Annotated in this window: 57 protein-coding genes and 1 pseudogene (2 of these 58 running past the window's edge); 26 read left to right on the forward strand and 32 right to left on the reverse strand. The window is 70.5% G+C overall.

The genetic code is table 11. From position 1 onward, the window contains the following. From RSP_RS10765 to RSP_RS10850, 18 genes and pseudogenes are all read left to right on the forward strand, one after another. Window positions 1-410, forward strand: the 3' end of a protein-coding gene (locus RSP_RS10765; RefSeq protein WP_009566012.1) for a nickel-dependent hydrogenase large subunit. The gene continues 1,381 nt to the left of window position 1, outside the view; 410 of the gene's 1,791 nt are visible here — the last part of the coding sequence; its start codon lies beyond the left edge, outside the window; the stop codon is at window positions 408-410. An 11-nt stretch (window positions 411-421) separates the two neighbouring features. Then, a complete protein-coding gene (locus tag RSP_RS10770; protein WP_011338266.1) occupies window positions 422-997 on the forward strand; it encodes a HupE/UreJ family protein in 576 nt (191 codons plus the stop codon). A gap of 4 nt (window positions 998-1,001) precedes the next feature. After that, window positions 1,002-1,786 (forward strand): annotated as a pseudogene (gene cybH, locus RSP_RS10775) (Ni/Fe-hydrogenase, b-type cytochrome subunit). Between the two features lie 290 nt (window positions 1,787-2,076). After that, a complete protein-coding gene (locus RSP_RS10780) occupies window positions 2,077-2,697 on the forward strand; it encodes a HyaD/HybD family hydrogenase maturation endopeptidase (RefSeq protein WP_011338268.1) in 621 nt (206 codons plus the stop codon). Further along, window positions 2,697-3,014: a HypC/HybG/HupF family hydrogenase formation chaperone gene (locus tag RSP_RS10785; protein WP_011338269.1), complete on the forward strand. Its 318-nt coding sequence runs from the start codon at window positions 2,697-2,699 to the stop codon at window positions 3,012-3,014. The genes RSP_RS10780 and RSP_RS10785 overlap by 1 nt, the downstream gene beginning before the upstream one ends. Beyond that, window positions 3,011-3,397, forward strand: a complete 387-nt coding sequence (locus RSP_RS10790) for a thioredoxin domain-containing protein (protein ID WP_011338270.1) — start codon at window positions 3,011-3,013, stop codon at window positions 3,395-3,397. Before RSP_RS10785 ends, RSP_RS10790 begins: the two co-directional genes overlap by 4 nt. Before the next feature lie 11 nt (window positions 3,398-3,408). Then, window positions 3,409-4,227 (forward strand): hydrogenase expression/formation protein, encoded by an 819-nt coding sequence (locus RSP_RS10795; RefSeq protein ID WP_011338271.1) that lies wholly within the window; start codon window positions 3,409-3,411, stop codon window positions 4,225-4,227. Beyond that, window positions 4,224-4,982: a [NiFe]-hydrogenase assembly chaperone HybE gene (locus tag RSP_RS10800; RefSeq protein ID WP_011338272.1), complete on the forward strand. Its 759-nt coding sequence runs from the start codon at window positions 4,224-4,226 to the stop codon at window positions 4,980-4,982. Before RSP_RS10795 ends, RSP_RS10800 begins: the two co-directional genes overlap by 4 nt. Further along, entirely contained in the window at window positions 4,979-5,791 is an 813-nt protein-coding gene (locus tag RSP_RS10805) for a HupK protein (protein ID WP_011338273.1), read from the forward strand. The genes RSP_RS10800 and RSP_RS10805 overlap by 4 nt, the downstream gene beginning before the upstream one ends. Next, on the forward strand, window positions 5,784-6,125 hold the full coding sequence (gene hypA, locus RSP_RS10810) for a hydrogenase maturation nickel metallochaperone HypA (protein ID WP_011338274.1): 342 nt from the start codon (window positions 5,784-5,786) through the stop codon (window positions 6,123-6,125). Before RSP_RS10805 ends, hypA begins: the two co-directional genes overlap by 8 nt. Further along, a complete protein-coding gene (gene hypB, locus RSP_RS10815) occupies window positions 6,125-6,994 on the forward strand; it encodes a hydrogenase nickel incorporation protein HypB (RefSeq protein ID WP_011338275.1) in 870 nt (289 codons plus the stop codon). The genes hypA and hypB overlap by 1 nt, the downstream gene beginning before the upstream one ends. After that, entirely contained in the window at window positions 6,994-8,469 is a 1,476-nt protein-coding gene (locus RSP_RS10820) for a sigma-54-dependent transcriptional regulator (protein WP_011338276.1), read from the forward strand. The genes hypB and RSP_RS10820 overlap by 1 nt, the downstream gene beginning before the upstream one ends. A gap of 1 nt (window position 8,470) precedes the next feature. Next, on the forward strand, window positions 8,471-8,761 hold the full coding sequence (locus RSP_RS10825) for a HypC/HybG/HupF family hydrogenase formation chaperone (RefSeq protein ID WP_011338277.1): 291 nt from the start codon (window positions 8,471-8,473) through the stop codon (window positions 8,759-8,761). Then, complete coding sequence (hypD, locus tag RSP_RS10830) at window positions 8,758-9,897, forward strand: hydrogenase formation protein HypD (protein WP_011338278.1); 1,140 nt, start codon at window positions 8,758-8,760, stop codon at window positions 9,895-9,897. The genes RSP_RS10825 and hypD overlap by 4 nt, the downstream gene beginning before the upstream one ends. A 50-nt stretch (window positions 9,898-9,947) precedes the next feature. Beyond that, window positions 9,948-10,970, forward strand: a complete 1,023-nt coding sequence (gene hypE / locus RSP_RS10835) for a hydrogenase expression/formation protein HypE (RefSeq protein ID WP_002720673.1) — start codon at window positions 9,948-9,950, stop codon at window positions 10,968-10,970. 67 nt (window positions 10,971-11,037) lie between these two features. Then, a complete protein-coding gene (locus RSP_RS10840; RefSeq protein WP_011338279.1) occupies window positions 11,038-11,433 on the forward strand; it encodes a rhodanese-like domain-containing protein in 396 nt (131 codons plus the stop codon). 52 nt (window positions 11,434-11,485) lie between these two features. Further along, entirely contained in the window at window positions 11,486-12,061 is a 576-nt protein-coding gene (locus RSP_RS10845; protein WP_011338280.1) for a response regulator transcription factor, read from the forward strand. Between the two features lie 213 nt (window positions 12,062-12,274). Beyond that, a complete protein-coding gene (locus tag RSP_RS10850; RefSeq protein WP_011338281.1) occupies window positions 12,275-15,112 on the forward strand; it encodes a hybrid sensor histidine kinase/response regulator in 2,838 nt (945 codons plus the stop codon). A gap of 12 nt (window positions 15,113-15,124) precedes the next feature. On the opposite strand, the gene RSP_RS10855 is transcribed toward RSP_RS10850, so the two are convergent. The 8 genes from RSP_RS10855 to RSP_RS10890 form a co-directional block, all read right to left on the reverse strand. Then, on the reverse strand, window positions 15,125-16,552 hold the full coding sequence (locus RSP_RS10855; RefSeq protein ID WP_011338282.1) for a family 16 glycosylhydrolase: 1,428 nt from the start codon (window positions 16,550-16,552) through the stop codon (window positions 15,125-15,127). A gap of 180 nt (window positions 16,553-16,732) precedes the next feature. After that, complete coding sequence (locus tag RSP_RS10860) at window positions 16,733-17,746, reverse strand: UDP-glucuronic acid decarboxylase family protein (RefSeq protein ID WP_011338283.1); 1,014 nt, start codon at window positions 17,744-17,746, stop codon at window positions 16,733-16,735. A 61-nt stretch (window positions 17,747-17,807) separates the two neighbouring features. Continuing rightward, window positions 17,808-18,884, reverse strand: a complete 1,077-nt coding sequence (locus tag RSP_RS10865; RefSeq protein ID WP_011338284.1) for a CgeB family protein — start codon at window positions 18,882-18,884, stop codon at window positions 17,808-17,810. After that, entirely contained in the window at window positions 18,881-19,972 is a 1,092-nt protein-coding gene (locus RSP_RS10870) for a CgeB family protein (RefSeq protein WP_011338285.1), read from the reverse strand. The genes RSP_RS10865 and RSP_RS10870 overlap by 4 nt, the downstream gene beginning before the upstream one ends. After that, the gene (locus RSP_RS10875) at window positions 19,972-21,081 is read right to left on the reverse strand and encodes a CgeB family protein (RefSeq protein ID WP_011338286.1); all 1,110 of its coding nucleotides are present in this window, start codon (window positions 21,079-21,081) and stop codon (window positions 19,972-19,974) included. The genes RSP_RS10870 and RSP_RS10875 overlap by 1 nt, the downstream gene beginning before the upstream one ends. A 1-nt stretch (window position 21,082) precedes the next feature. Next, on the reverse strand, window positions 21,083-22,183 hold the full coding sequence (locus tag RSP_RS10880; RefSeq protein ID WP_011338287.1) for a glycosyltransferase family 4 protein: 1,101 nt from the start codon (window positions 22,181-22,183) through the stop codon (window positions 21,083-21,085). After that, window positions 22,180-24,198, reverse strand: a complete 2,019-nt coding sequence (locus tag RSP_RS10885) for an NAD-dependent epimerase/dehydratase family protein (RefSeq protein WP_011338288.1) — start codon at window positions 24,196-24,198, stop codon at window positions 22,180-22,182. The genes RSP_RS10880 and RSP_RS10885 overlap by 4 nt, the downstream gene beginning before the upstream one ends. Further along, a complete protein-coding gene (locus RSP_RS10890; RefSeq protein ID WP_011338289.1) occupies window positions 24,195-25,301 on the reverse strand; it encodes an NAD-dependent epimerase/dehydratase family protein in 1,107 nt (368 codons plus the stop codon). The genes RSP_RS10885 and RSP_RS10890 overlap by 4 nt, the downstream gene beginning before the upstream one ends. 237 nt (window positions 25,302-25,538) lie before the next feature. Here RSP_RS10890 and RSP_RS10895 point away from each other — a divergent pair, with 237 nt between their 5' ends. The 3 genes from RSP_RS10895 to ku (RSP_RS10905) are packed head-to-tail and all read left to right on the forward strand — an operon-like array spanning window position 25,539 to window position 28,348. Next, window positions 25,539-26,537, forward strand: a complete 999-nt coding sequence (locus RSP_RS10895; RefSeq protein WP_011338290.1) for an MDR/zinc-dependent alcohol dehydrogenase-like family protein — start codon at window positions 25,539-25,541, stop codon at window positions 26,535-26,537. Next, window positions 26,528-27,553 carry a Gfo/Idh/MocA family protein gene (locus RSP_RS10900; RefSeq protein ID WP_011338291.1) on the forward strand — a complete coding sequence of 342 codons (1,026 nt, stop codon included), beginning with the start codon at window positions 26,528-26,530 and terminating at the stop codon, window positions 27,551-27,553. Before RSP_RS10895 ends, RSP_RS10900 begins: the two co-directional genes overlap by 10 nt. Window positions 27,554-27,559: 6 nt before the next feature. Then, window positions 27,560-28,348, forward strand: a complete 789-nt coding sequence (ku, locus tag RSP_RS10905; RefSeq protein WP_011338292.1) for a non-homologous end joining protein Ku — start codon at window positions 27,560-27,562, stop codon at window positions 28,346-28,348. A gap of 102 nt (window positions 28,349-28,450) precedes the next feature. On the opposite strand, the gene ku (RSP_RS10910) is transcribed toward ku (RSP_RS10905), so the two are convergent. Further along, window positions 28,451-29,254, reverse strand: a complete 804-nt coding sequence (ku, locus tag RSP_RS10910) for a non-homologous end joining protein Ku (protein ID WP_011338293.1) — start codon at window positions 29,252-29,254, stop codon at window positions 28,451-28,453. Between the two features lie 161 nt (window positions 29,255-29,415). Here ku (RSP_RS10910) and trhA point away from each other — a divergent pair, with 161 nt between their 5' ends. Continuing rightward, on the forward strand, window positions 29,416-30,075 hold the full coding sequence (gene trhA, locus RSP_RS10915; RefSeq protein WP_002720689.1) for a PAQR family membrane homeostasis protein TrhA: 660 nt from the start codon (window positions 29,416-29,418) through the stop codon (window positions 30,073-30,075). Between the two features lie 9 nt (window positions 30,076-30,084). Then, window positions 30,085-30,516 (forward strand): DUF1810 domain-containing protein, encoded by a 432-nt coding sequence (locus RSP_RS10920; protein ID WP_011338294.1) that lies wholly within the window; start codon window positions 30,085-30,087, stop codon window positions 30,514-30,516. Between the two features lie 32 nt (window positions 30,517-30,548). Here RSP_RS10920 and rpoN read toward each other — a convergent pair whose 3' ends face one another. The 23 genes from rpoN to RSP_RS11035 form a co-directional block, all read right to left on the reverse strand. Beyond that, on the reverse strand, window positions 30,549-31,853 hold the full coding sequence (rpoN, locus tag RSP_RS10925; protein ID WP_011338295.1) for an RNA polymerase factor sigma-54: 1,305 nt from the start codon (window positions 31,851-31,853) through the stop codon (window positions 30,549-30,551). 100 nt (window positions 31,854-31,953) lie between these two features. After that, window positions 31,954-32,280, reverse strand: a complete 327-nt coding sequence (gene nifW, locus RSP_RS10930; RefSeq protein ID WP_011338296.1) for a nitrogenase stabilizing/protective protein NifW — start codon at window positions 32,278-32,280, stop codon at window positions 31,954-31,956. 10 nt (window positions 32,281-32,290) lie between these two features. Continuing rightward, window positions 32,291-33,466, reverse strand: a complete 1,176-nt coding sequence (gene nifV / locus RSP_RS10935) for a homocitrate synthase (RefSeq protein ID WP_017139924.1) — start codon at window positions 33,464-33,466, stop codon at window positions 32,291-32,293. Continuing rightward, entirely contained in the window at window positions 33,466-34,629 is a 1,164-nt protein-coding gene (nifS, locus tag RSP_RS10940; RefSeq protein WP_011338298.1) for a cysteine desulfurase NifS, read from the reverse strand. Before nifS ends, nifV begins: the two co-directional genes overlap by 1 nt. Then, complete coding sequence (locus RSP_RS10945) at window positions 34,629-35,369, reverse strand: iron-sulfur cluster assembly scaffold protein (protein ID WP_011338299.1); 741 nt, start codon at window positions 35,367-35,369, stop codon at window positions 34,629-34,631. The genes nifS and RSP_RS10945 overlap by 1 nt, the downstream gene beginning before the upstream one ends. Window positions 35,370-35,378: 9 nt before the next feature. Beyond that, a complete protein-coding gene (locus tag RSP_RS10950) occupies window positions 35,379-35,699 on the reverse strand; it encodes an iron-sulfur cluster assembly accessory protein (RefSeq protein ID WP_009565964.1) in 321 nt (106 codons plus the stop codon). Between the two features lie 563 nt (window positions 35,700-36,262). Then, on the reverse strand, window positions 36,263-36,802 hold the full coding sequence (locus tag RSP_RS10955; RefSeq protein WP_009565963.1) for a nitrogen fixation protein NifQ: 540 nt from the start codon (window positions 36,800-36,802) through the stop codon (window positions 36,263-36,265). Next, complete coding sequence (gene fdxB / locus RSP_RS10960; RefSeq protein WP_002720698.1) at window positions 36,783-37,085, reverse strand: ferredoxin III, nif-specific; 303 nt, start codon at window positions 37,083-37,085, stop codon at window positions 36,783-36,785. Before fdxB ends, RSP_RS10955 begins: the two co-directional genes overlap by 20 nt. Window positions 37,086-37,198: 113 nt before the next feature. Continuing rightward, the gene (locus tag RSP_RS10965) at window positions 37,199-37,669 is read right to left on the reverse strand and encodes a NifX-associated nitrogen fixation protein (RefSeq protein WP_009565962.1); all 471 of its coding nucleotides are present in this window, start codon (window positions 37,667-37,669) and stop codon (window positions 37,199-37,201) included. After that, entirely contained in the window at window positions 37,666-38,100 is a 435-nt protein-coding gene (gene nifX / locus RSP_RS10970; RefSeq protein WP_017139926.1) for a nitrogen fixation protein NifX, read from the reverse strand. Before nifX ends, RSP_RS10965 begins: the two co-directional genes overlap by 4 nt. Before the next feature lie 13 nt (window positions 38,101-38,113). Next, window positions 38,114-39,481 (reverse strand): nitrogenase iron-molybdenum cofactor biosynthesis protein NifN, encoded by a 1,368-nt coding sequence (gene nifN, locus RSP_RS10975; protein ID WP_011338301.1) that lies wholly within the window; start codon window positions 39,479-39,481, stop codon window positions 38,114-38,116. Beyond that, the gene (gene nifE / locus RSP_RS10980; protein ID WP_011338302.1) at window positions 39,481-40,944 is read right to left on the reverse strand and encodes a nitrogenase iron-molybdenum cofactor biosynthesis protein NifE; all 1,464 of its coding nucleotides are present in this window, start codon (window positions 40,942-40,944) and stop codon (window positions 39,481-39,483) included. Before nifE ends, nifN begins: the two co-directional genes overlap by 1 nt. Before the next feature lie 246 nt (window positions 40,945-41,190). Beyond that, a complete protein-coding gene (gene nifK / locus RSP_RS10985) occupies window positions 41,191-42,711 on the reverse strand; it encodes a nitrogenase molybdenum-iron protein subunit beta (RefSeq protein WP_011338303.1) in 1,521 nt (506 codons plus the stop codon). 100 nt (window positions 42,712-42,811) lie between these two features. After that, window positions 42,812-44,293 (reverse strand): nitrogenase molybdenum-iron protein alpha chain, encoded by a 1,482-nt coding sequence (gene nifD / locus RSP_RS10990; protein WP_002720704.1) that lies wholly within the window; start codon window positions 44,291-44,293, stop codon window positions 42,812-42,814. A gap of 61 nt (window positions 44,294-44,354) precedes the next feature. Continuing rightward, window positions 44,355-45,230 (reverse strand): nitrogenase iron protein, encoded by an 876-nt coding sequence (gene nifH, locus RSP_RS10995; RefSeq protein WP_002720705.1) that lies wholly within the window; start codon window positions 45,228-45,230, stop codon window positions 44,355-44,357. Between the two features lie 443 nt (window positions 45,231-45,673). After that, window positions 45,674-46,504, reverse strand: a complete 831-nt coding sequence (locus RSP_RS11000; RefSeq protein ID WP_011338304.1) for an SIR2 family NAD-dependent protein deacylase — start codon at window positions 46,502-46,504, stop codon at window positions 45,674-45,676. Window positions 46,505-46,508: 4 nt separating this feature from the next. Then, on the reverse strand, window positions 46,509-46,724 hold the full coding sequence (nifT, locus tag RSP_RS11005; protein WP_011338305.1) for a putative nitrogen fixation protein NifT: 216 nt from the start codon (window positions 46,722-46,724) through the stop codon (window positions 46,509-46,511). Further along, window positions 46,721-47,005: a nitrogen fixation protein NifZ gene (locus RSP_RS11010; protein ID WP_002720708.1), complete on the reverse strand. Its 285-nt coding sequence runs from the start codon at window positions 47,003-47,005 to the stop codon at window positions 46,721-46,723. Before RSP_RS11010 ends, nifT begins: the two co-directional genes overlap by 4 nt. After that, window positions 46,992-47,759 (reverse strand): 4Fe4S-binding leucine-rich repeat protein, encoded by a 768-nt coding sequence (locus RSP_RS11015; RefSeq protein WP_011338306.1) that lies wholly within the window; start codon window positions 47,757-47,759, stop codon window positions 46,992-46,994. Before RSP_RS11015 ends, RSP_RS11010 begins: the two co-directional genes overlap by 14 nt. Then, entirely contained in the window at window positions 47,759-47,953 is a 195-nt protein-coding gene (locus RSP_RS11020) for a 4Fe-4S dicluster domain-containing protein (protein WP_002720710.1), read from the reverse strand. Before RSP_RS11020 ends, RSP_RS11015 begins: the two co-directional genes overlap by 1 nt. Window positions 47,954-47,965: 12 nt before the next feature. After that, on the reverse strand, window positions 47,966-49,441 hold the full coding sequence (gene nifB / locus RSP_RS11025; protein WP_011338307.1) for a nitrogenase cofactor biosynthesis protein NifB: 1,476 nt from the start codon (window positions 49,439-49,441) through the stop codon (window positions 47,966-47,968). Between the two features lie 246 nt (window positions 49,442-49,687). Continuing rightward, a complete protein-coding gene (nifA, locus tag RSP_RS11030) occupies window positions 49,688-51,433 on the reverse strand; it encodes a nif-specific transcriptional activator NifA (protein ID WP_011338308.1) in 1,746 nt (581 codons plus the stop codon). A 279-nt stretch (window positions 51,434-51,712) separates the two neighbouring features. Further along, window positions 51,713-52,108 carry a rhodanese-like domain-containing protein gene (locus tag RSP_RS11035; RefSeq protein ID WP_011338309.1) on the reverse strand — a complete coding sequence of 132 codons (396 nt, stop codon included), beginning with the start codon at window positions 52,106-52,108 and terminating at the stop codon, window positions 51,713-51,715. A gap of 312 nt (window positions 52,109-52,420) precedes the next feature. Here RSP_RS11035 and RSP_RS11040 point away from each other — a divergent pair, with 312 nt between their 5' ends. The 3 genes in view from RSP_RS11040 to tmk are tightly spaced (at most 17 nt apart) and all read left to right on the forward strand, a layout consistent with a single transcriptional unit that may run on beyond the window. Next, entirely contained in the window at window positions 52,421-53,203 is a 783-nt protein-coding gene (locus RSP_RS11040; protein ID WP_011841512.1) for an SPOR domain-containing protein, read from the forward strand. A 17-nt stretch (window positions 53,204-53,220) separates the two neighbouring features. Next, window positions 53,221-54,390 (forward strand): D-alanyl-D-alanine carboxypeptidase family protein, encoded by a 1,170-nt coding sequence (locus tag RSP_RS11045; protein WP_009561978.1) that lies wholly within the window; start codon window positions 53,221-53,223, stop codon window positions 54,388-54,390. A 12-nt stretch (window positions 54,391-54,402) separates the two neighbouring features. Then, a protein-coding gene (gene tmk, locus RSP_RS11050; RefSeq protein WP_002720716.1) for a dTMP kinase crosses the window boundary here: on the forward strand, window positions 54,403-54,570 show its 5' end (the start). It continues 486 nt past the right edge of the window; the window shows 168 of its 654 coding nt (coding positions 1-168); the start codon lies at window positions 54,403-54,405; its stop codon lies beyond the right edge, outside the window.

The following is a 54,570-nucleotide window of genomic DNA, read 5'->3' on the forward strand; positions in this document are numbered from 1 at the left end:
GCTGCCGCCTGCAGAAGCACTTCTTCGACAAGCTCATCACCAACGTGAAGAACGGCGACAGCAGCACCGCCAATGTCGAGAAGTGGGAGCCGCGCACCTGGCCGAAGGAGGCCAAGGGCGTCGGCATGACCGAGGCCCCGCGCGGCGCGCTCGGCCACTGGATCCGCATCAAGGATGGCCGGATCGAGAACTACCAGTGCGTGGTGCCCACCACCTGGAACGGCAGCCCGCGCGACGCGGCCGGCAACATCGGCGCCTTCGAGGCGAGCCTGCTCGACACCAAGATGGAGCGCCCCGAGGAGCCGGTCGAGATCCTGCGCACCCTGCACTCGTTCGACCCCTGCCTCGCCTGCTCCACCCATGTCCTGTCGCCGGACGGCCAGGAACTCACCACCGTCAAGGTCCGCTGAGGGAGAAGACCATGAAGAAACTGCTCGCCATTCTCGTCCTCTCGGCCGCGGCCTCCCCGGCGCTGGCCCATACCGGCCACGGCGATGCGTCCGGCTTCGCCCACGGGCTCCTGCACCCGATCCTCGGGCCCGACCATCTGCTCGCCATGCTGGGCGTGGGGATCTGGTCGGGCATCGCGCTTCCGCGCCATCTCTGGGGGGGCGCTGCGACCTTCCTTGCGGCCATGACGGTGGGCGCGGCGCTCTCGTGGGCGGGCGTGGGCATCCCGATGGTCGAGACCTGGATCGTGGGCTCGGTCGTCCTGGCCGGGCTGCTCGTCGCCACCGCCCGTGCGGGTCAGGCGCGGCTCGTGACCGGCCTCTCGCTCGGCGCCATCGCGACCTTCGCGGCCTGCCACGGCCATGCCCATGCGACCGAGGCCACGGGCGCCATCGGCGCCTATCTCGCGGGCTTTCTCATCGCCACCGCGGGCCTCCATGCCGCGGGCATCGGCGTGGCCCTCGCCACCGCGCGCGGCGGGCGGATCCTGCAGGGGGCGCTCGGCGCGGCGCTCGCCGGGTCCGGCCTCCTTCTGATGGCGGGGTGAGGCCATGGACACCGAGATCGTCACGATCCACGTCCCGAACCCGAACGCCCCCCCCCGCTCGAAGCCTCGCGCAAGACCGGGACGGCGCGGCCCGAGGATATCGAGAGCATCTTCTACAAGACCTCGGTCTATGTCTACGAAGTGCCGGTGCGGCTCTGGCACTGGCTGAATGCCGCGATGATCTTCATCCTGATCGGCTCGGGATACCTGATCGCCCGGCCGCTTCCGACCATGGAGATGGCCGAGGCGACCGACCAGTTCGTCTTCGGCTACATCCGCTTCGCCCATTTCGCGGCCGGACAGGTGCTGACCGTGGCCTTCGCGGCGCGGATCCTGTGGGCCTTCTTCGGCAACGTCCATTCGCGGCAGATGTTCAAGCTGCCGGTCTGGAACCTGCGCTGGATCCGCGAGCTGATCTACGAGCTGAAATGGTATCTCTTCCTCGTGCCCGAGCCGCGGAAATACGTCGGCCACAACCCTCTGGCCCATGCCGCGATGTTCTTCTTCATCACGCTCGGCATGAGTTTCATGATCGTCACGGGCTTCGCGCTCTATGCCGAGGGCGCCGGTCAGGGCTCGGTCTACGACACCCTCTTCGGCTGGGTGCTGGGGCTGGTCGGCAACAGCCAGCGGCTGCACACGCTGCACCATCTGGGCATGTGGTCGATCGTGGTCTTCACCATCATCCACATCTATGCCGCCGTCCGCGAGGACATCATGTCCCGGCAGTCGATGATCTCGACCATCGTCTCGGGCTGGCGGACCTTCAAGGACGACCGCGTGGAATAGGTCGACCCAAGGAGAATCTTTGGGCTCCGGAGGGGCGCGGCGCAACGCCGCGCCCTTCTGCATTCTGCAACGCTTAAAACCACTGCCACGCCGGGACTGGAAGGTGAGCTTCCACTTCCAGGCTCTTCCATGGCCGTTTCAGGAGGAATTAACCGTTTACTGCCAAGGGCCTGCCAAAATGTCGCGGCAGGGTCGCATTTCCGGCTTCTTCCGAAAACTGCAAACCATATTGTCGAAGCACGGCCGGGGCGAAAAGCCCGTTGCCAGCAGCGGTCAGGAGGGAGGGACCAATGCCAGCATCTCCACCCGCAAGGGTGCTCATTCTCGGTATCGGCAACGTGCTGTGGGCAGACGAGGGATTCGGCCCCCGCTGCATCGAGATCCTTGCCGAGAGCCACGCCTTCCCCTCGCAGGTCAAGCTGCTCGACGGCGGCACGCAGGGCCTCTACCTGCTGCCCTTCCTCGAAGAGGCCGACGCCCTCCTCGTGTTCGACGCGGTCGATTACGGTCTCGTGCCCGGCACGCTGATGATCGCGCGCGACGACGAAGTGCCCGCCTTCATGGGCGCCAAGAAGATGAGCCTGCACCAGACCGGCTTTCAGGACGTGCTGGCCACGGCCCAGCTTCTCGGGCGCTGCCCGGCGCGGCTGACGCTGATCGGCTGCCAGCCCGAGGAGCTGGAGGATTACGGCGGCTCGCTGCGCCCGGTCGTGGCGGCCCAGATCGCACCGGCGATCGGCCTCGCGCTGGCCGAGCTCGCCCACTGGGGCGTGACCCCGCTGCCCGGCCGCAGCCCGGCCGAAGGGCTCGCCGATCCGTCGCTGCGCCGGGACGCCTACGAGACGGGCCGCCCCGGCCCCGACGAGGCCTGCCGCACGGGCGACGCCCGCTTCTTCCCGGAACCCTGCTGATGTGCGTCGGGGATCCGCTGCGCCTGATCGCGGTCGAGGGCATTGCCGGCACCGCCGAAGACGGGGCGGGCACCTGCCTCGTCGATCTCAGCCTCGTGCCCGAGGCACGGCCGGGCGACTGGGTGCTCTCCTTCCTCGGCACCGCCCGTGCGGTCATCGCCGCGGACGAGGCCGCGCGGATTTCGGCCGCACTGGCGGCGCTGCGCTCGGTGATGACCGGAGGGCCGGTCGGAGACGCCTTCGCCGATCTCGACCGCCCGCCGTCGCTTCCCCCCCACCTGCAGGCCGCGCTCGACGCGGGCCGCAACCACGGATGATGCCAGTGACCCATCCCCTGATCGCACGGCTCGAGACCGACTGCGGCTGGCCGCGCCTCGCGACGCTGGCCGAGGTCGAGGCCTTCACCGGCCGCCCGGGCGCCCATTGCCTCTTCATCCCCGGCGACCCCGCCCGCAACCTCGAGACCGCCGACGCGGCCGTGATCCTGCCCGAGCTGGTGATCGCCTTCCAGCGCGCCTTCGACTGCGCCCTCGTCGACGATGCGATCGAGGCCGCGCTCCGCGACGCGACCCGGGCGCTGCGCACGCCGGGCTTCCTCTTCTACCGCGAGGGCCGGTTCCTCGGCGCGATCGAGAAGATCCGCGACTGGAGCGACTACATGACCCGCATCCCGCATCTCCTCGGCCGCATCTCCGCCTGAAAGGGTTTTCCATGAGTTCCTTCCACATGCCGCCCACAGGTTTCGGCCCCGGCTCGCAGCCCGGTGACGAGGATGCGGATCTTGCCTTCATGGCGCTGCCCTCCGGGATGCGGACCTATTCCACGCACCTGCCCGAGATCGAGAATACCGAGCCCTTCTTCGCGGCCCTGACGCTCCTCGAGCGCGTGTCCGAGGCCTGCGACCAAGGGAGCGGCCTGTTCGATCTCGGCGATCTCGACGCGCCGAACCGCCGCCTCATCGCCGAGACGCTGGGACAGGGCGAGGTCGCGATGCGGCTGCGCGGCGTGCCCGCCCTCATGGTGCAGGAGAGCGTCTTCGCCGGAGTCTGGGCGGTGGCGGGCGCGGGCATCGACCGGCTGGAGATAGGCCCCGTGCCGCAGGCGGCGCTCACCCGCGCCTTCGCCCCCTTCCGCGCGGCGCTGAAGGCCTCGGGCCACCGGCCGCAGGGCGTGGTGAACGCGCCCGCCCTGCTGGCGGAACTGGTCGAGAAATCCGCGACATGGCGGCCGGGCGAGGAGCCGCATGTGGTCAACCTCACCCTCCTGCCCCATACCGAGGAGGATCTCCTCTGGCTCGACCGGATGCTGGGCGAAGGGGCCGTCACCATCCTTTCGCGCGGTTACGGCAACTGCCGCATCACCGCGACGGCCCTGCCGCAGGTCTGGCGCGTGCAGTTCTTCAACTCGATGGACAGCCTGATCCTCGACACGTTCGAGGTCACGACCATGCCGCAGGTGGCGCTCGCCGCGCCGGAGGATCTCGCGGACAGTGCCGCCCGAATCCGCGAAGTGCTGGAGGCGATCCGATGAGCGGCTTCGAGGGCTCCTATCTCGGCGCGAACGACCGGATCGGTCCGGCGGCTGTCATGGAATGCAAGATCTGCTGGACGCCCTACGATCCGGCAATGGGCGACGACTTCCGCCAGATCCTGCCCGGTACGCCCTTCACGGCCCTGCCCGAAGACTGGAGCTGCCCGCACTGCGGCGCGCCGAAAAACCAGTTCATGGTCCTGTCCGACCCCGAGGCCGACGCGGTTTCCGCCGCGGTGGCCGAGCGGGTGGCGCGGCTCGTGGCGGATTTCGAGGATGTCTGGCACAGCAAGATGCGCGACGTGCCGCTGGTGAACAAGGCGCTCCATGTCGAGGCGGTGGGCTTCCGGCTGCACGAGGGGCGCCCGCTGGGCGTTCTGGTGGCGCCGTGGTTCATGAACCTCGTGCTGCTGCCCGCCGAAGGGGAAGACTGGTCGGCCCTCGCGCCCGGCGAGAAGGAGATTATCGCCTTCCCGTCCGGAGATTACGAGTTCCTGCACAATGTCCGGCCGATGGGCGGCGGCTACAAGGCCTGCTCGCTCTTCTCGCCGATGAATGATTTTTCCAGCCAGCTTCAGGCGGTCGAAGTGGCGCGGGCCGTGATGGCCGCCCTGTTCGATCCGGAGAACCGGGCCGAGACCGACCGGGCGGCCGAGATCCGCGCCGCCCGCGAAGCCGATCTGGCGCCGCCCGCCGCCGATCCCGAACCCAGCCGCAGGGCGGTCATCACCGCCAGTCTCGGCCAGGCAGGATGAGCGGGGCTCTGACCCTCCGGCTCGGGCCCGAGGGTCCGCGCCTCCTGCGGGGGCCGGATCTGCCGGTGGCGGCCCTGATGATCGGCCGATCCCCGCAGGCTGCGGCCGACCTTCTGCCGCGTCTCTTCAACCTCTGCCCCATGGCGCAGGCCACGGCCGTCCGGCTGGCACTCGACCTGCCACTGCCGGATCCCGCGGAACTTGCCGCCGAGATCGCGCGCGAGCATCGGCAGAAGCTGACCCTCCTCTGGCCCCGCCTGCTGGACCTGCCCGCCGCGGATCCCGGACCGCTGCCCGCCCCTGCAGACCTGACCGGGTGGGTCGCGCGGCAGCCGCTCTTCTCCGCTCTCGCCCGGCTGTTTCCGCCCGGCACTGCGGTGGCCGGTCTGCCCGTCGCGACGCCGGAAACCATGTTCGCGCCCGTCCCTTGCGACAATTCCCCTGCCGCGCGCCGGCAGGATCACCCGACCCTTGCGGCCGCGGCGCGCCTCTGGGGACGCGGGCCGCTCTGGCGCGCGCTCGGCCGTCTGGCCGATCTGGCGCCTCCTCCTCCGCCCGTCAGGCTTGCCTGCGGCGCGGCCGTCGTGCCGGCCGCCCGCGGCAGCTATGCCGTGCGCGCCCGCATCGAGGGCGGCCGAGTGACCGCATTCGCGCGCATGACGCCCACCGACCATCTGATCGCCCCGGGCGGCATCCTCGAGCGCAGCGTTGCCACCCTGCCCGCCGACAGCGGCCGTCTGGTGCCAGTGCTGCTCGCGCTCCTCGACCCTTGCGTGCCCGTCACCGTCGAGGAGGCCACCCATGCATGAGATGTCGCTCTGCGAAGGGATCCGGGGCATCGTCGGGGATCAGGCGCGCCGCCACGGCTTTGCGACGGTAAAGGTGCTGCGGCTTGAGATCGGCCGCTTTGCCGGCGTCGAAAAGGCGGCCCTCGGCTTCGCCTTCGACGTAGTGATGCGGGGCAGCGCCGCCGAGGGGGCACGGCTCGAGATCCTCGACCTGCCGGGCCGGGCGCTCTGCTATGACTGCGGCGAGGAAGCCGCTATCGAGGACAGGTTCGACCCCTGCCCGCTCTGCGGCGGCGGCCGTCTGATGCCGGTGGGGGGCGACGAGATGCGGATCAAGGACATGGAGGTTCAGTGATGTGCACGGTGTGCGGCTGCGGCGGCAATGTGACCTTCGAGGCGGGGCATCGCCATGCCCATGGCGCGGACGGGCATTCTCATCATGCGAGCTTTCCCCACGGCCATGCCGGGCATCATTCGCACGGGACTCCGGGCACGGGCCACGCGCATCACCATGGCCTCGGGCCTGCCGGGGTGAGCGTGCCGGGGATGAGCCAGGAGCGGCTGATCGAGGTCGAGACCGACATCCTCGCCAAGAACAACATCTATGCCATGGCGAACCGGCACCGCCTGCGCGAGTTGGGTGTCCATGCCGTCAACCTCGTCTCCTCGCCCGGCTCGGGGAAGACGACGCTACTGTGCAAAACCATTTCACTTCTTGCGGGCGCGCCGCTCGCCGTGATCGAGGGCGACCAGCAGACCTCGAACGATGCCGACCGGATCCGGGCCACGGGCGCCCCGGCGGTGCAGATCAATACGGGCAAGGGCTGCCATCTCGATGCCCATATGGTCGGGCATGCGATGGAGGACCTTCCACTCGGGGCGGGCGCCCATCTCTTCATCGAGAACGTGGGCAACCTTGTCTGTCCCGCCGCCTTCGATCTGGGCGAGGATGCCAAGGTGGCGATCCTCTCGGTGACAGAGGGCGAGGACAAGCCGCTGAAATACCCAGACATGTTCACCGCTGCACGGCTTGCGATCCTCAACAAGGTCGATCTTGCACCCCATTGCGACGTCGATCTCGACCTCTACGAGGCGAACCTGCGCCGGGTGAACCCGCTGATCGAGGTGCTGCGCGTCTCGGCCCGCACCGGCGAGGGGATGGAGGGCTGGGTGAAATGGCTTTCCGCCCGCCGCACGGCCAAGATGCTCGGGGCGCGCGGCTGATGTCGCGGCCGCTGGTCCTCCTCGTCGACGACGAGCCGCATGCGCTGGCTGCGATGCGGATGGCGCTCGAGGACGAGTTCGACATCGCCACCGCCGCCTCGGGCGAGGAGGCGCTGCGGATCCTCGAGGATCAGTGGGTGCAGGTCATCATCTCGGATCAGAGGATGCCCGGCATGACGGGCGTCCAGTTCCTCACGCAGGCGCGCGAGCGCTGGCCCGAGACGGTGAGGATCATCCTCACCGGCTACACCGACGCCTCCGCGATGGTCGCCGCGATCAACGAGGCGGGCATCCACCAGTTTCTGACCAAGCCCTGGATTCCCGACCAGCTTGCCATGGCCGCGCGCAATGCCACCCGCCTCTTCCATCTCGCGCGCGAGAACGAGCGGCTGGCGCTGGAAATGCGCTTTCTCAATTCGACCGTCGAGACGCGGCTCGAGAAGCGGCGGCGGGCGCTGCGCGAGGGCATGGGGTTCGAGAGCATCCTGCGCGCGCCCTCCTCGCCCATGAATGCGGTGGTGCAGGCCGCGCGCCAGTTCGCGAGCTTCGATCTGCCGGTGCTGCTGACGGGCGAGCCCGGCACGGGCAAGGCGCAGCTCGCGCGCGCGATGCATTACGGCTCGCTCCGCTCCGACCGGCCGTTTCACGAGTTCAACCTGCAGGGCGTGCCCGAGGAGCTGGCCGCGATCGAGCTCTTCGGGGCGAAGCGCGGGGTGGCTGCGGGCAATGCGAGCCGCGTGGGCCTCGTGCAGAAGGCCGACCGCGGAACGCTCCATCTGGGCGCCATCGACACGGCCTCGCCCGCGCTTCAGATGGCGCTGATGCGGATGCTGGGCACGGGCAGCTTCAGCCCGGTGGGCGGGCAGGAGACGCTGACCACGAACCTCCGGCTCATCGCCTCGTCGCACCGCGACCTCCGCAGGCTGGTGGCCGAGGGGCAGTTCCGGGCCGACCTCTATTATGCGCTCTCGGCGGGCGAGATCGCGGTGCCGCCGCTGCGCGCCCGGCGCGGGGATGTGGCTCTGCTGGCGCAGGTGATGCTCGCCGATCTCGCAGCGACCCACGGCAAGCCCATCCACGAGATCGAGCCCGCCGCCCTCGAATTCCTCGAGAATTACGACTGGCCGGGCAATCTGCGCGAGCTTTCGAACGAGATCACGCGGATGCTGGTCTTCACGCAGGGCAAGGTGCTGACCGCCGACCTGATCTCGCGCCCGATCCTGCAGGCCACTCCCTCCGAGAGCGGCGCGGACCGCTCGGCCGAAGCGGTGCTGACCGCCGACGGCACGCTCAAGGACCGGGTCGAGCTGATCGAGATGCGCATCCTGCGCGAGACGCTGACCCGGCACCGCTGGAACAAGAGCCGCGCCGCGGCCGAGCTGGGGCTGAGCCGCGTGGGGCTGCGCGCCAAGCTCGACCGCTACGGGATCGCCGATCCCGCCGGGCGGCTGGCCGCCGAAGAGGAGGAAGACTGACATGTGCCTCGGCATTCCCGGCCGCATCGCGGCCATCACCGATCCGGCGCGCCTGATGGCGCTGGCCGAGGTCTCCGGCGTGCGGCGCGAAGTGAACCTCGCCTGCGTCGCCTACGGCCCGCTCGAGGCGCTGGTGGGCCGCTGGGCGCTGATCCATGTGGGCTTCGCCATGAGCCTCATCGACGAGGAGGAGGCGGCGCGCACGCTCGAGGCGCTGCGCGAGCTGGGCGAGGCGCAGGAGGCGCTGGAAGCGATGGCGGCCGGCGACCGGGCACTGGAGGGGCAGGCATGAAATTCGCGTCCGAGTTCCGCGATCCCGCCCTCGCGCGGAGCCTTCTGGCGGCCATCGCCGCGCGCGCCGACGAGATCGGCGCCACCCGCGCCCGCCCGCTGCACATCATGGAGATCTGCGGCGGCCACACCCACGCGATCTTCCGCTACGGGCTCGACCGGCTGGTGCATGAGGGGATCGAATTCATCCACGGCCCCGGCTGCCCGGTCTGCGTCCTGCCGATGGGCCGGGTCGACGAATGCATCGCCATCGCCGAGCGGCCCGAGGTGATCTTCACCACCTTCGGCGATGCGATGCGCGTGCCGGGGGCGCGCGGCTCGCTCTTGCAGGCCAAGGCACGCGGCGCGGACATCCGCATGGTCTATTCGCCGCTCGACGCGCTCGAGATCGCGCGGCGCAATCCTGCGCGCGAGGTGGTCTTCTTCGGCCTCGGCTTCGAGACGACGACGCCCTCGACCGCCCTCTCGATCCAGCAGGCGGCGCGGGAGGAGCTCTTCAACTTCAGCGTCTTCTGCAACCACATCACCGTGCCCGAGCCGATCCGGGCGTTGCTCGACGATCCCGACATGCGGCTCGACGGCTTCATCGGGCCCGGCCATGTCTCGATGGTGATCGGCATCCATGCCTACGATTTCGTGGCCCGCGACTATTCCAAGCCCCTCGTCGTGGCGGGCTTCGAGCCCACGGACCTCCTGCAATCGGTGCTGATGGTGCTGGACCAGATCGCCGAGGGCCGCTCGGTGATCGAGAACCAGTATGCCCGCGTGGTGCCCGAGCACGGCAATCCGGTCAGCCTCGCCGCCATCGCCGACGTCTACGAGCGGCGGCCGAGCTTCGAATGGCGGGGCCTCGGCGAGATCGACGCCTCGGGCCTGCGTATCCGCGAGACCTATGCAGCCTTCGATGCCGAACGGAAGTTCGGGATCGGCTACGGCACTCCGGCCGCGCCCCGGCAGGAGCCCGAGGGATGTGCCTGCGGCGCGGTGATGACCGGCCGGATCAAGCCCCCCGCCTGCCCGCAGTTCGGCCGCGGCTGCACGCCCGAGATGCCGCTCGGCGCGCTGATGGTGAGTTCGGAAGGCGCCTGCGCGGCCTACTGGCAATATGCCGGCGCGCGCGGGCTGGCCGCGGAATAGACCCCGGATCGTCAGGAAAGGCCCGGCACGGGCAGAACGGAAGGAACAGGATGGCGCTCAGGGACAGCCATGTGACGCTCGCCCACGGCGGCGGCGGGAAAGCCATGCGCGATCTGATCGAGGAGGTGTTCACGAGCCTCTTCCAGCCGCCGGGGATGGAGGATCAGGCGCGGCTGACCTCGGCGGCGCTGGCCGCGCCGGGCGCGCGGCTCGCGCTCACCACCGACAGTTTCGTCGTGACCCCGCTCGAATTCCCCGGCGGCGACATCGGCAAGCTCGCCATCTGCGGCACGGTCAACGATCTCGCGGTGGGCGGCGCAGAGCCGCTCTGGCTCTCGGCCGCCTTCATCATCGAGGAGGGCACCGAGATCGCGCTGCTGCGCCGGATCGCGGCCACCATGGCGGACGAGGCCCGGGCGGCCGGCGTGCGGATCGTGACGGGCGACACGAAGGTGGTGGAACGCGGCGCGGCCGATGGGCTCTTCATCACCACCACCGGCGTGGGCGTGATCCCGCCCGGGCGCGAGCTGTCGGCCGCGGCGATCCGGCCGGGCGACCGGCTGCTCGTGAACGGGGGCCTCGGCGATCACGGCGCCACCATCCTCGCCGCGCGCGGGGATCTGGCGCTCTCGACCGATCTGCAGTCGGACTGCGCCGCCCTCGGGCATCTGATGGCGGCCGTGCTCAAGGCCGCGCCCGGTGCCCGGGCCGCACGGGATGCGACCCGCGGCGGGGTCGCGGCGGTGCTGAACGAGATGGCCGAGGCCTCGGGCGTGGGGCTCGTCATCGAGGAGGAGGCGCTGCCGCTGCGGGCCGAGGTCGTGGGTCTTTGCGAGATCCTCGGCCTCGATCCGCTTTATCTCGCCAACGAGGGGCGGCTCGTGGTTGTGGTGCCGGAGGCGGAGGCCGAGGCGGCCCTCGGGGCCATGCGAGCCTGCCCCGAGGGCGCGGGCGCGGTGGCCATCGGCCGCGCGGTCGCGGACCATCCGGGGCAGGTGCGCATGACCACCCGCTTCGGCGGCAGCCGGATCGTCGACATGCTGGTGGGCGAGCAACTGCCCCGCATTTGCTGAGCCCGCGGCTTGACCGGCCGCCTCCGGCCTGTCACATCAGCCTTGCTGCATATGTGCGGAGATCGCGATGAAACGTCTGCTGATGCTTCTGGCGGCCGCCCTGCCGATGGCGTCCGGCGCCCGGGCGGGCGATCCGGTCTCGGCCGCGCCCTCGGCGCCGGAGCTCCTCTCGGGTGAGGCGCTGGTCGTCGACATCCGCGAGCCTGCGGAATGGCGCGAGACGGGCGTGCTGCCGACGGCTGTCCTTTTCACCTATCGGGATGCCGCGGGATTTCTCGCCCGCATCGAGCCGCAGCTGAAGCCCGGCCAGCCGATCGCGCTCCTCTGCCGCTCCGGCCGGCGGTCGGCCGCCGCAGCCGCGGCCATCGCGGCCCGGACCGATCATCCGGTGATCGACGTGGCGGGCGGGCTGGGGCGCCTTGTCCGCGAAGGCTACCAGCCCTCCCCCTGCCCCGCCTGCTGACACGGCCGTCAGGGCGGACCCGCCCGGGCCGCCTCATCCCCGGAGGCCCGCCATGGATCAGGACCTGTCCCGCCCCCCCCTCTCGGTGCTCGTCGCCGACGACCAGCCGCTCGTGCGCGAGCTGATCCTGGGCCTTCTTGCGCGCGAGCCGGATCTGGCGCCGGAGGGGGTGGAGGACCTGCCCGAGGCGCTGGCGCGGATCGCCGCGCACGGGCCCTTCGATGTCGTCCTGCTCGATCTCGTCATGCCGGGGATGAACGGGCTCGAGGGGCTCGCGCGGGCGATGGCGGCGAACGGCGGCCGGCCGGTCCTGCTCATGTCCGGCAACCTGCCCGAGGAGATGCTCGCAGAGGCGCAGCGTCTGGGCGTGGCGGGGGTGCTGCCGAAGACCCGGTTCGCCGCCATTGCCGCGACCGTCCGCGAAGCGGGCCGAAGGAACCGGCCCGCCCTCCCCGAGGCCGAGCGGCAGCTTCTGCAGATGCTGGTCGCGGGCGAGGCCACCGAAGAGCTTGCGGCCCGCTTCGGGAGAGAGGCCTTCGAGACGGCCCTCGCGGCGCTGTTCGCGCGTCTGGAGGTCTCCACCCGGACGCAGGCAGTGCTGGCCGCCCGGCGCCGGGGTCTCGTCTGAGACCTCCAGCCGGCTGGACAGGCTTGCGAAAGAACGGGCGCGGATCCGAAAGGCCGGGCTTCGCCGCTGGCCTGTCAGGGTTAAGGTTTCGGGAAAGGATCCGGGGCAGGATGCTGGGGTGACTCGCGCCTGCGGTGCGGGTCGTCCCCGGGAAGGAGACCTGCAGGTGACGAGTGCCGTTCCGACCCGACCCGGCCCCCGACGGGTGCGGCGATGATGCCTGCCTGGGCCGCGCGTCTCGGCGCGTCGCGCGATCAGCAGCGCGCGCTTGAGGAAGAGCGGAGCCGGACGCAGGCCGCACTTCAGGTCATGCCGCACATGCTGATCGAGCTGGACGCCGACGAACGGCTGCTGCGGGGGCATCCGGGCTGGCTCGACCGCCTGCCCACGCTCGGGCCCATGGCTCCGGGACAAGGGCTGCAGGACTTTCTGCCGGTCGACCTCGCGACGGAGGTGCGCCGTGTGCTGGCCGAAGTCGAGACGACCGGCGCCCCGGTCAGCCGCGACTGGCAGGTGCGGCAGGCGGGCGCGCGCGTCTGGCTTGCGATCTCTGCCGCGCGCCTGCCCCCGCTCGCGCCGGACAGGCGGCCCGGCCATGCGGTCATGATCTGCGACACGACCGAGCTGCACGCTCAGCGCAAGCAGGCCGACAGGCTGGGCAAGTTCGCCCAGCTCACCACCAACCTCGTGATCGTCACCGATCCCCACCAGCGCATCGAATGGGTGAATGCGGCCTTCGAACAGCAGACCGGCCACTCGGGCCCGTCTGTGCGCGGCCAGCCGCTCTGCGCGGTGCTGCAGGGCGAGCCCGCGCCGGGCGGATGCGGCGATCGCCTGCGCGCCATGCTGGCCGAGGGTCGGACGGCACGGGCCGAGGTCGAGGCCACCGCCGCCTGCGGGCGCCGCTTCTGGCTCGATGTCTCGCTCCAGCCGCTTCTCGACGACGAGGGTGCGCTCGATGGCTACATGGCCGTGGCCAGCGACATCACCGCTCACAAGCGACAGGAGGAGCAGCTGGCCGCCATGGCGGCCGAAGCGCGCGCCACCCGGGCGCGGCTCGCGGCCGCCGTCGACGTCCTGCCGGACGGCTTCGCCTATTTCGACGCCGAGGACCGGCTCGTCGTCTTCAACCCTCAGTACCGCGATTGCTACCCCGGCGCCGCGGCGGCCATCGTGCCGGGCGCGAGTTTCGAGCAGATCCTCCGTCAGGCGGTGCAGTCCGGCGACATCCTCGAGGCGCGCGGCCGCGAGGAAGAGTGGTTGGCCGCGCGTCTCGCCGCCCACCACCGCGGCAGCAACCAGCAGGAGCAGCAGCTGGCCGACGGGCGCTGGCTGCGCGTGATCGAACGGCAGACCCCTGACGGCGGCCGCGTGGGTCTCAGGGTCGATGTGACGGCGCTGAAACTGGCCGAACAGCGGACCCGCATCGACTTCTCGGCCACGATGGACGCGTCGCAGGACGGGATTGCCTTCACCGATCCCGAAGGGCGCTACATCTACATGAACCCGGCCCACCGCGAGATGTTCGGCATCGCCACCGAGGACGAGATCCTCGGCCGGTCCTGGCGCGAGCTCTATTCAGGCGACGTGGCCGACCATATCGCCACCACGGCCCTGCCCGCGCTGTTGAGCACCGGCGGCTGGCGCGGCGAGCTGATCGGCCGACGCCGCGACGGCAGCGACCTGCCGCAGGAGGTGTCGCTGACGCTCAAGGCGGACGGGGGGATCATCTGCATCTCGCGCGACATCTCCAAGCGGCTGCGCGAGCAGCAGGAACGCATGCGCCTGCGCGAGGAGCTGCAGATGGCGCAGCGGCGCGAGGTCATCGGGCAGCTGGCCTCCGGCCTCGCGCACGACCTGAACAACCTGCTCGCGGCCATCGGCGGCTCGGCGCTGCTGATCCAGGAGATGCAGTCCGGCGCGGCCGAGGTCCATGCGCAGCGCATTCTGGCCGCGACCGAGCAGGCCGGGGCCCTCGTCCGCCGCTTCCTCACCCTCGGCAAGCGGCAGAGCAACCGCTCGCGCATCGACCTGTGCCCCCTCCTGCAGGAGGCGGCCGATCTGGTGCAGGCGGGCCTGCGCAACCGCACACGGCTCACCCTCGCGCTGCCCGATGCGCCGATCTGGATCGAGGCGGATCCGACCGACATCCTGCAGGTGGTGCTGAACCTCGTCATCAATGCGCGCGACGCGATCTCGACCGCGCCCCCGCGCGAGGGCGGCCACGAGATCAGCGTGACGCTCGCGCCGGCCGGGCCCGCTCAGCTCGTGCAGACCTACGCGGTGGGCGCGCCCTGCGCCGACCGGCGCTATGTCTCGATGACGGTCAGCGACAGCGGCCCCGGGATCGAACCTGCGATGCAGGCCAAGGTGTTCCAGCCCTATTTCTCGACCAAGGGCGCCGCGGGCACCGGGCTCGGGCTCGCCATCGTGACGGGGGTGCTTACCGCCAACCACGGCGCCATCGCGCTGCAGAGCGCGCCCGGAGAAGGCACGCGCTTCACCGTGCTCTGGCCGGTCAAGCCGCCGGACGCGGCGGCCCCCTCCGACGAGCCCGCGCCGCATTTCGCCCTGCCGGCCATCGCAGAGCCTGCCGCCTCCGCACAGACCTTCGCCTTGCCGGTCGCCGCAGAGCCCGCCCCGGGGCCGGAGATGCGGCCTGCCGGTCGCCTCGCCGGGCGCACCATCCTCGTGGCGGACGACAATGCCGATGTGCTGCGGGTGCTGGTGGCCTTTCTCGAGGGGGCGGGCGCCGAGGTCGTGCCCTGTTCGGATCCGCGCGACGCGCTGGCGGCCCTGCAGGACGACCCGCGGATCTGGGACCTGCTGGTGACCGACTACGACATGCCGCAGATTTCGGGGGCCGACCTCTGCCGCGCCGCCAATGACCTCGCGCCGGATCTTCCGGTGCTGCTCATCACCGCCCTGCCCGACTGGCGGAGCCGGATCAGCGCTCCGGCGCCCCGCTTCACTGCCGAGCTCGGCAAGCCCCTCGGCCGCGCAACACTGCTCGACGCGGCCGAGCGCGCGATCGGCGCGAAGGCGGGCTAGCGCCGCGAGGGATCAGCAGAAGAGAAAATCCTCGGCATCGAGCGCTGTGGCCCGAACGTGCTGCAGCAGGATCGAGTCGGTCTCCGAGAACACGATCAGGGTGCCGCCGCCGACCTGACGCAGCTCGAGCGGGGCCGCATAGTCATGGATTTCCAGCCGGTCGCCGCCGTTGCCGACCCGGAAGTCGGTGATGACCTCGCGCCCGTATCCCGCGGCGAAGACGAACGTATCGGCCCCCGCCCCGCCGGTCAGCACATCGCGATCGATCCCGCCATCCAGACGGTCGTTGCCGGACCCCCCGACGAGCCGGTCGCTTCCGGTCCCGCCCGCCAGCCGATCATGGCCCGCGCCTCCGATCAAGGTGTCATGCCCGGTTCCGCCGTTCAGCACATCCGAGCCGTCGCGCCCCTCGAGCCGGTCATTGCCGCCGCCGCCCGACAGCCGGTTCGCGGCCCCGTTGCCCCACAGGACGTTCGCAAGCCCGTTGCCCGCCCCGTTGATCGCCGCCGTTCCCGTCAGCACCAGCCGCTCGACATGCGCCGCGAGCTGGTGGCTCACCGAGGCGCAGACGCGGTCCAGCCCCTCGCCTGCCCGCTCGACGACCTCGTCTCCTGCGTGATCGACGATGTAGGTGTCATTGCGCGTGCCGCCGATCATCCGGTCGGCCGCACCGCCGCCCCGCAGCGTGTCGTTGCCGCCGAACCCGTAGAGCAGATCCTCGCCGCTTGTGCCACGCAGGTCGTCTGCGCCGCCCTTGCCGAAGACCGTGCTGTCCGAGGGCAGCCGGATGTTCTCGACATAGGCGGTCAGCCGGTCGGGCGGCTGCGCCATCTGCCCTGCCCAGGGCGTCAGCTCGGGCGGGGTCGCCCAGAGATCCGCGAGGCTCGCGAGCGGGCCCAGATCCCAGATGCCGCCCTCGACATGCTCCGGGCCGATCCGCGCCACGGTCCTGCCGTCGACCCGGAAGAAGGCGGCCTTCTCTGTCACCTCGATCTCGTAGACATGCGGCGCGTCGGCCGCGTCGAACCCGAGATCCACGATCATCGGCTGGCGGAGCGAGACGTGATGGCCCGCCCCGTCCTCGAAATGCACGGCGAGGTGGATTCGCGTCGTGTCGCCGCCCACGAACTCGATATCGAATTCCCGCCACGGCTGAACGCGATAATCGTCCTGATAGAGGAAGAGGCCGAAGACCGTGCCGTCGACCATGCGCGGCGCCTGGGCCATCCAGCTCCAGGAGCCGGTGGTGAAGGCGGCCTCGGACTGGAGCTCCCCGCCGAGCCAGGGCCGCGCGGCGCTGTCGTGCGACCGGTTCAGGATCAGGGCGATGCGCTCATCCTCGAGCAGCCGCACATTCTCGCCCGACCAGCTGGTCAGGTAGGATTGCCCGGCGTCCCAGGTGGAGACCAGAAAGTCCTTGCCGCCATGCCGAAGATACATCCGCCGGTCCCTCGTCCTTCCCTGCGGCGGGCGAGGCGACTCAACCCTGACGCGCAATCCTGACTAGCGGTTCGGCAGGGCAGAAGAACGACAGGACTTCGACAAGGGGACATACTTACGGCAGGAGGGCTGTCCCATCTGGATGGGACGGCCGTCCTCCCGCGTTGCGGCGCCCGCGCGTCAGACGGGCACGGCCGGCACGGACCGGCCGGCGCGCACCGGCGGCGGCAGGCTCCGGCCCAGATGCCGCGCGAACCAGGCCGCCGTTTCGGGCAGGCCCTCGGACAGCGGGACCTGCGGCTCCCATCCGAGCAACCGCTTCGCCCGCCCGATGTCCGGCCGCCGGCGGCGCGGATCGTCCTCGGGCAGCGGCCGGTGAACGACGCCCGCGGCCGTGGGCACGAGGCTCTGCACCAGCGCCGCCAGTTCGGCAATGGTGAACTCGCCCGGATTGCCGAGGTTGACCGCGCCGTCGGGCGTCTCCTCGGCCTCCATCAAAGCCATGAGCCCCGCCACGAGATCCGAGACATAGCAGAAGGAGCGCGTCTGCTCGCCCGTGCCATAGACGGTCAGCGGCTCGCCCCGCAGCGCCTGCACGAGAAGGTTCGACACGATCCGCCCGTCATCGGGGCGCATGTGCGGCCCGTAGGTGTTGAAGATGCGCGCCACCCGCACGTCCGCCCGTTCGCGGCGGCTGTAGTCGAAGCAGAGCGTCTCGGCTGCGCGCTTGCCCTCGTCGTAACAGGCGCGCGAGCCGGTGCAACTCACGTTGCCGCGGTAGTCCTCGGGCTGCGGATGGATCTCGGGATCGCCGTAGACTTCCGACGTCGAGGCCTGCAGGAAGCGCGCGCCATGGGCCTCGGCCAGGGCCAGAAGGTTCCCTGTGCCCACCACGTTCGTCATCATCGTATGGACCGGGTCGGCCTGATACTGGGGCGGCGAGGCGGGGCTGGCGAGGTTATAGACCCGCTCGACCGTCTCGCTCAGCCGGATCGGCTCGACCACGTCCTGCCGGATGAGGCGGAAGTCGCGGAAGGTGCAGAGCGCCTGCACATTCTCCATCGAGCCGGTCAGGAAGCTGTCGAGGCAGAGCACGCGATGGCCCTGCCGCAGCAGCGCCTCGCAGAGATGCGAGCCGACGAAGCCCGCACCGCCGGCCACGAGGATGGTGGTCTGTGCGGTTCTCCTGAGCATGACTGCCTCCGTTGTCCCGGCGCCACCTGCGCCCCGTCACCGCCTACCGTCCCAGGGCGCCTCAGGCCGCCGCCGCCCGCAGATCCCGCAGCGCCGCCGCCAGCTCGCGGGCCCGGGCCCGGCCCGTGTGCTGCGCGAGCACCCGCCGCCGGGCCGCAAGCCCTATGGCGCGCCGCGCCTTCTCGCCCATCGTGCCGAGGATCTCGACCACCTCCTCCGTGCCGTGTGCGATGCAGATCGCCTCTCCGTCCGGCAGAAGCTCACCCAGACCGCGCCAGTCATCCGAGATGACGGGCGTGGCGCAGGCCGCGGCCTCGAAGAGCCGCACCGAGGGGGACCAACCCATCCGGCGCATGGCCGCGCGGGTCACGTTCAGCGTGAACCGCTGGCGGCTGTAGAAGGCCGCGTGATCGGACGGGGGCAGATGCTCGATCCGCGCGACATTGGCGGGCCAGTCGATCTCGGCCGGATAGGAGGGGCCCGCCACCACGAAGCGCCGGTCGGGCATCCGCCGGGCGGGCTCGATCAGTAAGGCCTCGAGCGTGGGCTGCCGATCCGGGCTGAAGGTGCCGAGGTAGCCCAGATCCCACTCCGGCGCCCCCGGGACGGGGAGATAGCGCTCGGGATCGACCGAGCAGTAGAGCGCACGGGCGGCGCGCGCCCCGCGCACCCGTTCGAGATGGTCGAGCACCTCGCCCCCGGAGAAGGAGAAGTAGAGATCGAAGAGCGGCACCTGCCGCGCGGCGAGAAACTCCTCCTGACCCTCGTCGAGGAGGCTCATCGTGACCGGCGTGTCGATGTCGTAGAAGGCGAGATGCCTCGGGCGCAGCGCCGCCACCGCATCGATCACTTCACGCCCCTCGGGAACGTAGGAGCCGATGATGACCGCATCCGCCGCCCGGATCCGCTCGGCCCAGGGTCCGGTCAGGTCCGCCACCGCGTGATAGAGGGCCAGCCGGCAGAAGTCGGGCTCGGGCAGGTCGCGGTTGTCGGCATACCAGGGCACGTCGCGCTCGAGAAAGAGCGTGCGGTGCCCCTCCTCGGCCAGTCCGCGCAGGAGGGCCCGGTAGGTGGTGGCATGGCCATTGCCCCAGGACGAGGAGAGCGACAGGCCGATGATGACGATGTCGAGGCTCATTCCGCCGCCTCCATCCGGCCCGGATGCCGCTCGAACAAGGCATGGGCCTGTGCCGCCCGGTGCGCGTAGGTATGTTCCGACAGCACCCGGCGGAGGGCCGCCTCCCCCATCAGCCGCGCGCGCTCGTGGCCCACGCTGCGCAGCAGGTCGGCCACATCCTGCCCGTCGCGCGCCACCAGCACCTCCCGGTCGGGCATGAGGAACAGCTCGATCCCCTCCCAGGCGTCGGTGACGAGGCAGGCGCCCGCGCCCGCCGCCTCGAAGACGCGCGTGGCGGGCGAGAAGCCGTTGGCCGCCATGCTGTCCCGCGCGATGTTGAGCACCATCCGCGGCGAGCCGTTCAGCGCATTGTGGTCCGCCGTGCCGACATGGCCCAGCCGATGGACGTTCGGCGGGAAGGGGCGGTCGTGCCAGCCCGAGCCCCCGAGAAGGAAGCGCGCACCCGGCACCGCGTGGGCCGGACGCGTGAAGAATTCCTCCACGCGCGCGTCGCGATCCGGCAGCCGGTTGCCGAGGAAGGCCAGATCGCCCACGAACCGGTCCTGCGGCGCCACCGGATGATGCGTCTCGGGATCGAGCGCATTGTAGATCGGCACGCACTCGCGCGCCCCGAGCGCGCGGTAGGCCGCCACGACCGGATCGCCACCGCCGTAGGTCAGCACCAGACCGAGCGATCCCAGAGCCCGCCGCAGCGGATGGTCCGGTGCGGCCTGCATCTCGGCCAGCGTCGCGGGCGCGTCCACATCCCAGAAGACGCGCAGCGCATCGGGCCGTGCGGCGCGCAGCACCTCGGCCAGCAGGAGGTCGTCCTCGTAGCCCACGCCCGAGCATTTCACCACGATGTCCGCCTGACCCGCCTCGGCCGCAGCCCGCTTCAGCGCCTCGGACGTGCCGTCATAGACCACCACCCGGCACCAGTCGGGCGGATCGATGTCGCGGTTCTTCTGCCGGTCGTAGACGTCGGGCTCGTAGAAGGTCACGCGGTAGCCCAGCCCGGCCAGCGCGCGGATCATGCCGCGATAGTAGGTGGCGGCCCCGTTCCAGTAGGCCGAGACGAGGCTCGATCCGTAGAAGGCAATGCTGCGCATCAGGCCACCTCCGCCCGGTCGGCCGGCAGGCCCAGCTCAGAAACGATCGACAAGAGCTCATCCACGCGGTGCCGGCAGGTGTGGCGCGCCCGGATGGTGGCCAGCCCATGTTCCGCCAGCGCCTCCGCGAGGTCGCGGTCGTGCAGGACCGCGCGCAGGTGGCGCTCCATCTCGGCGCCGTCGCGGGCGACGAGAAAATCCGTTCCGGTGCGGAAAAGACCCTCGCTGTCCGACCACGGCGCGGAGATCAGAGGGATGCCGCAGGCCAGCGACTCGAAGACCCGGATCGTGGGAATGCCCGGCAGCGCTTCGACGTAAGGCCTGCGCGGAACATGAACCGTCACCCTGTGGCGACCGAAGGCGGCGGGCACCTCGGCATTGGGGATCCATCCCCGGTAGGAGATGCCCGCGCCCGCCAGCCGCACCAGCGCCTCGGCCGGATAGCGCACGCCGCGCACCGTCGTGCGCAGGCCCAGCCGCCCGGCAGGCTCGATCAGGAACTCCGACAGTTCCGCGCTGCGTTCGCCGTCGCCCCAGTTGCCGATCCAGATCAGGTCGCCCTCGATCTCCGAAGGCATCGGGCGGAAGAGCGTATCGTCGGCCGCCTCGTGCCAGGTGAAGACCTGCCGCCCCCAGCCTGCAGCAAGGTAGGTCTGGCGCAGGGTCTCGCCGAAGGCCAGCACGCCGTCATAGCCCGACAGGTCGAGCCTGCCGATCTCGCCGCCGGCGCTGACGGCGCGATGATGCGTGTCGTGGAAGAGAAGCAGGAACCGCCCGCCCGCAGCCCGCGCGCGGCCGAGGCGCGAGACCAGGGCCGGCTCCGTCCATTCGTGCACCACCACCACATCGGCCTCCGCAAGCGCGGCCTCGTGATCGAAGCCCGCCCCGTAGGTCTCGACCGGAAGATCGGGGAAGGTGCGGGCGAAGGCTGCCTCGGCTCCCGCACCCTGATCGGCCAGCAGGTTCTGGCGGCTCCAGCCCCCCTGCGGTTCGACCGCCCGCGCCGCGTGGCCGCGGTGGATCAGGTCGCGCATGACCCCGCGCAGGAAATGCGCGTTGCCGTGGTTCCAGTCGGAGACGAGCGAATGGGTGTAGAACAGGACCTTCATGTCACCTCGCGGCGCGGAGAGTTTCGGGAATGGGGCAGAGCTCGGCATAGATGGCGGCCATGGCGCGCGCCTGCCGCTCGGGCGTGTAGAGGGCGGCGCGGGCCTGCGCGGCCTGCCCCAGCCTGCGGCGACGGGCCGGGTCGCGGATGAGCCGGTTGACCGCCTCGGCCAGCGCCATCGGATCCTCGGGCGGGAAGAAGACGGCCGCCCCGTCCCAGAGTTCGCGGAAGGTGGGGATGTCCGAGAGGACGAGCGGCAGCCCGCCCCGCGCGGCCTCCAGAACGGCCAGACCGAAGGGCTCGTAGCGCGAGGGCGAGACAAAGATCGAGGCCTCGCACATCAGTTCGAGCATCTCGGCATGGCTGATCTCGCCCCGGGCCTCGGCCGCGCGGATCGCCACGGCCTGTCCCTTCGGCGAGGCGGCAGCGCCGGCCATCACCACCGGCCAGTCGATGAGCGGGGCCGCCGCGTCGAGCACGGCGGCATTCTTGCCCTCGTCCCACCAGCGCCCCGCGGACAGCACCATCGGCCGCGCCATCCGCCGCGCGGGGGCCGCGACGCGACTGGCATTGGCCACCACCCGCACCTCGGGCATCGGCCCGTAGGACCGCGCCATCAGGTCGGCCTGCACGCGCGTGGGCGTGACCACCACATCGGCCGCGGCAAGGCCCTGCCGGTTCAGCCGCCGCTGCCAGAGCCACCCCGCGGGTAGCACGCCGTCGCGCACCGCCGCGAACCAGGTCACGACGCAGGAATGCGAGACCGCCAGCACCGGCACCGGCACCGACAGACCCGCCGCCTGCGACGGCAGGTTCAGGTGGATCAGATCCACCCGATGGCGCCGGGCGACGCCCGCGATCATCTTCGGCACCACGGCGAGCTCGGATTCGCCGCCCACCAGCCAGTCGAGCGGCGCATCGCACCAGTCGAGCGGACCCAGCCCCTCGGCCTCGCGCCGCTGCGCCTCGGACGGTTCGGGGCCGAAGCCCGCGAAGACCACGTCCACCTGCCCCCGCAGCCCCGCCGCGAGGTCCATCGCGTAGCGCCAGACACCGCCCACGGCATCGACCGTCATGAGGATGGTCAGCCGCGCCCCGCTCATGCGGATCTCCGCGCGCGCGGCGGCTCGGCCTCTGCCGCCGGCACCCGGCCGACGCGGTGCTCGGCCAGCCACGCGGCGAGCCCGGCCAGGCCCTCGCGCCAGCCGACGGTCGGCGACCAGCCGATCGCCGCCCCCAGCGCCCGGGTGTCGGCCACGAACCAGAGCTGGTCGCCCTGCCGCCAGTCCTCTTCGGTCACCGCGACCGGCCCGCCCGTCAGGCGCCCGATCTCCTCCAGCACCTGCCGCAGGCTCACCGCATTCCCGGGCCCGCCGCCCAGATTGAAGGCCTGCGAGCGGACACGCCCGGCGCTCACCTCCGCCATCAGCCGCCGGTAGGCGGCGACCGCGTCGCTCACATGCAGCACGTCGCGCACCTGCCGCCCGTCGCCGAAGACCGAGATCCCCTCGCCCTTCAGCGCCCGGATCAGGAAATGGGCGACCCAGCCCTGATCCTCGGTGCCGAACTGGCGCGGCCCATAGATGCAGGACATGCGCAGGACCGCCGTGGGCAGCCCGAAGCTCTTGGCATAGTCGATCACATACTGGTCGGCCACGCCCTTCGAACAGCCGTAGGGCGTGCAGAAATCGAGCGGCCGCCCCTCTCCGATCCCGTGGGCGAGGATCTCCGGGTCGGCCGGCACATGGCGCTCGCCCGGCTGCATCTCGAGATCCTCGAGTGCGCCATAGACCTTGTTCGTGCTGGCGAACAGGAGCGGCACCGGACGCCCCGTCGCGCGGATCGCCTCGAGCAGGTTCAGCGTGCCGCGGGCATTGATCTCGAAATCGGCGACCGGGCTTTCGAGGCTCGTCGTCACCGCCGTCTGCCCTGCAAGGTGATAGACCGCCGCCGCATCGCGGGCGGCATCGGCCATGGCGCGCTCGTCGCGCAGATCCGCGATCACCGGATGCAGCCGCTCGCCATGCCGCGCCTTGAGCCAGCGGAGATTGTCCTCCACCCCCGCCCGCCCGAGATTGTCGAGCAGGATCACCTCCTCGCCGTCCGACAGGAGCGCATCGGCGAGATTCGAGCCGATGAAGCCCGCCCCCCCGGTGATGACCGCAGGCCGCACCGCCCGCGAGAGCGAGGGCGCGCAGAGCCCGGCCATCGACCGCACGCCCTCCACCCCCTCGGCGCTCAGGAGCCGCGCGAGGAGCTTGGGCTTGCCCGCTTCGACCACAGCGCCCATGTGGTAGTGGCGCGGATCGAACCAGAGCCCCTCCTGCACCGGCACGTCGCGCGGCAGGTCGCGCCAGCCATACCAGTACATCCGGTCGGCAGGCGCCTTCAGCGCCCCCGCAAAGCGCCGCGTCTGTTCCAGCTCGTCGTTGCGCCAGGTGGAATAGCCGGTCTCGGTGATCCAGATCTCGCACGCGGGATTGTGCCGGTCGAGGATGGCCCGCATCTCGCCCAGATGCAGATCCCACCCGCCCCATGTGCTCTCCTCGCTGTCCCAGGTGCCGGGGAAGCCGTGGAAGCCCGCGGCCGCACAGTGCGCCAGCACGCCGCGCTCGCCCATCAGGTCGAGCCAGAGCGGATCGAACGGACAGGGCCCGCCCAGAACGGGCTTCCAGCCGCGTTCGCGCACCCACCAGGCGGCGCCCCCCACCATCTCGCAGAAGAGCAGGAAGTCGCTGTCCAGCCGCCAGTCCCAGTCGAGCAGATTGTTGGGCTCGTTCCAGAGCTCGACATGCGAGAAATGCCGCCCGTAGCGGGTCAGCGCATGGTCGACGAAATCGGCGTAGGATTTCAGCTCGCGTGGCGGGCCCGAACTGCGGCCCGTGCGCGACAGCGACGGCGGCGTGTAATGGATGCAGGGCAAGAGGTCGATCTCGCGGCCGAGCCGCGGGATCAGCCAGTCGAACCAATCCGAGCCGCCGGGCGTCACGAAGTCGGCCCAGCTCAGGTGCGTGCGCAGATAACGCGCGCCGCTGGTGGCCAGACCCTCCAGCGCCTCCTCGACCCGCTCTTGATCGCCCGGGCGGAACCATTCGACGAAGCCGAAGTCGCGGCTCATGTCACGAGCCCCCGCTCCTCGAGCTGGCGTCGCATGTCGGCGCCGCGATCCTCGGCAGCGCTGCCCGCCACCCAGGCCACGAAATCGCCGAGCGAATCCTCGAGCCGGTGGCGCGGCTCGAAGTTGAGGATCGACCGCGCCTTCGAGATATCGGCGAAACAGTTGCGGATATCGCCCGACCTGGCGCGGTCGAGGATCTCGGGCGTGAGCTCGGGCCGCCCCATCGCTTCGGCCAGAAGGCGCGCCACGCCGGCGATCGTGTAGGCCGCGCCCGACCCCACATTGATGACCTCGCCCGCCGCGTCCGGCGTCTCGAGCGCGAGCCGGAAGGCGCGGGCCACGTCGCGCACATGGACGAAATCGCGCTTCTGCTCGCCATCCTCGAAGATCGTAGGCCGCTCGCCGTTGGCCAGTCGCGCGGCGAAGTTCGCGAGCACCCCGGTATAGGGGTTCGACAGCGCCTGCCCCGCGCCGAACACATTGAAGAGCCGCAGCGCCACGGCATCGACCCCATAGGCCTCGCCATGGATCAGCACCGCCTGCTCCTGCACATATTTGGTGAGCGCGTAGATCGAGGCCAGATCCACCCGCTTCTCCTCGTCCGTGGGCACGGCCATCAGCGACCGGCCGTCCGCATCCACCGGGTTCCAGCGGGCGGCGCGGATGTCCGCCGCCCTGCGCCGCACCTTCTCCAGCCGCGACCCGTCCTCGCGGGCATAGTGCCCCTCGCCATAGACGCTCATCGACGAGGCCACGACGATCCGCGACACCGGCCGGTCGATCAGCGCCTCGAGCAGCACCGCCGTGCCGAGGTCGTTCGCGCCGACATAGCGCGCGATCTCGTACATGGACTGTCCGACGCCCACCTCGGCCGCCAGATGCAGCACCGCATCGCAGTCCTTCAGCGCCGGGCGGAGCCGGTCGACGTCGCGCATGTCGCCACGCACGACCTCGGCGCCCTCGGGCAGCTCGGCCGACGTGCCGCCGTGCACCTGGTCGATCAGCGCATCGTAGAGACGCACCTCATAGCCGTGCGCCAGCAGTTCCTCGGCCACATGCCGGCCGATGAACCCGCAGCCGCCAGTGATGAGTATCCTCGCCATGAGAAGATCCTGAAGCTGTCAATGATGCTGTAGATGCACCGCGGAACCGGAGGATCGCGGGAATGTTCCGACGCCGCCGAAGATCGGGAACGATCCCGGCAGTCCTCTGCCATTCGCGCTTCGCGGTTGGCGCGCCGACCTTCCGGAGGGTGCCTCCGGAACAGAATGCGGTCGGCAGGGTTCCGGGCCGATCCCGAAGAAGATCGTGCCGGGATTGACCCGAAGACCGGAGGACCCATGAACGTCTCCCTGACGCCGGCCCGCGAACGGCCCGCCGGCTCCCAGTCCATGCGCGCGGCACGGCTGATCGGCCCGGGCCGGATCGAGATCGTCTCGCTGCCCCTGCCCGAGCCCGGACCGGGCGAGGTGCGCGTCGCTGTCGAGGCGTGCGGGGTCTGTGCCTCGAACCTCGGCCCATGGTCGGCGCCCGACTGGATGACCTATCCCACCGAGCCGGGCGGCATGGGCCACGAGGGCTGGGGCATCGTCGAGGCGCTGGGGCCGGATGTGACGGGCGTCACGGTGGGCGAGCGCGCGGCCTTCCTCGGCCAGCGCAGCTATGCCAGCCACGAGATCGTGCCCGCGACCCATCTCGTGCCCCTGCCCGAGGGCACCGCCTTCCCGGCCGAACCCGTGGCCTGCGCGCTGAACATCTTCCGCCGCTCGGGCATCGGGCGCGGCGACCGGGTGGCCATCATCGGCGTGGGCTTTCTCGGCGCGCTCCTCACCCGGCTGGCGGCGGATGCGGGCGCCGAGGTGATCGCCATCTCCCGGCGCGAGGAGACGCTGGCCCTCGCCCGCCGCATGGGGGCTGCCCGCACGGTGCCGATGATCGACCATCACGAGATCGTCGACGAGGTGCGCGAGCTGACGAACGGCTCGTTCTGCGAGGTGGTGATCGAGGCCGTGGGCAAGCAATGGCCGCTCGATCTGGCCGGAGAGCTGGTGGCCGAGGGCGGGCGGCTCGTGATCGCGGGCTATCATCAGGACGGGCCGCGGCAGGTGAACATGCAGCAGTGGAACTGGCGCGGGATCGACGTGGTGAACGCCCACGAGCGCCGCCCCGAGACCTATCTTCGCGGCATGCACGAGGCAGTCGAGGCGGTGCAGAAGGGCTGGATCGACCTTTCGGGCCTCCTCACCCACAGCTATCCGCTCGAGGATCTGGCCGCAGCGCTCGACGCCACGCGCGACAAGCCCGAGGGCTTCGTGAAGGCGGTGGTGACATGCAGCTGAGCCTGCCCGTCCGCACCCGTCCGCGTCTGGCCTTCGTGGGACTGGGCTGGATCGGCCGCGCCCGGATGGAGGCGCTGGCCCGCACCGGCCGGGCCGAGATCGTGGCGCTGACCGACCCCGACGCCGCAGCCATAGCCCGCGCGCAGGAGCTTGCCCCCGAGGCCGTCGCCGCGGCCTCGCTGGCCGAGGCTCTCACGCATCGGCCCGACGGGGTGGTGATCGCCACGCCGAGCGCCCGCCACGCCGCCGAGACGCTGGCCGCGCTCGAGGCCGGCTGCGCGGTCTTCTGCCAGAAGCCGCTCGGGCGCAGCGCCGACGAGGTGCGCGCGGTGGTGGGCGCGGCCGCGCGGGCCGACCGGCTGCTGGGCGTCGATCTCTCCTATCGGTTGACAGCCGCAACTTCCGCGATCCGGCCGCTCGTGGCCTCCGGCGAGCTCGGCCGGGTCTTCGCGGTCGATCTCACGTTCCACAACGCCTACGGCCCCGACAAGCCCTGGTTCTACGACCGCACCCTCTCGGGCGGGGGCTGCGTCATGGATCTGGGCGTGCATCTGGTCGACCTCGCCCTCTGGTCGCTCGGCTGGCCCGAGGTGACGCGCGTCGAGGCGCAGATGCTGGCGGGCGGCCGCCCGGCCGCCGCCCACGAGGTCGAGGATTATGCCGTGGCCACGCTGCAGACCGCCTCCGGCTGCGTGATCCGGCTCGCCTGCTCGTGGAAGCTTCAGGCCGGGCGCGAGGCGGTGATCGAGGCGCAGTTCCACGGCACCGAGGGCGGCGCGGCCCTCACCAACATCGACGGCTCCTTCTACGATTTCGCGGCCCACCGCCATCGCGGCACCACGAGCGAGGCCCTGACCGCGCCGCCCGACGACTGGGGCGGGCGGGCGCTCTTCGACTGGGCGGAGCGGCTGGCCGCAGGACAGGGGTTCGATCCCGAGGCGCGTCATCTGGTGACGCTGCACGAGGTGCTCGACCGTATCCATGCCGCCGGAACCCGCACCCCCGCGGGCGGTTGACCCCTCATGGCACCGCGCAGCTACTGGAAGGGCTATCTCAAACTGTCGCTCGTCACCTGCCCGGTGACGCTGATGCCGGCCACCTCGGAGGCCGAGCGGGTGCGCTTCCGCACGCTGAACGGCAGGACCGGCCACCCGGTCGTCAGCCGCTATCTCGATGCGGAAACCGGGGATGTGGTCGATGATGACGACCAGGTGAAGGGCTATCCCCGCAGCGAGACCGAGCATGTGATCCTCGAGGAGGAGGAACTCGACGCGGTGGCTCTCGAAAGCGCGCGGACCATCGACATCGACTGTTTCGTGCCGTCCGACGAGATCGCCTGGATCTGGTACGACCGTCCGCACTATCTGATGCCCGCCGATCCGATCGGAGAGGAGGCCTTCGCCGTGATCCGCGAGGCGATGCGGGCCACCGACCGCTCAGGGGTCGCCCGGCTGGTGCTGGGCGGGCGCGAGCGCGCCGTCCTCCTCATGCCGCGTGGCGAGGGCATCATCCTCTGGACGCTGCGCTATGGCGACGAGGTGCGCCCCGAGGAGGCCTATTTCGGCGATCTCGCGGCCGGGAAACCCGACCCGAAGGCGCTGACGCTCGTCAAGCGCCTGATCGAGGAGCGGACGCGGACGTGGGAGCCCGGCATGGTCGAGGATCCGGTGCAGGAGAACCTGCTCGAACTGATCCGGTCGAAGAAGCCGAAGAAGCGCAGCCGCAAGGCGGGTGCGAAGGCGCCGAAGGGCGGCGACAATGTGGTGAGCATCATGGACGCCCTGCGCAAGAGCATCGAGGGCAAGGGCTGAGCCCGGCTCTGGCGGAGCCTTGCGCCCCGTCCGCCGGCCCGGGCCGCGGCAGCGCCGCCTGCGGGGGTTCGATGCCCCCGCGGGCGGCCCCCCCCGCCGGTCTCACCCCGCCTTCCGACGCCGGGGCCGCTCGGTCGCCGCCACGCTCTCGCGCAGCGCGGCCATGAGGTCGGACGGCTCGCGCGCCTTCTTCGGCGCGGCCTTCCGCTTCGGCTTCCGCCCCTCGAGCTTTGCTTTCACCAGATCGGCCAGCGCCGCATCGTAGCGGTCGTCGAAGGCGGCCGGATCGAACGTTCCGGCCTTCGTGCCGATGATGTGTTTGGCAAGCTCCAGCATCTCGCCCTTCACCTTCAGTTTCGGGATCTCCGAGAAGGCTTCGGCCGAGGAGCGCACCTCATAGTCGAAATTCAGCGTGTTCGCGATCAGCCCCGCCCCGTACGGGCGCACCATCACCGTCCGCAGCCGCCGGAACAGCACGGTCCGCGCCAGCGCCGCGGCCTTGCGCGCCCGCATCCCCTCGCGGATCAGCGCGAAGGCTTCCAGCGCCGCATCCCCCGCGGGGGTGAGATAGTAGGGCTTGTCGAAATAGGCGCCGTCCACCTCGCGGCAGGGCACGAAAGCATCGATGCGCAGGCACTTGTCGCTGTCGGGGATCGTGGCCGCGATCTCGTCGGGGTCGATCTGCACGAACTCGTCGGGCGCCACCTCGTAGCCCTTCACCTGATCCTCGCGCGGGACCGGCTTGCCGCTCACCGCATCGACGAATTCGCGCCGCACGCGGTTCCTGGTCTTGCGGTTGACCGTGTGGAAACTCACCCGGTCCGAGGTCGAGGCGGCAGCATGGAGCGCCACGGCACAGCTCACCTCTCCCACCGCCAGCCAGCCCTTCCAGATCGCTCTCGGCATCAGAGACCTCCCTCGTGCGCCTGCCGCAGGCCGACGCCGCGGCGCCGGTCTTCCGACCGCAGCGGAGGAAGCCCGAGCGGGGGCGATTGTTCCGCGACGGAAGGCGGCGGCGCGCGAAGAATCAGCCCCCGGCGCAGGCCGCCCCGTGCTAGGCTCGAGACATGTTGACGCAGCGCACCCCCCGATCCGGCTACAGCCGCGCCGAGCGCCTCTCGGACGCGGCGGTTCATGTCTCGGGCATCGCCGCGGCGCTCTGCGGCGTGCCCGTCCTCATCGCGCTGACCGTGCTCTGGCGCGGCGACGGGATGGCCGTCGCGGGCGCCTCGATCTACGGGGCCACGCTCCTGCTCATGATCCTCTGCTCGGCCGTCTACCACATGGTCCCGCACCCGGACTGGACGGCGCTCCTGCGGCGCCTCGACCATTCCGCCATCTACTGCAAGATCGCGGGCACCTACTCGGCCTTCACCCTGATCTCGGGACAGGGGCTCACGCTGCTGGCCGGGATCTGGGCCGCGGCCCTCTGCGGCACGGCGCTGAAGCTCCACTCGCCCGAGAAATACCGCTGGGGGGCGCTCGCGCTCTATCTCGGGATGGGCTGGGCGGGGGTCGCCCTCGGCTGGCCGCTCTTCGCCTCGCTGACCGGCCCCGTTCTGGCGCTGATCGCGGCGGGCGGGCTGCTCTACACGGTGGGCGTCGTCTTCTACCTGTGCGAACGCTTGCCCTTCCACACCACGATCTGGCATCTCTTCGTCCTGACGGCGAGCGTGATCTTCTACGCCGCGGTGATGATCCATGTGGCCGGCACGGCGGCCGACTGAGAGGGCCAGGTGCAGGACGACCCCCATGAGCTGAAGCGGTTTCTGGCCGCGCAGATGCCTGTCTTCGACACGGCGGTGAAGGAGCTGCGCGCCGGGCGCAAGGAGAGCCACTGGATGTGGTTCGTCTTCCCCCAGCTGCGCTGCCTCGGCCGGTCCGCGACGGCCGAGCGGTACGGCATCGCCTCGCTGGAGGAAGCGCGCGCCTATCTCGCCCATCCGGTGCTGGGCAAGCGGCTGGAGTTCGCGACCGAGACGGTGCTCTCGGTCGATCCGCCCTCGCTGCACACCCTCTTCGGCTCACCGGACGATCTGAAGTTCCACTCCTCGATGAGCCTCTTCGACGCGGCGGACGGCAGCGCCCATTCCGTCTTCCGCGCGGCCCTCGGCCGCTGGTTCGGGGGCCGGTCCGACGAGGGCACGGCGCGGCTCCTCGGCCTCTGAGCCGGACAAGCCGCGCGGCCCCCTGCCCTGCGTCAGGCCGCGGCGGCGGCGCGCTTGCGGTCGTAGGAGGAGGGGATCCCCAGCGTCTCGCGATATTTGGTGACGGTGCGCCGGGCCAGAACCGCGCCCGCGAGCTTCGCCTGCTTCACGATCGCATCGTCCGAGAAGGGTTTCGTGCGATCCTCGCGCGCGATGATCTCGCGCACGAGCGCCATCAGCGCATCCTGCGACTGCGGCGCCTCGGGCCCGTCCGAGGAGACCGAGCGGCTGAAGAAGGCGCGCAGCGGGATCAGCCCGCGCGGCGTCTCGATCAGCCGGGTGGCCGTGGCGCGGCTGATGGTCGAGGGATGGAGATCGAGTTCCAGCGCCACCTCCTCCATCGACAGCGGCCGGAGCGCGCGCGGCCCCTGATCGAGAAAGTCGGCCTGATGGCGCACGAGGCAGACGGCGGTGCGCAGGAGCGTGGCCTGCCGCCGCTCGACCGCCCGCTCCAGCCAGCGCGCCTGCGAGCGGGCGCGGGCGAGCCAGGCGTCGGCCTGCCGGTCGCCGGTGTCCCCTGCCTCGCTGACCCGGATGCGGGGCAGCTGCGCGCGGGTGAGCTCGACCTCCCAGCCCTCCGGGCCGCGCAGCACGCGCACGTCGGGCGGCTGGATCGGCGTGCGGTCGGCCGCGAAGGCCTCGCCCGGCTTGGGGCTCAGGCTGCGGATCAGCGCCAGATTCTCGCGGATATGCTCGGGCTCGCAGTCGCAGCGGCGGGCGAGATCGGCGATCCGCCCCTCGGCCAGAAGCGGCAGATGGTCGAGCATCGTGCGCAGCTCCCAGGTCAGCAGCCCCAGATCCTCGAGCTGCAGCGCGAGGCATTCGGCCAGCGACCGGGCGAAGAGGCCCGCGGGCTCCAAAGCCTGCAACCGCTCGAGGATGACCAGCGCCTCCTCCTCCTCCACCTCGGCCGCGGCGGCGACCTCGGAGACGGGCTGGCCGAGCCAGCCCGAGGGCTCCAGCGCCTCGGCGAAGGCCAGGGCCGTGCGCCGGTCGCCCGGATCGAAGAAGGCCAGATCGATCTGCGCCTCGACATGGGCCAGAAGGCTCGGCGGCTGGCCCTCGACGGTGGCGAAGGCATCGCGGTCGAGCCCCGCCTGAATCCCGCGCGAGGGCAGCGCCGGGGCGACCGAGGCCCCCTCGGGCACGCGCACCTCGAGGCAGGGATTTTCCAGCGCCTGCGCCGTCAGATAGTCGGCAAGATCGGCGTTGCTCATCTGCAGGATCCGCAGCGACTCCTGCATCCGCTGGGTCATGGCCAGCTGGGTCGTCTGACGCTGGAACTGCATCATGTCCATGGGCGCACCCTAGCACAGCTTCCTGAGTCCTGACTGCGCACGGGGTCGCAGCCTCGCCTGGGTCATGCGGCGGGGGCCCCGCGGGGCCCCGGCCCGGGGGCTAGTCCTCGACCACCGACAGGCCCGAGAGCGGCACGAAGGCGCGCGAGGGCTTGGCGAAGACCTTGAACACCTTCTGCTCGAGGGGCGAGCTGTCCACGAAGTCGGTATAGGCCCGCGAGAGCGCGTCGCGCGCGGCGGCGCGGGCGTCGGCCGGATCCAGCGTCGCGAAATCGACGGCGGCGAGATACTGGCCCAGCCGCTTCATGATATGGAGGCGCGCGACCTGCACCACCTCCGGCCGGTAGGGATGGTCGAGGGCGTCGAAGATCTCCTCGGCAGAGGACAGTCGCTTCAGCTCCTCGAGCACGGCGGTTCCCGGGGTCATCTCTGTCTCCTCAACGGGCGGTTTCGGTTTGCGCGGCAAGGAGCGCCGCAAGATCCTCGGGGGCGGCCGCGCGCTTGGTGATGGCCGCCCAGTCGCGCAGCGCGGGCATCAGGGCCGCGAGCGTCGCCGCGTCGGCGGGAAGCCCCGCCTCGGCCAGCGCCCGGGCGAGCCCGGCGGCCGAGGAATGCTTGCCGATGGCGATGCGGTGGCTGCGGCCGAACCGCTCGGGGCGCAGGTCCGCGCTCTCGTAGGTGGCGCGGTCCTTCATCAGCCCGTCGACATGGATGCCGCATTCATGGGTGAAGACCCCCTCGCCCACGATGGGCTTCTGCGGCGAGAGCGGCCGTCCCGAGGCGCGGGCCACCAGCTCCGAGAGGGCGCAGAGCTGGCCCAGCGCGACGCCGGTGGCGCGGCCCGCCGCTTCGAGCGCGGCCGCCACCTCCTCGAGCGCGGCATTGCCCGCCCGCTCGCCCAGCCCGTTCACCGTGACCGACAGGTGCGAGGCCCCGGCGCGCGCGGCGGCGAGGCTGTTGGCCGTGGCCATGCCCAGATCGTTGTGGCCGTGGAACTCCACCGGCAGCGGGCAGCGCGTGACGACGCGGCCCACCAGTTCGTGCGCAGCGAACGGGTCGAGCACGCCCAGCGTGTCCGAGATGCGGAAGCGGATCGCGCCCGCCTCGGCCGCGACATGGGCGATCTCGGCCAGAAAGAACGGATCGGCGCGCGAGGCATCCTCGGCCCCCACCGACACCTTGTGACCGGCCCAGGAAGCGGCGCGCACGAGCTTCTCGACCTTGTCGCGCACCCAGGCCGCGTCCTTGCCGAGCTTGGCACTGATCTGGCGCTCGGAGACGGGGACGCCGATATGGAGCCGCACGACGCCCGTGCGCTGCGCGGCCGCCAGATCCTCGGCGCGCAGGCGGCACCAGACGACGGGCGCCGCCGTCTTCAGCACCGCCGCCACCGCGCGGATGTCGGCCCGCTCTTCCTCGCCCATGGCGGGCACGCCCACCTCGACCTCGGCCACGCCTGCGGCCTGCAGCGCCTCGGCGATGGCCCGCTTCTCGGCGCGGGTGAAGGCCACGCCCGCCGTCTGCTCTCCGTCGCGCAGCGTCGTGTCGCAGAGGGCCACGGGGGCGAGCGGGCTTTCGGGCAGGAAGCTCGCCCGCGGCTGCTGGCGCGACATCACTTCACCTCCTCGGCCCCGAAGGGCGAGAGCGCGCGCAGCTGGTCGACGATGGGCGGCAGCACCTCGAGCAGGCGGTCGATCTCGGCCGCGGTCGTCCAGTGCGAGAGCGAGAAGCGGATCGCGCCATGCGCGGCGGTGAAGGGCACCTTCATGGCGCGGATCACATGGCTCGGCTCCATCGCGCCCGAAGCGCAGGCCGCACCCGACGAGACGCAGATCCCCGCCCGGTCGAGAAGCATCACGATCGCCTCGCCCTCGGCGAAGTCGAAGGCCACGCAGGAGGTGTTGGGCAGCCGGTCGAGCGGATCGCCCAGAACGCGCGCCTTGGGCACACGGGCGAGGATCCCCTGCTCCAGCCGGTCGCGCAGGAGCCGCACCGCCCCATGATCGCCCCCCAGCGCCAGCTCCGCCGCGCGGCCGAGGCCCACGATGCCGGGAATGTTCTCGGTGCCGGCGCGATGCCCGCGCTGCTGCCTGCCGCCGCGGATCAGGGGCTGGAACGGCACGCCCTTGCGCAGCCAGAGCGCCCCCACCCCCTTCGGGCCGTGGAACTTGTGCGCGCTGAGCGACAGCATGTCGATCTCGGTCCCGCGCAGCACTATGGGCACCTTGCCCACCGCCTGCACCGCGTCGGTGTGAAAGAGCGCCCCCGCCCGATGCGCAAGCTCGGCCAGCCCCTCGACGGGAAATACCGTGCCGGTCTCGTTGTTGGCCCACATGAGCGAGACCAGCGCCACCCGGGGCGAGAGGGCCGCGCGATAGGCCTCGATGTCGAGCCGGCCGTCGCCGTCCACCGGGATGCGGTGCACCGTCACCCCTTCCTGCCGCTCCAGATGGTCGCAGAGCGCGAGGACGGCCGCATGTTCGACCGTCGAGGTCACGATCTCGCGCCGCGACGGATCCGCCGCCAGCGCCGAGCGGATCGCCGTCGTGTCGGCCTCGGTGCCGCCGGAGGTGAAGAGGATCTCGCTGTCGGCCTCGGCGCCGATCAGCTCCAGCACCGCGCGCCGCGCGGCCATCAGGGCGCGGGCGGGCGCGCGCCCCTGCCCGTGCAGCGACGAGGGATTGCCGAACTCCTCGGTCAGGAAGGGCAGCATGGCCTGAAGCGCCTCGGGCGCGAGGCGGGTCGTGGCATTGTTGTCGAGATAGACCCGCTCCATCATCGCGCCCCCGCGATGGAGACGAGCGGCCGCTTCTCCTCGGGGATGACCCGGATCGGCCGGCCCAGCGTATCGGCCAGCCGCTTCTGCAGCCCGCCGAGCGTCAGGGCGGCGAGCTGGCAGCCGGAGCAGGCCCCGGTCAGATGGACGCGCACCTTCGAGCCCTCGACCGCGACCAGCGTCACGTCGCCCCCGTCGGCCCGCAGCCGCGGCCGCACGCTCTCGATCACCTCGGCGATCAGGCGCGCCTCCTCGGCGGGCGCGAGCGGCACATCGCGGACGATCCGGGGCTGCGAGTCGTGCTTCGGCGCGAGCAGCCTGACCGGGGCCGCGGCCGGCGCGGGAACGGGCGCGGGCTCAGGCGCCACGAAGGTCCGGCCCTCGTAGGCCGCCAGCGCGATCTGGAGCGCCGACCAGGCCCGCGCGGCCGCCGGCCGCCGCGGTGCGGGCAACCCGCCCACGGCAGCCTCGATCTCCTCGGGCGTGACGGCGCGCGCGGCGGCGAGATCGAGGCCCGTCACCAGCACCGTCAGCGCCGAGCCGCAGGCGATGGCATGGGCCCCGCCGAAGGCCAGAAACCGCGCCTCGGCCACGCGGCCCGCCTCGATCCGCAGCATCAGCCGGATCGCGTCGCCTACCTCGAGGCTGCCCGCCGTGCCCACCGCATCGGCCGCCTCGAGCGGCCCCGCGTTCCGCGGGTTGAAGAAGAGATCCAGCGCCTTTCCGGTTTCGTCGAGCATCGCACCACCTCAGCAGAAGGACTTGCCGCAGCCGCAACCGCCCTTGGCGTTCGGGTTGTCGAACACGAAGCCGGTGCCTTCGAGCGAGGTCACGAAGTCGATGGTCACGCCGTTCAGATAGGTGCCGCTCTGCGGATCGATTAGCACCCGCAGGCCCTCGGCCTCGACCACCAGATCGTCGGGGGCCTCCGTCAGCTCCAGCGACATGCCGTATTTGAGGCCGGCGCATCCGCCCGACTGAACCATCAGGCGCAGGCCTGCGACCGGCTGGCCGGCGCCCTCGATGGCTCCCTTGATGGCGGCTTGAGCGGCGGGGGTAATCTGGATCATCCGAACTCTCCTGCGTGTCGCGGGCTCCCGCTGAGGGAGAAGCACGGCGCGTGCCAAGTTCCGGCAGCAAGGCACTGCAGGGAGTTGCGGAGGACCCTGCTTGCCGGCCCGTCGGAGGGAATCCGACAATGACGGGTTCGCGACAGAGGGCGCGGGAGGGAGGCAGCAGACGGACAGGATCGATGGCTCGCCCGTCCTCGCGCTCGCACGGACCCGGCAGAGACGGTCAGACCGGCACTGGCCGGAAGCACCGGAGCTTTCCACGGGCGCGCGGACCTCGGCCTTGCGCGCTTTGGTCTCGCTCGATCCTGACGGGGATCGTCATCGGATCGCCGGCGGCGCCCTTGAAGCGGGCCGCGGTCTCGGTTGGCGTGCTCTGCCGGATGCCTCCGGCAGGCCAAGCTTCCGCGGACGACGCCTGCCGGGAGCGCGGGCCTTCGGACGGGAGCGCCCCATCCACGCGGGACGGTCGCGTCGGGACGCGCTTGCGCAGGCAGCGTGCCACGGGGCAGACCCGCAGACCGATCCATCTGCGCGCGGATCGGTCTCGGCAGGCCGGGCCGTCAGTCGGCGTCGGGTCCGAAGCAGAGCGGCTGCTCGGCGCAGGCCTCGCAGTTGGGCGCAAGGCACATCGTGCCGCCATGGTCGGTGCAGATCTGGCGGTAGAAGAAGCGCTTCCAGCGCATGTTTCGGGTATTGGCGGCATGGAGGCGGGGGAAATGGCGCTCGATTAACCGGCCCAGATGGGCGCGCGAGGGCAGGCCCAGATCCTCCCACAGATGGCTGGCCTCGAGCGCGCGGCGGGCGAGGATGGCGGCAAGCCAGCGCGCCTCGTCGCTGGTCCGCCCGCCCCGCCAGAGGAGAAGCGTCGCCAGATCGGACTGTTCGATGGGCAGCGGCCCGGGCGGGGCCAAGGCGGGAAGCGTGAGGCCCGGGCACCAGCGCGCGACCAGCGCCTCGAGCGCCGCGGGCTCGAGCCCCAGAAGGTCGCACAGCTCCCCCCGCCCCGCCGCCTGCTCGCGCAGCGCATGGGCGAGGATCGCCGCCATGTCGGCCCGGTCGGCCGCCGCACCGGTGAAGAGGTCAGCGCTCCACTGGTTCATGGGTCTGGCAATCCTTGGGACAGACGCGGTTGCAGGCGCCGCAGCCGATGCAGAGCTCCGGATGGGCCATGACCATGACCTTGCGGAGGATCTCGTCGTCATCGTCCTCATCGTCCGAACAGTCGACAAGCTCGCCCTCTTCGGTGACGCCGCGCAGCGTCATCACGTCCTGGCCGCAGACCTTGTAGCAGCGGCCGCAGCCGATGCAGGTCTTCATATCGATCGAGATGAGGAACTTCGGGGTGTATTCGGTGCCGCCCCGGGTGAATGCGGTGATGAACAAGTCTGTCTCCTGTCTGGGCGCGCGGGCGCCGGGATGGGGTGCCGCAGCGAGGGCGGCGGACCGTGCGGGACCCCCGCGGCGGGGCGGGGAAGGACGGCAAGCGGCGGCCGGGGTCAGTCGCGCGCGGCCTCGGGATGGGCCTCGATCTTGCGCACCGCGGCCGAGGCGAGTTTCTCGCCGGCCTCGGCCAGCTTCTCGTAGCTGGCAAAGCCGAAGCGGTGGACGTCGCGCATGTGCTTGGAGACCAGCACGAGGCTGCCCCCGATCAGCACCACCCGGCCGAAGCCCTCGTGGTGGAACTTCGCCATGTGCCCTGCCATGACGCCCGTGCGCTTTTCCACGAGGAGCCCCACGGCATCGTAGAACTTCTCGATCCGGGCGATGGTCTCGGGCTCGGGATCGCTGATGATCGGCATCTCGCGCCGCTCCTCGGGGGTGAGGATATAGTCGGCCAGAAGCTCGGCGTCGCTCTTGCCGTCCCAATGGCCGTAGCTGTCCTGCGCCCGGACGATGGCGGCCAGCTGGTCGAGATAGTCGCTCGCCGGATAGAGGCCGCCGCGCGGCAGGGTCTCGGTCTCGCTCATCGCGTCTCCTCCTCGAGAAAGCTGGGGGCAGGACGGCCGAGCACCTTGCGCAGGAAGGGCGGCACGTTGCCGTTCAGCATGTCCTGCACCTGAGCGACGATGGCCGAGATCGGCTCGGGCTCCTTGCGCTTGATCGGATGGACGCCCGCGCGCACCACGCGGGCCGCGGCGGGACCGCCGATGGCCAGCACGAACAGGAGCGCGCAGCCCGTCAGCGCCTCGACCTTGGGGGTGATGCGGTCGGCGCTGTCGTCGTGCTTGCCGCCCTGATCGGTGGTCTCGTCGAAGCCTACGGCCTCCACGAAGCGCGCGGATTTCGCCGAGACGTCCCAGAGCGCGAAACTCCGGCAGGAGCCGAAATGGGCGTTGAGGGTTTCGAGGTCGTTGGTCGCGATGGCGATCCTGAGGGGCACGTCGGCCGGGTCGGTCATGGGGGGCTCCGGGTCAATGAGTCTGAGGCGGCGGGGGGGCATGGTCGAACTCCGGGGAGAGACGGGCGGCGCCGAAATCCTCCGGACGCGGCCGGTGCGGGTGCGCAAGCACGGCATTGGCGATCTCGAAAAGGAAGGCGCGCGTGCCGCGGTATCCGGTGCGGCACGCATCCATCGTGCCCAGCCGGTCGAAGATCGGAAAACCCGCCCGGACATGGGGCAGATGCAGCCGCTCGGCCATCATCCGGCCGTGGGCGTGGGTCAGCAGAAGCTGCGCGCCGGAGGCTTCGGCCAGCCGCTCGAGATCGCCGAGATCGCCGATCAGCACCTCCTCGACCGGCAGGCGTTCCACGGCGGGGCTCGCCGTGCTGGCGACGACCGTCAGCTCGGCGCCCATGGCGGCCAGCGTGCTCCCGAGCGCGAGGCCGAGGTCCGGGTCGAGACCCATGGCAACCTTCAGGCCGCCGATGTGGAAATGCGCATCGAGCATCGCGTCCGCCAGCCGCGCCCGGTCGCGCCGGACGCCTGCGGGCACCTCCGCCCCAGAAAGCCGCATGAGGGTCGCAACGAAGGCATCCACCGCCTTGAGCCCCGTCACCGAGGGAAAGACATGCGCGGGCACGCCCAGAGCGGCCAGCTTCTCGGCCGCCGGGCGCATCGCCTCGCCCAGCGCCAGCGTCGCGATGGAGCCGCCCATCGTCGCAATGTCGGCCAGCCGCGTGCCGCCCAGCGAATGGCCGCGCCAGTCCTCGGCCAGATGGCCGTCGAGCGAGAGCGAGAGATCGGGCAGGATCAGCGGATGGAGGCCGAAGGCACGGATCAGGCCCGCGATCTCCTCGATGTCGGCGGCGGTCATGTTGGCGCCGGGCAGGAGGTTCACCTGCCGGAGCCGCCGCGGCCCCTCGGTCACCAGCGCCTCGATGATGGCTTCGACCGCGCGGGCCCAGCCCTCTTCGAGCCCGCCCGCGAAATCCGGTGTGGCCGCATAGACCACCGCCGTATCCGCAAAGTCGCGGCGCCGGGCCAGCATCTCGCGCAGTTCGCCTGCGATATCCTCGCCGCGCGTCTCGACGAGCGCGGTCGAGGCGATGCCGATGAACTTCGGGGAGGCACGCTTCCGCAGATTCTCGATCGCCTCTTCGATCTGTTCGCCGCCGCCGAGGATCGCCGAGACCTCGTTCATCGCCGTGGTCTGAAGCGGGATCGCCTCCTTGAAGTGGCGCACCATATGGACCATCGCGAAGGCGGTGCAGCCCTGCGCGCCGTGAAAGAGCGGGATCGCGCCCTCGATGCCGAGATAGGCCATGGCGGCGCCGAGCGGGGCCGAGACCTTCAGCGGATTGGTCGAGAGCGCGCGGTCGGGGTGGATGAGGCGGGCCATCAGCAATCCTCGAAATCGGCTTTCGAGCCGGGAACGGCCGCGAGGCTGAAGGGCGTCACGGCGGCTTCTTCGGCCGGCACGTCCCAAGGCGCGGGGTCGCGCAGCTCGGCCCACATCGGGTTGTTGATCGACCGGTCGATGGCGCGCACGAGATCGACCATGCCCATGTAGCCTGCGTAGGGCTCGTGCTTTTCCTGATTCACGTCGATCCAGGGCACGCGGGCCTTCAGCGCCACGAACTGCGACCGCCCCCCCGACATAAGCACATCGGCCCGCGCGTCCCGCAGCATCCGATACATCTCCTTCGGCGCCATGTTCTCGTACATGTGGGCCTCGGTGCCCATGATCTCGGTGACGCGCGCGCGGTCGCCGGGCGTGGCCTTGCGCATCGAGGTGCCGACCACCTCCATGCCGAGTTCCTGCAGCGCCGAGACCACCGACCAGGTCTTGTGCCCGCCGGTGTAAAGGAGCACGCGCCGGCCGGCGACGGCGGGGCGGAGCGGTTCCAGCGCGGCCCAGGTGCGGGCCTCCTCCTCGGCGATCAGCGCCTCGCAGCGGGTCACGAGGTCCGCGGGCGCGCCGCGCTCGACCAGCATCCGGCACAGGGTCCGCAGCGCGTCGGACGTGTCGGAGATGCCGTAGAAGCTGCCCTCGAACCACGGGATGCCGTAGCGGTCCTCGAGCTTGCGGGCGATGCCCAGGAAGGCGTGCGAGCAGACGAGCATCGTCACCCGCGCCCGGTGCATCATGGCCACCTGCGCATAGCGCGCATCCCCCGAGACCGAGCCGAGGATGCGGATGCCGAGGCGGTCGAGCAGCGGCTTCACCTGCCAGAGTTCGCCCGACAGGTTGAAGTCGCCGAGGATGTTGATGTCGCAATCGGTCGCCGTCGCGGGCTCCATCGTCCCCACGACATGTTCGACCAGCGCGTCCACCCCCAGCTTGTTGCCGAGGTTCTTCGAGCCCACATAGCCCGGCACGTTGATCGGGATCACCGGGCGGCCGAACCGTTCGGCGGCGGCCTTGCAGACGGCGCCGATGTCGTCGCCGATGAGCGCCGTCACGCAGGTGGCATAGACGAAGACTGCGGCCGGGTTCTCCTGCGCGATCACTTCGCGGATGGCACGGAAGAGCCTGGCCTCGCCGCGGCCCATCACGATGTCGAGCTCGGAGAGGTCGGTGGTGAAGCCGCGACGGTAGAGGTCGGAGCCCGACGAGGCCGAGCCGCGGTTGTCCCAGCCGTTGCCCCAGCAGGCGAGCGGGGCATGGACGAGATGGGCCACGTCGGTGATGGGCTGCAGCGCGATCATCGCCCCGTCGAAGGCGCAGCCCCCGGCCGCCGCGCCGGGCGTCAGCTGTTTCGCGCAGCCCTTCCGGCGCTCGCCCTCGGACTTGGCGGTGTTCGTGGCGCAGCCCGGCTCGTGAAAGGCGTCCTGGATCTTCTGCTTCAAGGCTTCCGACATCTGCCGCTCCTTCGGTTGCCGGGAGAGAAGCAGCCGGCGTGCCAAGCGGGCGGACCTGTGTAACTGCCTGTCGGGACGCGCGAAAGCCGGGCCGCGTCTCCTTTCCGCCGCTGGCCTCGCGGGCATTGTCGCATCTGCGACAGGGCGCTGCGGCTCTCATGGGACGCGCCATGCAGAAACGGCCGGTGCGGGGCACCGGCCGTTCTGCGCCTGGCTGGCGGGCGCCCGGGGGCGCGCCGCTCGGGCTCAGCGGGTCAGGTCGAACGAGATGTCGGACTCGTCGTCGAGCTTGTCGAAGATCTTGTCGAGGATCTTCACCAGCACCTGGATCGCGCCCTGATAGCCGAAGGTCGGGAAGCGGTGGTGGTGGTGGCGGTCGAAGATCGGGAAGGTCAGGCGGATCAGCGGCACGTTGCAGTCGCGCTCGAGATACTTGCCATAGCTGCTGCCGATCAGCAGGTCCGCCGGTTCCGTGGCGAGGATCGAGCGCAGGTGCCAGAGGTCCTTGCCCGCCCAGACCTGGCAGCCTTCGCCGAAGGGCGAGGAGGCCAGCAGCTCCTTCATCTGCACTTCCCAGTCCTTGCCGCCGTTGGTGGCGAGGCAGTGCTTCGGCTCGCCGCCCATCTCCATGACGAAGCGGGCCATGGCATAGACGAAGTCCGGGTCGCCGAAGATGGCGTAGGTCTTGCCGTGCAGGTAGGCCTGGCTGTCGGCCATGGCGTCGATCAGGCGGCCGCGCTCGAGGCGGAGCGCTTCCGGGATCTCCTTGCCGGTCAGGTCCGAGACCTTCATCAGGAACTCGTCGGTGGCCTTGACGCCCATCGGATAGTGGAACGACGCGGTCTCCTGGCCCACTTCCTCGCAGAAGGCGAGCGTCCTGCGGGTGCAATATTCCTGCAGCGAGAGGGTGGCCTTCGCGTTCAGGGCCTCCTTGATCTCCTCCTGCGTGGTGCCGCCCGCATACATGCGGTACTCGCCGTCCGAGGGGGTGTCGTAGACGTCCGAGGCATCGCCCAGAACGGTCGCCTCGACGCCCATCAGGCCGAGCATGCGCTTCATCTCGCGGACGTTGCCCACGCAGTAGCCGTCAAAGCCCGGGATGATGTTCAGGCCTTCGCCCGCGGTGCGCGGCGCGTCCTTCCAGAAGTTCGACAGGATGCCCTTCTGCATGTTGTCGTAGCCGTCGACGTGGCTGCCCACGAAGGCCGGCGTATGGGCGAAGGGCACCGGAAAATCGGCCGGGACGCTTTCCTTCTCCTTCGACTTGATGATGAACGAGTTGAGGTCGTCGCCGATGACTTCCGCCATGCAGGTGGTGGAAACGGCGATCATCTTCGGCGAATAGAGCGCATAGGTGTTGGCGAGGCCTTCCACCATGTTGTTCAGGCCGCCGAACACCGCCGCATCCTCGGTCATCGAGGAGGACACCGCCGAGGACGGCTCCTTGAAGTGGCGGGCGAGGTGCGAGCGATAGTAGGCCACGCAGCCCTGCGAGCCGTGCACGAAGCTCATGGTGCTGTCATAGCCGGCGGCGGCGAAGACCGCGCCGAGCGGCTGGCAGGCCTTGGCCGGGTTGATGGTCACGCAGGAGCGGGCGAGGTTCTTCTCGCGATAGTCCCAGGACTTCGTCCAGTCCGCGGTTTCGGCCACCGTCTCGGCGGGCGTCGCATTCTCGTAGGTGGCGCGCTTCTTCTCGAGCATCGCCTGATATTCGGGTTCCTTGAACAGATCCTTGTGATCCAGAACCTTTTCGGCCGACTGCGGCATGAGCATGATCCTTCTGCTGGCCGTCCTCATTCCGGGACGCACCTTGCATGGGTGGAGGGGAGGGTCGGGGGGCGGGAGCAGGCCCCCCTTGGGGCTGGCCTCAGGCCGTCTTCTTCCAGGGCGCATCGAACATGCCCCAGACGGGGTTGTTGATCGCGAGATCCATGTCGCGCGCGAAGATCGCGTAGCCGTCGTAGCCGTGGTAGGGGCCGGAATAATCCCAGGAGTGCATCTGACGGAACGGGATGCCCATCTTCTGCGTGTTGTATTTCTCCTTGATGCCCGAGCCCACGAGATCGGGACGGATCGCCTCGACGAATTTCTCCAGCTCGTAGCCCGAGACGTCGTCGAAGATCAGCGTGCCTTCCTTGATGTAATGGCCGGTGCGCTTGTAGTCGTCGTTGTGGGCGAATTCGTAGCCGGTGCCCACGATCTCCATGCCCAGGTCATGGTAGGCGTCGACGACGTGGCGCGGACGCAGGCCGCCCACATAGAGCATCACCTTCTTGCCTTCGAGGCGCGGCTTGTATTTCGCGTTCACCGCATCGACGAGCGGCTGGTATTTCGCGATGACCGCTTCGGCATTGGCCTGGATCCTGTCGTCGAACTTCGCGGCGATGGCGCGCAGCGAGGCCGCGATCTGCGAGGGGCCGAAGAAGTTGTACTCCATCCACGGCACGCCGTGGTTCTCTTCCATGTGCCGGCAGATGTAGCTCATCGAACGGTAGCAGTGGATGAGGTTCAGCTTCGCCGCCGGAGCGCGCTCCATCTCGGCGATGGTGGCGTCGCCCGACCATTGCGCGATGACGTTGAGGCCGATCTCTTCCAGCAGGATCCGGCTCGACCAGGCGTCGCCGCCGATGTTGTAGTCGCCGATGATGTTCACGTCATAGGGGCCGGGCTCGTAGCCCGCGCGCGCGCCCTCGCCCGCTTCCAGCACCCAGTCGCGGATCATGTCGTTCGCGATATGGTGGCCGAGCGACTGCGACACGCCGCGGAAGCCCTCGCAGCGCACCGGAACGACGCGCTTGCCGATGTCCTTGGCCTTCTTCTTCGACACCGCCTCGATGTCGTCGCCGATCAGGCCGATCGGGCATTCCGACTGGATCGAGATCCCCTTGTTCAGCGGGAAGAGCATGTTCAGCTCGTCGATGGTCTTTTCCAGCTTCTTGTCACCGCCGAAGACGATGTCGTTTTCCTGGAAGTCGGTGGTGACCTGCATGGTCACGAACGAATCCACGCCCGTCGTGCCGGTGTAGTAGTTGCGGCGCTGGGACCAGCTGTAGTGGCCGCAGCCGACCGGGCCGTGGCTGATGTGCAGCATGTCCTTGACCGGGCCCCAGACCACGCCCTTCGAGCCGGCATAGGCGCAGCCGCGGATGGTCATCACGCCGGGGACCGACTTGATGTTCGATTTCACATTGTCGCATTTCGACTGGAGGCCGGGTTCGGCCTCGGCGACGGGCGCTGCGACATTCAGGTGCTTGGCGCGCTTCTTCCTGGCCTTGTCGGGGTAGGCGGCCAGCACCTCCTCGATCAGCTTCATGTTGGTCTCGGCAGAGTCAGCGATATCTTTCGCCATGGGGCGGGCTCCATTCGGCAGGGAGGGAAAGGGACCGGGCGGCGCCCGGCCCCCGCTCGGATCAGGCCTCGGCGGCGGCGATGGCGGCGAGCCGGTCTTCCTCGGACTGCATGATGCCGAAATCCATCAGCATCTCTTCCAGCTCTTCCATGGTGATCGGGGTCGGGATCACGCCCTTGCCCGAGTTCTCGTGGATCTTGCGGGCCAGTTCGCGATATTCCTGCGCCTGCTTGCTCTCGGGCGCATACTGGATGACCGTCTCGCGGCGGAGCTCGGCGTGCTGCACGATATTGTCGCGCGGAACGAAGTGGATCATCTTGCAGCCCAGACGCGCGGCGAGGGCCTCGGCCAGTTCCAGCTCGCGGTCGGTCTTGCGCTCGTTGCAGATCAGGCCGCCGAGGCGCACGCCGCCCGAGTTCGCGTATTTCAGGATGCCCTTGGCGATGTTGTTGGCCGCATAGAGCGCCATCATCTCGCCCGACATGACGATGTAGATTTCCTGCGCCTTGTTCTCGCGGATCGGCATGGCGAAGCCGCCGCAGACCACGTCGCCCAGCACGTCGTAGGAGACGTAGTCGACGTCGTCATAGGCGCCGTTCTCTTCCAGGAAGTTGATGGCGGTGATGACGCCGCGGCCCGCGCAGCCCACGCCCGGCTCCGGCCCGCCGGCTTCGGTGCATTTGATGCCCTTGTAGCCGATCTTGACCACATCCTCGAGTTCGAGATCCTCGACGGAGCCCGCTTCGGCGGCGAGGTGAAGCACGGTGTCCTGCAGCTTGGTGTTCAGGATCAGGCGGGTCGAGTCGGCCTTGGGATCGCAGCCGACGATGAGGATCTTCTGACCCATCTCGACCAGTGCCGCGAGGGTGTTCTGCGAGGTCGTCGACTTGCCGATCCCGCCCTTGCCGTAGAAAGCGATCTGCCGGAGTTTTCCCATGGTCATGTCCTTTGCGAAGGGTGTCTCTGGTGAAGGCGGCGGTGCGCGCCGGTCTCGCCTCTTCAAAGCAGCCGCCGTGCCAAGAGGCGCGGTCTGATTTTTTACATTCTTTTTCAAAGCTTTATGGGAATATCCGGGCGGGCGGTGGGCCGGGGAGGGCCTTGTGCGAAAACCGACAATTCCCCGACAATGGCGCACCTCGGGCGGACGGCCGGGGGCGGGAGGGCCAGCCGGGGAGAAGCCGGGGGCTGCGCGCCCCCGGACCCCGCGGGATATTTGGGCAGAGTGAAAGCGAAAGGGAGAGACGCGCCCCGGCGGCGGGCCCGGGCGCGTCGGTGGACGGGGCGGCAGAGCGCGGGGCGGAGGGCCGGGGGGGGCCGCGCGGCGCGAGGCGCCCGGGCCGCGGAGATCGGGGGCGGGGGCTGTGCGCCCCGCGCCGGGGGTCAGGCGGCGTGCGCGCCCGAGGCCTTCAGCTCCTCGACCACCGCCTCGAGCGGCAGATCGATGCGCTCGATGGCCAGTTCCTCGAGGAAGAGCCGTTCCATGCGGGTGAGCGGGCCCTCGATCACCGCCACATGCCCCCTCGCCGAGCGTTTCGCGATCTGGCGGGCGTAGGTGCGCAGGAGCTGGTCGTCGAACCGGCAGCCGAGGAAGAGGAAACCGCGGCCGGTGCGGCGGTTCTGCACCTCCTCGGGGATCGGGCTCTGGATGTCGATCTCGGTCAGGACCTCGACATAGTCGCTGTCGGAGACGAGGAAGGAATGGCCCGGCACCGCCATCCCGTGCGGCTTGTAGAGGAGGCTCCGCCAGCCGGGATCGGCCGCGGAACAGAGCGCGTCGGCCGCGTCGTAGGCGCGGTGCCAGATCTCGGCCCATTCGCCGTTGCGGCTGACGCCCTGCACGAGGCCCCAGTCGGGCGCCCCCTGCCGGAAGCGGCGCACGAGGCCCGCATCGTACCAGGCATCGACCACCATCGGCGGGCGCACCGCGGCGAGCCAGTCGTGGATCGGGTTCGGCCCCGTGGGCGCGGCGAAGGCCTTCACCACCATGGCCTCGAGCGTGGCGCGGAAGCGGCGCGTCTCGACGAACTGCGCCGCGGCCCAGAGATTGCCCTGCGCGCGCCGGGGCACCCGCACCTCGGCCTCGATCCGGGCCGAGAGCGCGGCGGGCGCGGCGAGCGCCCCGCCGAGCGCGGCCACGCCCGGCCCCAGATAGGGCACGACCCGGCCCTGCCCCACCGCTTCGAGCGCCACGCGCAGCATCTCGCGCGTCATGGGCTCATTCCTCCCGGTCGGTCAGGCGGCGCGCCTCGACCGTGATCGGCAGCGCGGGCGGCGCGTCATAGGCGGGCATCTGGAAGATCCAGCCATTGCCGAGCCTGGCCCAGCCGCCCCACATGCCGGGCTTTTCCATGGCCACCACCGGCTCCTCGAGGTCCTTCTTGGCCACATAGGCCACGAAGCCCTTGGCGCCTTCGCTGATCATCACCTTCATCGCGATCCCTCCTGTGGATTGTCGAGGCCGATCAGCTCGCGCCCGCGCATGCCCACGATGCGTTGGCGTCCGACGAATTCGACCGCATAGATGTAGTAGCGTTGCAGATAGGTGCCGATGTCTCGCACATAGCCCACATCGCCCTTGTGGACGACGACCTCGCCCAGTTCGGCATCCCACATCGTTCCGTCGTTCTTGACGGTGAAGCGGGAACGTACCTTCTCGCCCGGCTCGAACAGGGGCGGGGCGTAGATCTCCACGGTGTCGTCAGGCTCCGGCATCGCTGTCCTCGTGCAACTGGGCGAGCCGCCGACGGGCGGCCTCGCGGATCAGGGGGTCCTCGTCCCGCGCGAGGCTCCGGGCGAGCGGCGCGGGCGCGCGCTCGGCCACGGCGTGGCGGACGCGCAGATCGGGATCGGCTGCGAAGGCGCCTAGCCGCTCGGGCGCGATCCGAAGGGCCGCGGTGCGGCGCACGAGCGGCTCGGGATCGCCGCGCAGATGGATGAGCCAGGCCGGGTCGATGCGGGCTGCCACCGCGCGGCGCACTTCGGGATCGGGATCCTGTGCGAGGACGGGCAGCGCGCCCGCCTCGGCCCGGCGGGCCACGACGAGGCGCACCGCGGGATCGGCATCGCGCCTCAGCAGATGCAGGTCCGACGGCGGCAGGCGGTGGGCGACCGCGATCCGCACCGCGCGGTCGGGATCGGCCACGAGACGGCGCGCCTGCGCGGCGGGCAGGCGCAGGATCGCCACCGCCCGCACTGCCGGGTCCGGATCCTCGAGAAGCGGCGGCAGGCGGAACAGGTTCGCCCGTCGCGCGGCCTGGGCCCGGACCTCGAAATAGGGATGGGTGAGGAAGGCATCCGCCAGCTCGGGACCGAGCAGGAAGAACCGCTCGATCCGCGGCGCGTAGCGATCGTTGGCGCAGGCCCAGCCCGGCCCGCAGAGCCCTTCGGCCAGCCGCCCGACATGGCGGCAGCCGCCGCAATCGACGGCGGCGCCCTGCCAGTCGAGGGGCTCCGGGCCCTCGGGCATCAGGCCGGCACGCAGGTCTTGGGCACCGGGCAGACCGAGGCGCATTGCGGCGTCTCGAACCGGCCCGCGCATTCGGTGCAGAGCAGGGGGTCGATGCGGAAGGCCGCGCCGGCGGGGCCGATGGCCGAGCTCGGACATTCGATCTCGCAGGCGCCGCAGGCGGTGCAGAGGGCGGTCACGATCCGGTAGGGCATGGCGGACCTCCTTCAGGCGCTGAGCGCGCCCGCGTCGGGGCTGCGGTTGCGGTCGGCATAGAGGTCGAGGAGCGCGGTCTCGATGTAATCCATGGCGCAGGCGTCGATCACCTCGATGCCAGCTTCGGCCATCCGGGACCGCGGCCCCTCGCCGATGCGGGCGCAGAGCACGACCGGCACACCGTCGAGCGTGCGGACGATCTCGGTCAGCCGGTCGCTCTCGCCGTGGCCGCCCACGCAGTAATTGTCGGCCCGCCGGTGAGTGAGGAAGCGCACACCGCCCGCATCCACCTCGTAGATCTGGAACTCGGTGGCATGGCCGAAATGCTGGTTGATGCGCCCGCCGCCCTTGGTGCAGACGGCCACGCGCATCGGCGGCGCGGCGAGGGCGGCGGCCTCGGCCTGCGCGGCCTCGGTCGCGGCGCGCCGGTCGGCCCGCTCGCGCGCCACCCAGTCGCGATAGGCTGCGCGCTTCTCCTCGCCATCCTCCGCGACCGTCTCGGGCAGCTTGTCGAGCGTGAACTCCTGCCCGCGGTCCTCGCCCAGCATCCCCACCGCATCGGCGCGGCACTGGCGGCAGTGCTTCATCAGGTTCGCCCCGTCGCCGCACTGGTCCTGCACCGCCCGAAGCTCGGCCGCCGTCGGGCCACGCTGGCCGGTGAGGCCGAAATGGGTGCCATGCGCCGGATCCGAGATCAGCGGCATGATGTTGTGCAGGAACGCGCCCCGGGCCTTCACCTCCCGGTTCAGCTCGACCATGCCCGCATCGTTGATGCCGGGGATCAGGACCGAATTCACCTTCACCAGCACCCCGCGGGCGACCAGCATGTCGAGCGCCTCCATCTGGCGCGCGAGGAGGATCGCCGCCCCCTCAACCCCCTCGTGTCGCTTGCCGCGGAAGAAGACCCACGGATAGATCTTCGCTCCCACCTCGGGATCGAGCGTGTTGATGGTCAGCGTCACATGGTCGATGTTCATCGCCACGATCTCCTCGACATGATCGGGCATGGCGAGCCCGTTGGAGGAGAGGCAGAGCTTGATGTCGGGCAGCTGCGACTGGACCTTGTCGAAGGTGGCCTTCGTCTTCTTCCAGTCATAGGCCGCATCGCCCGGGCCCGCGATGCCCAGCACCGACAGCTGCGGCACCTCGGCGGCCACGGCCAGCACCTTGCGCGCCGCCTGCTCGGGCGTCAGCCGCTCGGAGACGACGCCGGGGCGGCTCTCGTTGGCGCAGTCATACTTGCGGTTGCAGTAGTTGCACTGGATGTTGCAGGCGGGCGCCACCGAGACATGCATCCGCGCGAAATAATGGTGCGCCTCTTCGGAATAGCAGGGGTGATCCTTAACCTTGGCCCAGGTCGCCGGGTCCATGTCGGCGGGTCCCGCCTTCGTCCCGCAGGAGGAAGCGGTGCAGCCGCCCGCCATCGCCTGCCCGAGCTCGTCGCGCGACGCGACCTGTAGTCCGCCCAGCGAGATGATGTTGGCCATGTTCCGGTCTCCGACTGTGCTGTGTCGGATTTCGGAGAAGCACGGGGCGTGCCAGGTGGCGGAAGGCCTGTGCCGGAAGGCGCCTGCCGCCGCTCGCGGCCGCGAGGGTCGCAAATGCGACAAGGGTCGGCCGGCGCGGCGGGATATTTGTCGCACCCCGGCCGCAGGGCCGAGGCGCGCGGCCTGCAGGTCCTCCCGACGATCCGCCGGCGCGCGGCGCACCGCTCTCATTGCGGCGGTGGCGGGCTAGAACTTCTCGACCCGGATGTTGTATTTCTTCAGCGCATAGCCGATCTGGCGCGGGGTCATGCCGCGCAGGCGCGCGGCCTTGGCCTGCACCCAGCCGGCTCGCTCCATCGCCTCGATCAGCGCCTCGCGCTCGGCCGCCTCGCCGTCGAGCGGCGCGGAGGGGACGGTCGGCGGCGGGGGTGGCGGCGCGCTGGGGGCGGCTGCGGGCGGGCGGCTGCCCAGAACCGGCAGCTCCAGCGGCCCCTGCGCGAGCCCGCCCACCGGCGAGGCCGATCCGGTCTGGAGCCGCCAGAGATCGGCCGACAGGCAATGGTCGTGGTGGCAGGCCAGATCGTCGGCGTGGATCACCGTCTCGGGCGAGAGGGCCGCCACACGCGCGATGCAGTTCTCGAGCTCGCGCACGTTGCCGGGGAAGTTGCACTGGGCAAGCGCGGCCACAGCCGAGGGATGCAGCTTCTTCTTCATCCCGTTGCGCTTGTTGAACCGCTCGAGCAGCCCCTGCGCCAGAAGGCCGATGTCCTCCTTGCGGTCGCGCAGCGGCGGCAGCACGATGGGCACCACGCAGATGCGGAAATAGAGGTCGGCGCGGAAGGTGCCGTTCGCCACCGCCCGCTCGAGATCCTTGTTCGTGGCCGTCACCAGCCGGACATCGACGCGCAGCGTGCGCGTGCCCCCCACCCGCTCGAACTCGCCCTCCTGCAGGATGCGCAGGAGCTTGGCCTGAAACTCGAGGCTGATTTCGCCGATCTCGTCGAGAAACAGCGTGCCGCCCTCGGCCATCTCGAACCGGCCCTTCTTCTGCTGGACGGCGCCGGTGAAGGAGCCCTTCTCATGTCCGAACAGTTCGGATTCGAGCAGCGACTGGCTCAGCGCCGCGCAGTTGACCTTGATGAAGGCCTTGTCGCGCCGCTCGGACAGCGCATGGAGCGCGCGAGCGAAGACCTCCTTGCCGGTGCCGCTCTCGCCGCGCAGCAGGACGGGCGTGTGGGTGCCCGCCACCTTGCGGATCTGGCCGATCACGCGCTGGATGGCGGGGGAGGAGCCGATCACCCCCTCGAGCGCCTCGGCCGGCGCCTCGACGGGCGGGCCCGCGGTCGCCTCGGCCGCGACCCGGATCGCCTCGCGCGCCTCCTGCACGATCCGGTCGCGGTCGCGGGCGACGAGACGGCGGAAGCGGATCGACTGTTCGAGCACCGCCGCCACCATGTTCAGGACGCGCAGGTCGGTGTCGAGGTAGCGCGCGCCATTGTCCTTGAGGCTGCGGTAGGCGCAGAGCACGCCCAGCACGAAGGGCGAATTGGCCTGATCGCGGATCGGCACCGCCACCAGCGCCTGCCGGCTGTCGCCGAGGCCCGGCGGCAGCGCCTCGGCGCCGAACTCCTCGAGGATGTCGCAGGAAACGAGCGACACGCCGTTGCGGAAGACATGCCGCGCCACCTGCGCGGGGATCGCGCGGGCCTCGGCCCCGGCGGGCGGCACGCCCGAGGCGGTGGCCGCGATCACATAGGGATTGACGTGGCGGGCATTGCGCTGGGTCTCGGCCTGCGCCCCCTCCTGCAGGAGGGCGAGCGCGCCGTGCCGCAGACCCATGAAGGCGCCCAGCACCCCGAACACTGCAGGCATGCAGGCGATCGGATCGCTCGCGCCGGTCAGAAGCTTGGCGATCTCGCAGAGCGCGTCGAGGGTCAGATATTCCTCACCCCGTTCGGCCACTGCGCCGGACCGTGCCGCGGACGTGTCCATCACCAGACCTCCGTCTAACTCTTACTGTCAAACCATGTTTGCGCCTTGCGGCGCCTCTGTCCAATACGGCTGAAGCGGCGGATCGCACAAAGGGCGATCCAGCACAATCACCCGGCGAATTGGCCGCACCGCTCGCAGGGCTGGTGAATAATTGCTCACATGACGTGCCCGATTACGGGGCGCCCTGCGAATCGCGAAGCGTGAAATGCACGGGCCTTTCGGCAGGCAGATCCGCCCCCGGACGGGGCCGGAGGCGGTCTGCGCGCCACTGGCGGCGCGCTACATGCCCGGATCGATGGGCTCTTCCACCGCGCCGCCGCCCTCGGCCCAGTCCTTGAGACCGCCGAGATTGTAGACCTCGGAGAAGCCCATCTCCTGCAGGACCTTGCCCGCCAGCGCCGCCCTGCCGCCGGAGGCGCAGTGCAGCACGATGGGTCGGTCGCGGCGCAGGGCCGGGTCATGATAGGGCGAGTCCGGATCGGCGCGGAACTCCAGCATCCCGCGCGGGATATTGTGCGAGCCTTCTGCGCGCCCTGTCTTCTCGATCTCGGGCGCGTCGCGGATGTCGAGCAGGAGCGCGCCTTTTTCCGCCATGAGCTTCCGGGCGCGCTCGGCGTCGATCCTCTCTACGGCCGCGTTGGCAGCGGCCATCATCTCCTTCAGCGTGGTGCTCATTGCCTCCCTCTCCTCACCGGGGGCCGGCCGATCCGGCCCACGGACAGAGCCTAGATCCGGCGCGCGCCGCCTGTCCACGCGCGACCGGCCGCACCCGCGCCACCCTCCGGTCCTCGCCCGCCGGCGCACGGGAAGGTGATGGCGGCAGTCTGCCCGCCGGGCGGCGCCGCGCCCTGCCGCCCTTTCCAGCCATGGCCATCGTGGCTATGATGCGCCCGCCGCGACACGCCGCGGCTTTCGGGGCAGGAGACCGGCCGCAGGACCCGGTCTGGCAACAGACGCGGAGCAAACCCGCGCACGAAGGGGCGAGCGATGTCACATCCGATCTTTCGGAACTGGGCTCTCGTGGCGGCGGCCGGGCTGGTGCTCGGCGCGTGTGACCGCGTGCGGGAAGCCACGGGCTTCGGCCCCGCCGAGGGGGGCGCTGCCGCAGTGATCGTGCCGGCGCAGGCCCCCGTGGGCGCGGATGTCGAGGCACCCGAGGCCTACCAGACCACCGACAAGGCCCTCTGGGACGGGCGTCCGTCGCTCGGCGGGATCTGGGTCGCGGCACCCGACGTGAAGGATCCCGAGCGCGTGGTGATGGTCAATCCCGCGAACAACCGCTCGGTCGTGGGCGCGCTCTTCCGGCGCGAACGCGAGAATCCGGGGCCGAAACTGCAGCTGTCCTCCGATGCGGCCGAGGCGTTGGGTCTTTTGGCGGGCCAACCCGCCACCATCCGCGTGACCGCGCTGCGCCGCAAGGAAGCGGCAGAGGCCGCCGCGACGGACGCGTCCGTGAGCCAGCCCGCTCCCCAGCCAGCCACAGAGGCTGGTCCCGCCTTCCTCGCCACGGAGCCCCGGACCGCGAGCCCCGCCCCGGTGGCCGGCGGGCGCACGATCCGCGTGGGCAGCTTCGGCCAGCCCGAGAATGCCCGCCGCACCGCCGACCGCCTCACCGAAGGCGGCGTGCCCGCCCGCGTCGCCGAAGTGCGGCAGGGCGGAACTTCGCTCTGGACCGTCCTCGCCGGTCCCGCCCCCTCCGACGAGGCCCCGGCCCTTCTGGCCCGGGTCAAGGGCCTAGGCTTCGCCGACGCCCATCTTCTCGCCCGCTGACAGGAAAGGACGCACCCGTGTCGCTGCCCCGCCTCTTCCTCGCCCTGATCCTGAGCCTCGTGACCGCGCTGCCTGCGCTGGCCTTCGACACGCGCGCCCGCGCGGCCTGGGTCTATGACGTGACCACCCACACGGTGCTGCTCGACAAGAACGCGCACGAGCCGCTGCCGCCGGCCTCGATGTCCAAGCTCATGACGCTGAACATGCTGTTCGAGGCGCTGCGCGACGGGCGTGTGACGATGGAGACCACCTTCGCCGTCTCGACCAAGGCCAAGCAGATGGGCGGGTCGAAGATGTTCGTCGAGGAGCGCGACCGGCCCACCGTCGAGGAGCTGATCCACGGCATCATCGTGAACTCGGGCAACGACGCCTGCGTGGTTGTGGCCGAGGGGCTGAACGGCACCGAAAGCGACTTCGCCCGCGCCATGACTGTCCGCGCCAAGGCGCTGGGGATGACCGACTCGACCTTCACCAACTCCTCGGGCTGGCCCGACCCCGGCCACCGGATGAGCGTGCACGATCTGGGCATCCTCGCGGTGCGGCTGATCGAGGAATTCCCGGAGTTCTATCCCTATTTCTCGCACACCGAGTTCAACTACAAGGACCGGGTCCCCTCGAACGCCAACAACCGCAACCCGCTGCTGCGCCTCGGGCCGAACGGCGACTGGACGGCGGACGGGCTGAAGACCGGGCACACGCAGGAGGCGGGCTACGGCCTCGTGGGCTCGGCGGTGCAGAAGGACGGCCGCCGCATCGTCTTCGTGCTGACCGGCCTCGCGACCGAGGCCGACCGGGCGCAGGAAGGCGAGCAGATCGTGAACTGGGCCTTTCGCCAGTTCGTCCAGAAGACGCTGGTGACCAAGGGCCAGCGCGTGACCGAGGCCGATGTCTGGCTCGGCAATGCCTCGCGCGTGGGGCTGGTGCCGGCCGAGGATGTGAAGCTCCTCGTGCCCGCGCTGGTGCAGGACAATGTGACGGCCGAGGTGAGCTACACGGGGCCGCTCCGCGCGCCGATCGCCGCCGGTCAGGAGCTGGCCGAGCTAGTGATCCATGTGCCCGACCTGCCCGACACGCGGGTGCCGCTGGTGGCCGAGGGCAGCATCGGCAGCGGCGGGCTGCAGGTGCGGCTGATGACGGCGGCGAAGGTGCTCTATCGCCGCTTCATGGAGGAGGCGCCGGCCACCTGAGCCGGCGGACCGATGGGCGCGCAGGGCTTCTTTCTCGCGGTCGAGGGGATCGACGGCTCCGGCAAGTCCGGGATCGTCCGGTCTCTGGCGGCGCATCTCGGGGCGGAGGGCCGCGACGTGCTCGTCACGCGCGAGCCGGGCGGCACCCCCGAGGGCGAGGCCATCCGCGGGCTGGTGCTC

The sequence above is a fragment of the Cereibacter sphaeroides 2.4.1 genome (assembly GCF_000012905.2).
GTDB classification, from domain to species: domain Bacteria; phylum Pseudomonadota; class Alphaproteobacteria; order Rhodobacterales; family Rhodobacteraceae; genus Cereibacter_A; species Cereibacter_A sphaeroides.

Bases quoted from the DNA above. Each gene is read 5' to 3' on its own strand.
- RSP_RS10805 (WP_011338273.1), top strand. From the start codon at position 4,979: ATGAGCGGGGCTCTGACCCTCCGGCTCGGGCCCGAGGGTCCGCGCCTC.
- nifE (WP_011338302.1), bottom strand. From the start codon at position 40,944: ATGTCGGAAGCCTTGAAGCAGAAGATCCAGGACGCCTTTCACGAGCCG.
- RSP_RS11040 (WP_011841512.1), top strand. From the start codon at position 52,421: ATGTCACATCCGATCTTTCGGAACTGGGCTCTCGTGGCGGCGGCCGGG.
- hypB (WP_011338275.1), top strand. From the start codon at position 6,125: ATGTGCACGGTGTGCGGCTGCGGCGGCAATGTGACCTTCGAGGCGGGG.
- nifW (WP_011338296.1), bottom strand. From the start codon at position 32,280: ATGACCCCGGGAACCGCCGTGCTCGAGGAGCTGAAGCGACTGTCCTCT.
- RSP_RS10890 (WP_011338289.1), bottom strand. From the start codon at position 25,301: ATGGCGAGGATACTCATCACTGGCGGCTGCGGGTTCATCGGCCGGCAT.
- nifB (WP_011338307.1), bottom strand. From the start codon at position 49,441: ATGGCCAACATCATCTCGCTGGGCGGACTACAGGTCGCGTCGCGCGAC.
- RSP_RS10840 (WP_011338279.1), top strand. From the start codon at position 11,038: ATGAAACGTCTGCTGATGCTTCTGGCGGCCGCCCTGCCGATGGCGTCC.
- hypD (WP_011338278.1), top strand. From the start codon at position 8,758: ATGAAATTCGCGTCCGAGTTCCGCGATCCCGCCCTCGCGCGGAGCCTT.
- RSP_RS10895 (WP_011338290.1), top strand. From the start codon at position 25,539: ATGAACGTCTCCCTGACGCCGGCCCGCGAACGGCCCGCCGGCTCCCAG.
- RSP_RS10885 (WP_011338288.1), bottom strand. From the start codon at position 24,198: ATGAGCCGCGACTTCGGCTTCGTCGAATGGTTCCGCCCGGGCGATCAA.
- nifX (WP_017139926.1), bottom strand. From the start codon at position 38,100: ATGACCGACCCGGCCGACGTGCCCCTCAGGATCGCCATCGCGACCAAC.
- RSP_RS10900 (WP_011338291.1), top strand. From the start codon at position 26,528: ATGCAGCTGAGCCTGCCCGTCCGCACCCGTCCGCGTCTGGCCTTCGTG.
- hypE (WP_002720673.1), top strand. From the start codon at position 9,948: ATGGCGCTCAGGGACAGCCATGTGACGCTCGCCCACGGCGGCGGCGGG.
- ku (WP_011338292.1), top strand. From the start codon at position 27,560: ATGGCACCGCGCAGCTACTGGAAGGGCTATCTCAAACTGTCGCTCGTC.
- RSP_RS10845 (WP_011338280.1), top strand. From the start codon at position 11,486: ATGGATCAGGACCTGTCCCGCCCCCCCCTCTCGGTGCTCGTCGCCGAC.
- RSP_RS10850 (WP_011338281.1), top strand. From the start codon at position 12,275: ATGATGCCTGCCTGGGCCGCGCGTCTCGGCGCGTCGCGCGATCAGCAG.
- RSP_RS10880 (WP_011338287.1), bottom strand. From the start codon at position 22,183: ATGAGCGGGGCGCGGCTGACCATCCTCATGACGGTCGATGCCGTGGGC.
- RSP_RS10965 (WP_009565962.1), bottom strand. From the start codon at position 37,669: ATGAGCGAGACCGAGACCCTGCCGCGCGGCGGCCTCTATCCGGCGAGC.
- RSP_RS10875 (WP_011338286.1), bottom strand. From the start codon at position 21,081: ATGAAGGTCCTGTTCTACACCCATTCGCTCGTCTCCGACTGGAACCAC.
- RSP_RS11015 (WP_011338306.1), bottom strand. From the start codon at position 47,759: ATGCCCGAGGGCCCGGAGCCCCTCGACTGGCAGGGCGCCGCCGTCGAT.
- nifS (WP_011338298.1), bottom strand. From the start codon at position 34,629: ATGGAGCGGGTCTATCTCGACAACAATGCCACGACCCGCCTCGCGCCC.
- RSP_RS10780 (WP_011338268.1), top strand. From the start codon at position 2,077: ATGCCAGCATCTCCACCCGCAAGGGTGCTCATTCTCGGTATCGGCAAC.
- nifH (WP_002720705.1), bottom strand. From the start codon at position 45,230: ATGGGAAAACTCCGGCAGATCGCTTTCTACGGCAAGGGCGGGATCGGC.
- RSP_RS10865 (WP_011338284.1), bottom strand. From the start codon at position 18,884: ATGAGCCTCGACATCGTCATCATCGGCCTGTCGCTCTCCTCGTCCTGG.
- hypA (WP_011338274.1), top strand. From the start codon at position 5,784: ATGCATGAGATGTCGCTCTGCGAAGGGATCCGGGGCATCGTCGGGGAT.
- RSP_RS10825 (WP_011338277.1), top strand. From the start codon at position 8,471: ATGTGCCTCGGCATTCCCGGCCGCATCGCGGCCATCACCGATCCGGCG.
- RSP_RS11010 (WP_002720708.1), bottom strand. From the start codon at position 47,005: ATGCCGGAGCCTGACGACACCGTGGAGATCTACGCCCCGCCCCTGTTC.
- RSP_RS10820 (WP_011338276.1), top strand. From the start codon at position 6,994: ATGTCGCGGCCGCTGGTCCTCCTCGTCGACGACGAGCCGCATGCGCTG.
- RSP_RS10855 (WP_011338282.1), bottom strand. From the start codon at position 16,552: ATGTATCTTCGGCATGGCGGCAAGGACTTTCTGGTCTCCACCTGGGAC.
- RSP_RS11035 (WP_011338309.1), bottom strand. From the start codon at position 52,108: ATGAGCACCACGCTGAAGGAGATGATGGCCGCTGCCAACGCGGCCGTA.
- nifN (WP_011338301.1), bottom strand. From the start codon at position 39,481: ATGGCCCGCCTCATCCACCCCGACCGCGCGCTCTCGACCAATCCGCTG.
- RSP_RS11000 (WP_011338304.1), bottom strand. From the start codon at position 46,504: ATGACGCGCGAGATGCTGCGCGTGGCGCTCGAAGCGGTGGGGCAGGGC.
- ku (WP_011338293.1), bottom strand. From the start codon at position 29,254: ATGCCGAGAGCGATCTGGAAGGGCTGGCTGGCGGTGGGAGAGGTGAGC.
- RSP_RS10950 (WP_009565964.1), bottom strand. From the start codon at position 35,699: ATGATCCAGATTACCCCCGCCGCTCAAGCCGCCATCAAGGGAGCCATC.
- RSP_RS10795 (WP_011338271.1), top strand. From the start codon at position 3,409: ATGAGTTCCTTCCACATGCCGCCCACAGGTTTCGGCCCCGGCTCGCAG.
- RSP_RS10955 (WP_009565963.1), bottom strand. From the start codon at position 36,802: ATGAACCAGTGGAGCGCTGACCTCTTCACCGGTGCGGCGGCCGACCGG.
- trhA (WP_002720689.1), top strand. From the start codon at position 29,416: ATGTTGACGCAGCGCACCCCCCGATCCGGCTACAGCCGCGCCGAGCGC.
- nifT (WP_011338305.1), bottom strand. From the start codon at position 46,724: ATGAAGGTGATGATCAGCGAAGGCGCCAAGGGCTTCGTGGCCTATGTG.
- nifD (WP_002720704.1), bottom strand. From the start codon at position 44,293: ATGGCGAAAGATATCGCTGACTCTGCCGAGACCAACATGAAGCTGATC.
- nifK (WP_011338303.1), bottom strand. From the start codon at position 42,711: ATGCCGCAGTCGGCCGAAAAGGTTCTGGATCACAAGGATCTGTTCAAG.
- rpoN (WP_011338295.1), bottom strand. From the start codon at position 31,853: ATGGACATGATGCAGTTCCAGCGTCAGACGACCCAGCTGGCCATGACC.
- RSP_RS10870 (WP_011338285.1), bottom strand. From the start codon at position 19,972: ATGCGCAGCATTGCCTTCTACGGATCGAGCCTCGTCTCGGCCTACTGG.
- RSP_RS10785 (WP_011338269.1), top strand. From the start codon at position 2,697: ATGTGCGTCGGGGATCCGCTGCGCCTGATCGCGGTCGAGGGCATTGCC.
- nifV (WP_017139924.1), bottom strand. From the start codon at position 33,466: ATGTCGCGCCAGCAGCCGCGGGCGAGCTTCCTGCCCGAAAGCCCGCTC.
- RSP_RS10790 (WP_011338270.1), top strand. From the start codon at position 3,011: ATGATGCCAGTGACCCATCCCCTGATCGCACGGCTCGAGACCGACTGC.
- RSP_RS10770 (WP_011338266.1), top strand. From the start codon at position 422: ATGAAGAAACTGCTCGCCATTCTCGTCCTCTCGGCCGCGGCCTCCCCG.
- RSP_RS10945 (WP_011338299.1), bottom strand. From the start codon at position 35,369: ATGCTCGACGAAACCGGAAAGGCGCTGGATCTCTTCTTCAACCCGCGG.
- RSP_RS10800 (WP_011338272.1), top strand. From the start codon at position 4,224: ATGAGCGGCTTCGAGGGCTCCTATCTCGGCGCGAACGACCGGATCGGT.
- nifA (WP_011338308.1), bottom strand. From the start codon at position 51,433: ATGGACACGTCCGCGGCACGGTCCGGCGCAGTGGCCGAACGGGGTGAG.
- RSP_RS11020 (WP_002720710.1), bottom strand. From the start codon at position 47,953: ATGCCCTACCGGATCGTGACCGCCCTCTGCACCGCCTGCGGCGCCTGC.
- RSP_RS10860 (WP_011338283.1), bottom strand. From the start codon at position 17,746: ATGCTCAGGAGAACCGCACAGACCACCATCCTCGTGGCCGGCGGTGCG.